The sequence below is a fragment of the Microbacterium sp. AK009 genome (assembly GCF_013410955.1).
GTDB lineage: Bacteria > Actinomycetota > Actinomycetes > Actinomycetales > Microbacteriaceae > Microbacterium.
Genome location: NZ_JACCCG010000006.1, coordinates 277,510 through 332,139, shown reverse-complemented (window position 1 = coordinate 332,139; position 54,630 = coordinate 277,510). Strand labels below are relative to the sequence as shown.

Sequence of the window (54,630 nt, the reverse complement as noted above, 5' to 3'; positions counted from 1 at the left end):
GGCACCGCGACTCCGCCCCGACCGTCGGCCTTCCTCCGGCCTCGTGGTGGCGTGCCCACCGCATCGTGATCGTCGGCGCCCTTCTGATGGGCGCAGCATCCGCCGCGGTGTGGAGTTTCGGTCGCACGATGCTCACCGATGCCGGGCTCCCCAATGGCGCGACGGTGCTCGCCTGGGTCGCGCTCGGCGTCGGCGGGCTGGCGGTGGTTCCGACCGCCGGTCTCCTCGCGGCCACGCCGCCGCCGCGAGTGTGGGCGGTCACCGTCGTGGTGCTCGCCGTGGCCACCTCCGCGCTCGTTGCGGCTCCCACCACGGTGGGCTTCACGCTGGCCGCCTGCGTCGTCTTCGGTTGGGCGTACGTGGCGAGCACGGGAGCGCTGATCGGATGGACGGCCCTCCTCGAGCCGGCGCGGGCAGCCAGCGGAACCGCTCTGCTGTTCGTGCTGCTGGTACTCGGGCAGGCGGTCGGCGGCGCCGTCCTCGGTCTCGTCGTGGCGTTGGCGGGCTACCCGACGGCGTTCCTCGCAGCCGCCGCGGCCGCCCTGATCGCCGCCGGCGCGGGCGTCTTACGCATCAGGGATGAAACTCCGGACGCACCTCGGCGACTCCCTGCAGTTCGTCGCGGAGTCGGCTGACGAGGTGACGCCCTTCCTCTTCCCACCCGACCGGAAGAGGACTGTTCTCATCGCGTGAGAGCCACGGCCTCCACGAGGTCGATCGCAGTCACGGCTTCGTCGGGACCGTTGAGTCACGCTCGTCCGCCGGGATGCCACGGATGCCCCAAGGTACGCCGCAGCCGTAGTTGATGCCGCTGATCCTCACAACCCCCTCACCGATGCCCGACTCGGTGGGTACCGTGGGTCGCCCGTCCCAGGACCGCACCCCCGGAAGGCGTCTTATGGCCAAGCACCCTCGCGAGAAGACATCGAGCAAGACAGCGAAGCTCGTCTACCGACCGGTCGGCCTGCTGAGCGGGATTGTCAGCGGAGCACTGGCGAGCGTCCTCTTCAAACAGATCTGGAAGCGCCTGAGTCCAAGCCATCGCGAAGACAGCCCCAATGCCTTGGAATCCGAGTACGGTCTCGGCGAGCTGGTCATCGCCACCGCGATACAGGGAGCCATCTTCGCGGTGGTCAAGGCGCTCGTCGATCGGGGCGGAGCTCGGGCCTTCGAGCGCGTCACCGGCTCGTGGCCGGGCGACTGATCGAGTCGCGGGCGACGGCCGCGGGCGAAGGCGCCGGGTGAGATCACCTCGTAGTCGGCAACGTCATTCAGCTGACCGCGCCCACGGCCTTCATCCCGGCATCCTCCTCGGTCCCGGTCCTGCCGGCGGCCGGCACAGGCGCGGCATCCTCCACCGATGCGGGAACCAGGATGCGGCGGGGGTGCGCCGCCGAACCTGAGACGACGTACCTCTGCCCGCGCCCAGTCGTGCTCGGGCGAGCCAGCCGCGGGGTGACAGGCGACGCAGCGTCGGCATCCGAGCCGGTGTCCGGCTCGCGGTCCACGCCGGGAGAAGCAGGTTCGCCGGCGGTCTGCCCGGTCGCTGCCGCTTGGGTCCCGGGTGGCGGGGCACCCTCCAGTGCGTCGCGGACGATCCGGCGGGGGTCGTACTGGCGAAGATCCACGGTCTCCCACCGCGCACGATCGAGCGGAACACCCAGGTCGTTCTCCGCCTGAGTGCGGGTGCTCTCGACGAAGGCGCGCAGTCCTCTCAGCACCTCGCCCGCCCGGCGGGCCATCTGCGGCAAGCGGTGCGGCCCGATGATCAGCGCAGCGAGAACGGCGACGACGAAGAGCTTCTCGAAGGTCAGGCCGAACACGGGATCTCCTTGGATCGGGGCGCCTCAGACGCCCGCGGGCGTGGCGACGGGGTCGGGTACGGCGGCGACGCTTGCGCGGCGAACCGCGCGAGCGTCGTGAAGATGGGTGATGAGGAGTGCAGCGGCGAAGAGCGCCGCCATCGGCACGGCGATGAGGAACATCGACAGCACGTCCGCCGAGGGAGTGACCAGGGCGCTGAAGACGACGATCGCGACCACGATGAGCCGCCAGCTGCGCAACAGCGTGCGAGCGGACACCAGCCCGAGCGCGTTGAGCAGCACCATGAACACCGGCAGGGTGAACGCAATGCCGGTGGCGACGACGATCTTCATCACGAAGTCGACGTAGTACGAGGCACTGAGGATGGTGCTGTCTTCGGCCGACGCGAAGGTCGCGAGCAGTTCGACCATGTGCGGGAACAGGAGGAACCCCGTCACGCTTCCGGCGGCGAACAGCGCGAGTGCGGCGAGGGAGAACCCGAAGGTGAGCCGACGTTCACGGCGCGTGAGACCCGGCGAGACGAATCCGAACAGCTCGAAGATCCAGACCGGGCTCGACAGCACGATTCCTGCGAACAGGGCGATCTTCAGTTTGAGCTCGAACGCTCCGGTGACGGAGTCGTAGTTGAGGCTCGCGTCGCGCGACGCGGCGAGCGCCTCGATCGGGGCGCGGAGCACGTCGATGACCTGGTCGGAGAAGACGAATCCGGCGATCATGCCGATCGTGAGCGCCACCGCCGCACGGACGGCACGCCGACGGGCTTCGCGCACATGCGATCCGAGGGGCATGTCGCCTCGGGCGACGGTCGCGGAGGTCATGACGGGCCCACGCCTCCGGCATCTGCCGTTGTGAGGGCGCGGGAGTGCGGCGCGTCCGACGAGTCATGCGGAAGAGACGCGTCGCCCGCAGCATCCGTCGGTTGGGTATCGGTGCCCCCTGCGTTTTCACGCACCTCGTCTTTCAGGATCCGCATCGACTGACCGACGCTGCGCGCGAGCGCGGGGAGTTTCGCGGCTCCGAAGATCAGCACGATGACGGCGAGGATGATGAGGGCGTGCCAGCCCGTGAGGTTCTGCAGCATGAGAGATTTCTTTCGTGTTCGTCGAGGGTCAGTTGCCCGGGCCTCCGCCGGACGGCGGCTGCCCGCCACCGCCTCCACCCGCCCCGGCGCTGACGCCGGGCGCGGTGGCGGTGTCCACTCCGACGGCGAGGGTGCCGACGTAGCCGGACGAGGTGTCGCCGCTGAACGACCCCATCTGCAGCTCGGTGCCGTCGCTGAAGACGTTGTCGTTCGCGAGGCCGCCGATCTGCGCCAGGTTCTGGGCCGAGCCGGAGTAGGCGCCGAGTTCGTAGACGGCGTTCAGCATGTTCGGGGAACGCGACCTGCGAGGTCGCGACGACGTTCGAGACGTCGGTCGCGGATGCGACGTCGGGATACACCTCGAAGTGGATGTGCGTCCAGCGGCCGGTGTAGCACCCCGGCACGATCGTCTGGAACGTCGCCTCGCCATTGGCGTCGACGACTTGGATGCCGCGGAGGAACGTCTCGTCCTCAACCCCCTCGGAGTACATCGAGTACAGCCCCTGCGCGTCGCAGTGCCACACGTAGACCGCCGCACCCTCGAACGGCACGTCGCCGCCGGCGATGTCGGTCACCGAGAAGGTGAAGGTGAGGGGCACGCCGTCTACGGTCGTGCCGCCGTCGAGACTGGACCGGATGTCGCTGCGGATGATGCCCGACTCCTCGAGCACGTTCACGCCGTTCGTACCGTCCGCGGGGTAGGGGCCGTTGGTCTCCTCGGGGATCTCGCCCGCCGCCGTCGTCGTGGTCGTGGTGGCCGTCGAGTCGGTCGCGTCGGTCGTCGGGCTCGACTCCGTCGTGGCGGCCGACGTCGCACTGGTGGGTGAATAAGTGGTCGCCGCACACGCGGCAAGGGTGGCCGCGCCGACGCCGAGTCCAACGAGGGTCAGCACGCGCCGACGGCTGACCATGGTCGTGACATCGAATCCGGCGCCCTGGTCGACGACCTCGTCCTCCGGGCGCGGCAGAACACGCCCTTCGTAGGTCGGCCCCTGCGGGGTGAAGTCGGGTTGGGGGGTGTTGCTCACGGCGTCCTCCTCTGTCGGTGTGTTGCAGCAACACTGGAGGGCCCGGATAAGCGCGACGTTGGACGCACCTTTGCGCTACCTATGAGACGGAACCTCCGCGACGAAGCGCGCATCGGCGGTCCGGCGGCTGTGACAGGGTTGACCGCATGGACACGCGCGCAGGGATCTGGGGATCGCACCTCCTCGCCACGGTCCGCGACACGGAGTTCGCGGTGTCGCAGCGCTCACACCTGATGTGGGAACGCGAACCCGTCATTCTTCTGCCGAGCGACGCGCACATCGCTGAACTCCCCTGGGTCGCCGAGCTCCTCGACGAGAACCGCCGCATCACCGTCGAGTATGCGGCGATGACCCGCCTTCGGCGGGTGGACGCCTACGGCTGGTTCGCGGATGAGGGGCCGTTCAGCGTCGAATTCATCGGCCCCGACCGAGACCGGATCCGCGAACCTCGCCCCCGAGACTCCGGCGAAGCTGATCTCGCCTACGGCGGTCCGCCGGAGTCGGACGCTCGGGTCGCCGCGCTGCCCGGCCTCACGAACAATCCCTGGCTCGGCCGTGTCGTGGGGCGCGTGCCCACAGCCGAGATCACCGACTACAACCAGGCGTTCGTCGAATTGGATGTCACGCAGTGGCCGATCCCGATCGTGAAGGCGAAGGTGCCCGGACGGGGTTAGCCTCGGCGCGCGACGCTCGGGGCAGGCCGATCGCTTCAGCCGACGCGTTTGCGGTTCGCCTCAGGAATGCTCGCGCCCGTGCCCCACACCGGAACTGGAAACATCACTAATCAGTGACCGGCTCCGGTCCTTTCGTGAGGACGCGTCCGGCGCCCACGGCCCAGTTCGAGAATCGTTCGACGGCGACTGCAACGGCCTCGGCGCGCACCGAAGAGAACATGTCGAAGGTGTGCTGCGCTCCAGGGAGTTCGGCGTAGGCGACGGGATGGTGTGAGACCCGCTGCATCTGCTGCGCGAACCCGCGCGCCCAGTCGACCGGCACTATCGAGTCATGGTCGCCGTGCAGCACGAAGATCGGCGGAGCCGCCGCGGTTGCATGCTGAGCAGGAGACGAAATGGGCTCGGAGGTGCGAGGGCCGTAATACCCATAGAGGCCGACGGCGGCCGAGACGGAGACGTCCGCGCTCTCGAACCCTGGCTGGTAGGACGGCTGACCGGGCGTGAGGGCAACGAACATCGCGAGATGCGCACCCGCAGAGCTGCCGGCCACGACAACCCGCGTCGGGTCGACGCCGAGCGCGTGCGCGTGATCTCGGGTCCAAGCGAGAACACGCTTCGCGTCGACAACCGAGGCGGGGAACGCTCCGGCGTCGCCCAGCCGATAGGTTGCGCTGACGCAGACCCAGCCGCGGCGAGCCAGCGACCGCATGAGGGGTAACGAGTCCCGCCCCGCGTCGCCTCCGCGGAAGCGGCCGCCGTGGAAGTGGATCAGTATCGGTACGCCCGCACTCGCGTCGCGCCTGCGGAACACCTGAAGCCGGTGCCGGCGGTCGGGTCCGTACCGATGATGCTCCACCTTGGCCAGACCACGACGGTCGGGGATGAAAGGGAGCAGCGCCCCGCGTACCACGCGTCCGACCGAAGGGCTGTCGGTACTTGTGCGCCAGCCGTCGGGAAGCGCCACGTCGAGGGCCCACATCGGCACGGAGCGAGAGCGCACCGCTGCGATCACAGCCCAGGCGAGCGCGCCGATCGCGGCGACGGTGAGCGCCGCGGCGAGAAGGCCCATCGGATTCGATGGGGCGATCTGATCTGTGCTGGCGATCAGGCTCACAACACCCAGTGAAATCCAGATGATCGGCATCTCGTTGACAGTCATCCCGACCACGGAGACCGAGGTGGCGAGCCATCGAGGTCGTCGGAGCGGGCGAATTGCTGCCACAGCGCACAGCCAGAGCAGGATCGCGGAGCTCAGAAAACCAAGAGACATCTGGATCCTTTCCGAGCAGGTGGGTAGGAAGGTACTACAGGAGTAGTCTCATGGCAACTACGGATGTAGTCTGGTCCCATGGCTCGGGTCGAACGGATCGCGGACGCCGCGATCGGCGTGCTCGCAGACGGAGGCGGACGGGCCCTGACCCACCGCGCGGTGGACGCTCGCTCCGGGCTTCCGCCCGGGTCGACATCGAACTGCTTCCGAACCCGCGAGGCGCTGCTCGGCGGCGTTGTGCGGCGTCTCCTCGAGCGGGAGCGAGCGATTCTAGATGCGAACGGCCCTCCTCCTGTCGATGCGCAGTCGCTCGTCGACGAGCTCGCACGCGTCGTGGTGGACGCGGCGGGTGCTCATCGCGACGTGACCCTGGCCAGGCAGGCGGTTTTCGCCGAAGCCGCCGCCCTTCCCAGCGTGCGCGATGAGATCGAGCGCGCGCGGGACGATTTCGCCGAGTGGATGACTCCCGCCCTGCGGCAGTCAGGATGCACCGACGTCGATGGACACCATCGGATGCTGCTCGCTCTCGTCGACGGACTGATCACACGCCGGCTTCTCGCTCCTGCCGAGCACCTCGACCCCTCGATCGCGATCGAGGGGCTGATGCGAGGGCTTCTCGATCATTCACAGCGCCCCGCCCATGCAATCGTCGGCGGAGAACCTTGACGGCTGTCGCCACTCCCCCCATGGCGATTCGGAGGAGTCGACCGAGTCGAGAAGGCCGAATCGGTGCGGCCATCATCTGCTGCGCGCGAAGCACCACAACATCCGGTGCGACGAGGCGAGCAGTCGGTTCGCGTTCGGTCATGTCCCGACGCTAAAACCTGAAGTAATGTTGAGGTCAAGTGAACGAGCACGTGACATCCCCAAAGGCGAGCCTGACGGTGGGCGAGCTGGCGCGACGCGCCGGCGTCTCCGTGTCGGCCCTGCATTTCTTCGAGCGCCAGGGCCTCATCAGCAGCGATCGCACATCCGGCAATCAGCGCCGCTACCGGCGCGAGATGTTGCGGCGTGTCGCGTTCATCAGGATCGCGCGCAGTGTCGGCATTCCGCTCAAGGATGTTGCGGAGGCATTGAATTCGCTGCCCGGCGGACGCACGCCCACCCGCGACGACTGGCAACACATCTCCGACCGGTGGCGACGCCTGCTCGACGACCGAATCCGGGACCTGCAGCAGCTCCGCGACGACTTCACCGGATGCATCGGGTGCGGCTGTTTGTCCATCGACCGATGCACGCTCTTCAACCCGGACGACCGGCTCGGTCGGGAAGGCCCCGGCCCACGCCGCCTGTACAACCCCGAACCGACCGATCAAGACACGGGGCGCACCATCTGACCGCCCCTCCAGCGGGCAGCGAGTGAAGCAGGAGCGAGGCGTGTGGGCCTAGTACCGCGACCGCCGTTCCGTCGTGGGCACCGCCCGGCGTCCGCCTCCAGCGCCGCAGCGACCCTCGACCCCTGCCCCCAGGATCGCGTCAAGCGGCTTGGAGCCCCGTCAGGCGGGGGGCGCGGGAGCCACAGTCAGCACGATGAGCGGACTGTGCGCGATCATCTCCTCGACATCGTCTCTGCGCCATCGTCGTGCGGCGGCCTCGATGAGCGGCCGTGCTTCGTGGGGATCGGTGATCACCCGCGCCGTCGCAGGAATGTCGACCTCGACGCCCCGCTTCACGTGCACGATGACATGAGGGTGCGCGGTGATGTTGCGTATCCAGTCCCTGGTGCGGTCTCGACGGGGCATCCCCGTGATGAACAGCACGCCGTCCTCGTAGTGGAGGAAGATCTCGATGCGGCGCGGCAGACCGCTGCGGCGACCGGTCGTCGTCAGGTCGATGATCTGACTTCGGTGCAGCGCCTCGCTGACTTCGTTGTTCACACCTGTTGAAGCAATCTCGCTGCTGCAGACATTCCAAGCGATCGGTGAGACTGCGCGCCCGGAGATTGGTGCCAGGAATCCCGGCTAGGCCGACGCGTCCGAGCGCGGGTCGTCCTCTTCGCGCAGCCGGGGTTCGACGCGCAGAGCCGGACGCATTCCCGACTTGTCCGCGTAGAACGCGCGGATGGCATCCATGTCGGCGCTGACGTCACCGGTGAGCGGGAGTGTCGGCCCCAGCCCGGTGGTCATCGTGGTGCGATCGACGTAGCCGAGCGTGACCGGGAGGCCCGCCTCGCGAGCGATGCGATAGAAGCCCGACTTCCAGTAGGCGACGCCGCCTCGGGTGCCTTCCGGGGTCACCACGAGGCCGAAGACATCGCCGTCCCGGATGCGGCTGACGAGCGCGTCGACCACACCGGCGGGGTTCGATCGGTCGACCGGGATGCCGCCGATCGCCCGCATGATCGGGCCGCGCCAGCCGCGGAAGAGGCTCTCCTTCCCCAACCAGCGGAAGCGCATCTTCAGGCGCCACGCGATCCCCAGCATGAGCACGAAGTCCCAGTTCGAGGTGTGCGGCGCCCCCAGGACCACGGTGGGCCGGGCCGGTGCGGGTTCGGTCACGAGAGTCCACCTGCTGAACGCCCAATAGATGCGGGCGATGAGACGGAGCATCCGGCAACCCTAACGCCCCGGCACCCACCTCGGCGCGTCGGGTGGCAGGACGTCCTGAGTGATGATGTCTGCGCCGGGCTCGCCCGTCAGTCGCCACCAGCTCGGTCCGGACTTGTAAACGTCGTACGGCACCCATCGATCGCCCCGGAGGATGAAGTCTCGACCGTTCACCAGCCCGAAGTAGTGATCGGTGGATGCCACGGAGTGGCGCCAGTACTGGACTTCGCCGTCGCTCGCTGGGGCCTCGGATCGAGACGGGTGCCTCCCCGCTGACTCGATGACCCCGGGGTAGGTGGACCGGATCGCCTCGGGCTGCACGGCCGAGGCCGCGCGTTCCGTCATGAGCCACAGGGCCCCGCACACCGCGCAGCGGTACAGCTTGCTGCGATCCACGAGGTTCTCGGCCACGAAGATCGGCCGCTCTGCCGTCTCCCACTGGCGACGGCAGACGGCGCACCCCTGCGATTCCCAGGATGCTGGTGCGTTCGGCGCCCTACTCACTTCGCGGTTCTCCCGCCCATTGCTCTCGGGGCGGAACGGCGCTCCATGGGTGAAGCGCCGGCGCGTCCGGCGCAACGGGCTTGTAGATCGGCGCACCGCGGATGCAGAGCCCCCAGAACCACGTTCGGCGGCACTCGCCGCACGTGAGGTAGCTCACGATCGTGCACTTCAGGTCGGATTTGGCCAGCGCCACCATGTCTTCGAGCGGCACGTCACCTCCGAGATAGCGCATCCGACCGCTCTCGACGCGACGAATGAGCGCATCCGTCGTCCGGACGACGTCGACGTCGTGCGGCGGACGGCCGTTGTTCCGCACAACGACCGGGTCGCAGGTCTCGCAGGCCTCAGTCACCGGATCAGGTTAACCGCGCGAGCGCTCACCGCCGCGGCCAGCGCGCGGATGCCGAGATCGACGTCGGCGGTGTCAGCCCGGCCATGCGCGTTCATAAGATGTGCGCTTCGCAGGTGGCGAGGAACGCCACGCGGCGGCGCTGCAGTTCGCGGTAGACCGTTGCCCGGGACACGTTGAAGAGCTCAGCGATCTCGGTCTGGGTGTACTGACCCCCGTCCTGCACCTCGAACAGGAGCTTGCGTTGTGTCTTCGACAGTTTGGGTTGCTTGCCCTTCAGGTGGCCCTTGGCGCGGGCGACAGCCATGCCTTCCTTGGTGCGCATGCTGATCAGGTCGCGCTCGAACTCAGCGACCATCGCGAGCACATTGAACAGCAGACGTCCCACTGGATCGGTGGGGTCGTATCTGCTGCCGCCGAGGTTGAGCGCGACGCCCTTCGTTGTCAGTTCGTCAGCGATGTCGCGGGCGTCCTTCACCGATCGGGCGAGCCGGTCCAGTTTGGTGACCATGAAGGTGTCGCCCCCTCAGACTGCTGCGAGTGCCTCGCGCAGTCCGGGTCTGGCTCGGTTCGTGCCGGTCAGCCCGTGATCTACGTAGATGTTCGAGTCGAGGACCCCGAGTCGCAACAGTGCATCGCGTTGCGAAGTGAGATCTTGGTCGGCGGTGGAGACCCTGGCATAGCCAATCTGTATTCCATTCATGCCGCCGAGGGTGCCATCTGAAGTGGCGATGCGCTCAGGAATGGTTCTCGATTGCTGCGGTGAGAAAGCGCTCGACATCGAGCAGGTCGGCGGAACGGAACATGACGTCACCACCCCGGCTGCGCGTCACAGGCTTGACGAAGAAGAGCCCATCACGATGAGTGATCCGGAACTGATACTCGCCGCCGGGATGACTGGCGACAGCCACCTGATCCTCGTCAGGGAAGTAGTAGACCAAGTAGTCCCGGTCTTCCGCCCAGGCGGCAAAGTGTGGGCTCAACGCGATACGCCGGGATCGATCCTGCACCGCCACACGCTACCGCGGCCCGTGCGTCCGCCCGTTTGAGGATCGTCCTGCAACCGCTGGCACGCCGCACAGCCGTCCTAGGGGCCCGGCTCGGATTTTGGGCTCTTCAGCCTGCATCATGACTTCGTGAGCGTTCCTACGCCTGCCACCTCAGCTGTCCCAGCCGGCTGGATCTACGAGCACAGCGCAGACGACTCCGCGCGATTCGTGCTCGGGACCGTCGGCACGAACCCACTCGTCTGCGTTGGCGTCAATCCGAGCACCGCTAGGCCGAATGAACTAGACCAGACGCTGCGGCGCGTCCGCGGATATGCGCAGCGAAATCGGAACGACAGTTGGGTGATGCTCAACCTCTACCCGCAACGGTCGACCGATCCGGACGGGTTGCACCGCACCTATTCGCCTGAGCTCAAGGCCGAGAATGAGGGCACATCACCCGCTTCATCGGCGGTCGCCAGCTCACTCTGGTGGCCGCATGGGGCGAGCCGATCAAGACACGCTCGTACCTGCGCGACATGCTCGTGGACATCGTTCGCATCACCAACGCTTCCTCATGCGACTGGGTCTCGATTGGCAATCTCACTACTACGCTCCACCCTCGGCATCCCTCGCGCGGTGCATACCTGCCGCTTGTTCACTTCGACATGGGCGCGTACCTCCGCAGGGTTTGAGTTGGTGGCCTCGCCCGCACATGTGGTGGCGACGTTACGGTCTAGGCGCACTGGAATGGGCGATGCACGCGATGGTCCGCTCATCGAGCATGGCCCGCGGAAGGATCGAGGATGTTCGGCGGATTTGCCGCATCGAGCCTGCAACGACATGCTTTCGGTGTGACGCGACTTCTACTGACCCTGGGTCTCGTGCTAGCGGTGGTTGTCGCGGTCCTGATCGTCGCTGCGATCTTCGCCGGCGTCATCCTGCTCGTCCGATTCTTCCTTCGCCGTGCAGACGCAGCCACCGGGGGCAGTAGCGGCAGCGGACATCAGGGCTGAATGTGCGGGCGCCTGGTTCCCAGGCCCTCCACCAACCATTTACGCGCATCGCCCGATTGGGGATCGCCGCTCGACGCCGTTCCGAAGGGCCGGGTCGGTGCCTACTGTGAGTTCAGAAGCCGAGACGCTTCCAGATCGACCGCTTTTCCGCGACTGCGTCCTGTTCGGCGAGTTTCGCGGCCTCGTGCTCCCGGGCAGTCGCGGCGGCCCGCTCAGCGGCCGCGAATCGATCGCGATTGTCAGCGTCACGCTCAGCGCGGAAGTCAGAGTAATCACGGGAGTCCTCTGAAGTTGGTGGGGGCGAAAGCCAGACTCCAATATTCGGCCGTTCAGGTGTACCGCCGTATAAGGCTGCCTGCCGGAATACGAGGAGGCCGTCGTCGGCCGCCTGGACGACCAACGGCTGGAGTCGATAAGCCTGCTCACGCGGAAGATAGCCGCAAGTCTCTCGCTCGTAGCCCCACACAAGGTCGACGCGCACAGCGTGGCGATCGAACTCATTCAAAGGCTCGGCAATTAGCTGAGCAAAGAGGGTTCCGCCCTCCTCATCTGCCTCCATCAAGGCCTTGATGCGTAGTATTCGGTCGAGGTACCTGGACTCGCCCACGACCTCCCACTCTTCTCCGTCGGTGAATCCCATCGCTTGCACCGGGACCACAGGCGCATAGGCTTTCTCGCCAAGCGGCGGAAACTCTCCGTCTTGGAACGGAAAGCGGTCGTACCGAGCATCCATGCGCCCAGTATGTACTGACAATGGCTCGGTCACCGAGGGCTTCCAAGCGCTGTCAGCACGCTTCGGTCCACATCCGGGCACCGCCCGGATGTGGATGCTCTAGGCGGCGCAGGTCAACGAAGTGAACTCACTGAAGCCCTCGCGCCGTAGGTGGCGAGCATCATCGTGACGGCACCCGTCACAGCCTCGCTGACCGTGTCCTCCGCAGGGTCCCATTCGACCAGGAGCAGTTTCGGCCAGAATACGACGTTCGAGATCATCCCGAGGAATTGGGTGGCTGCGATGGTTGCGTTCGGCACACGAAGCGCGCCCTGTTCTGCAGCCGCCGTGATGTAGGCGTGCACTCGCTCAAAGAAGGGCTCTTTGCCGAGGTCGAACTGAATCCGTGCCAGCTCGGGGAATCGGGGAGCCTCGGCGATCACCATGCGGTGCAGCCCGACCATGCCGGGTCGTCGCAGGAGTTCTGTGTATTGCCGTCCGAGCGCCTCGAGACCTGAGCCTGGATCGGCTGGGCTGGGAAGCGGAGGCGGGGCAGATTCTCGTCCCCAGAAGTCGGCGACGATGACCTCGAACAGGTCCGCCTTGGTCGGGAACTGCTTGAAGAGTGTGGCCGTCGAGACGTCGGCGGCCTCAGCGATCCGGGCGAGCGACGTATTTCCGTATCCATCGCGGGCGAACAGCCTCGATGCAGCCGCGATGATCGCCGACCGCTTCTCGCCAGCGACTCGCTGGTGGTACGTCAGAGGCGCTCCTGCCATACGCCCACTCTAGACCAGAACACCGAAAGAGATGAGTGGCTTGACTCACCCGATGAATCCCTGACATGGTGGTGAGTCAAGTCACTTAGTTTGTGGCCATCGCGAAGGGTGAGAACAATGGCTCGATTCGAAGACAAAACAGTGCTGATCAGCGGCGGAGCCGGTGGTCAGGGCGCCGCTCACTTGCGGGCGTACATCGAGGAGGGCGCGAACGTCGTGATCGGCGACATCCGCGACGAGGACGGGGCGGCGCTGGCGGCGCGGTGCGGTCCGCGAGCACACTATGTGCACCTCGACGTGACGAAGGAGGAGGATTGGGCGGCAGCGGTGACGGCCGCCGAGGAACGATACGGTCCCCTGGACGTCCTGGTGAACAACGCGGGAATCCCCAGCCCTGCCGTGCTGATCGAGGACGGAGATCCAGCGACCTGGCGGGAGATTCTCGACGTCAATCTCACCGGTCAGTACCTCGGGATCCGGGCTGTGGTGCCCTCCCTGCGACGCAACGGCGGGGGAGCGATCGTCAACATAGCGTCCATGGCCGCGGACGTCGGGATCGCCTATCTTTCTCCCTACGTCGCCAGCAAGTGGGGTGTCCGAGGGCTCAGCCAGACCGCAGCGCTTGAGCTCGCTCGATACGGCATCCGTGTGAATGCCGTCCATCCCGGCGTGGTGCGCACGCCCTTCATCACCGAGCCGGCCGCGCCGAACGAGCCCCCCGTCGGCGACACATTCTCTCCCGACGCGCTGGCGGTCAAGCGACTCGCCGAGCCGGACGAGATCTCGCGCATCATTCTTTATCTCACTTCCGCAGATGCCGACTTCGTCACCGGGGCTGATTTCGTCATCGACGGCGGATTGCTGCTGGGCCCGGTGGTACCTGCGGAGAAGGCGGCGTGAGCGCGTCGATTGCGTTGCGCTCGAGAGGGGGTCGCCGGTGGCACTGACTCTTCACGACCGCATCCGCGCCATCATCGGCTCCGGCGCAGGACCAACCGGTTCGCCGCACTTTCCGGCTTTCGCCGCCGGTGACGTGCAGACGCTCCGCGCCATCCTCGACGACGGGCTGGCGCAGATGAGTGGACTCCCTGATGTGCCGGGTGTCACCGCCGCGGACACCTTCGTCGACACAACCGACCACGCGAGGATCCGAGTCCGGTGGACTTCCCCCACAGTGACCAATCCCGGGCCGGCGGTGCTCTACCTGCACGGCGGCGCCATGGTCGCCGGCAGCGTCGACCTCTACGACCCGCTGGTTCGGACCTATGTCGGCTGGACCCGCGTTCCCTTCCTCTCCGTGGACTACCGGATCTCCCCCGGGGTGCGCGCCGGCACGGCTGCATTCGACGCCCTCGCCGCCCTGGAGTGGCTCGTCGCCCAGGCGCCGGCGCTCGGCGTCGATCCGAACCGCATCGCAGTGATGGGCGACAGTGCCGGCGGCGGCATCGCCGCAGCACTCGCGGTGCTTGCGCGCGACCGTGGCGTGCCGCTGGCCCGGCAGATCCTGATCTACCCCATGTTGGATGACCGGGCGACGCCAGACCCCCACCTCGCGGCAGCGGCTGAAGCCATGTTCTCGTATGAGTTCGAGCGGACGGCGTGGGCCGCCGTCCTAAGCGAGACGCCCCCGGACGCTCCCGAGGTGGCGGTGGCGGTGCCGGCCAGGACGGCAGATCTCACTGACGTCGCACCCGCGTACATCGAAGTCGGCGAACTGGATATCTTCCGTGACTCCAACGTCGCGTACGCCAACCGGCTATGGCGCGCGGGCGTGTCGACCGAGCTCCATGTGCACCCCGGCTACCCGCACGCGTTCGACATCCTGCTGATGGGCGATCCCGCGGGACGACGACACCAGGACGAGAAGATCCGGATCATCCACGAGATCTGAATCGCACGGGAACCCCCAGAAAAGAGAGCGAAAATGAACGAACAGATCGAGCGCGCACTCGCCATTACTCCAGAGTCGTCCGCGTCCGAGCGGACGATCGACATCACGACCATCGGTGCGAAGACCGGCCGAGCTCGCCGGATCGAGATCTGGTTCTACCGGGCCGATGGCGAGATCTATCTGACGACGCAGCCGGCGGCCCGCGATTGGTACGCCAACCTGATCGCCAACCCCGACTTCACCTTCCACCTCAAATACGGCGCACGGGCCGACCTTGCGGCGCGCGCCGAACCCGTCCTCGACCCAGCCGAGCGTCGTCGAGTATTCACCCCGATCATCGCGGACCTGAATCACCCACGGCACAGCGGATATCTCGCCCAGCCCGTCGAATCCATCGAGCGGTGGATGCGCGGATCCCCGCTGGTGCACGTTCTCTTCGAGGCTTCGACAGCGCGCGGGGGCCGGCAGTGACCGATCGGGAGACGGGTGAGAAGCGATCAGTCCGAAGTGCGCTTGTGACGGGAGGCGGCCGTGGACTCGGCCGCGGCATCGCAGAGGCGCTTGCCGCCCGCGACTTCCACGTGGTGGTAACACACCGGCCGGGCAGTGCCGGTGCGGCCGCCGTGCTGCGTGCGATCAGGCATCGCGGAGGCACAGCTGACAGCATCCCGCTCGATCTCACAGAGGCCGCACCCTTCACCGCATTTCGAGAACGCCTGGTCACGCTCCTGAGCGACGGGGACACCCCTAGGCTCGACGTTCTGATCAACAACGCGGGAGTCGGCGTGTTCCGCGCCCTCGATGAGCTGACGCCCGAGGACTACGAGGAGTCGTTCGCCGTCAACATCCGTGGCCCGCTTTTCCTCACCCAGGCCCTTGCCGACCTGATGCCACCGGGTGCGAGCGTTGTGAACGTCAGCACACAGATGACACGGCAGGCCGACCCCACAAGCCTCCTCTACTCGGCGTCGAAAGCCGCTCTGGAGTCGTTGACCGGGACACTGGCGATGGCGCTCGGCCCGCGCGGAATCCGGGTGAACTCCATCGCCCCAGGCCCGACCGCGACGGACTTCAACGGCGGCGCGATGCGCGACAGCGAGGCCCTCCGCGAGTACATCAGCAGTCGCACCGCTTTCGGGCGCGTAGGGACGCCCGACGACATCGCTCTCGCTGTGGCTGGTCTTCTGCACCCGGACATGGCATGGATCACCGGCCAACGAATCGAAGCGGCGGGCGGCGCGTTCCTCTGACCCGGCCCCACCACGCACAGACGTGACGCGACCACGAAACGCTGCACGAGGTCCCGCCCACGAGAAGGAGACATCGCCATCATCGATGTTCCTGATAGCACCATCACGCTTCTTCACCTACCGTGTTCACGACGAGGCTCGGTCGCACGAGCACGCCGGGCGCAGGTGGGGTGCCGACCCTTCGCGGTTCCCCGATCACATCACGAACGCGCGGAGCTCGGACAGCTTCCCGTCGCGCAGTCGCCATACATCGCAGTACGTGTGAGTCACTTCTCGACCGCCGTGCACGGTGACGATGGTGCCCAGGGCGACGAGGCTGTCGTCCTCGGCGATGAGCTGCGCAACGTTGTTTCGTGGCGGCTTCTCGTACTCCCCGAGCATCCATGTCCGCACCTCGTCTTTGCCGCGAAGTGTGCGGTCGCCGACGAACGTCCACACCGTGTCCTCCGTGCAGAAAGCGAGGAAGTCCTCGTAATCACCCCGATCGACGGCGGCGTTCGCTTCCTCGAGCAGGCGCTTGCTTGCATCAGACATGTGTTCCCTCCAGAGTCCCTTCCACATGGGTCTTGACCGCTTCGGGCGGCCGGCCGATCGAACTCGTTCCCGCAGCGCTACGTCGAGGTGCGGGGAAGAAGACTGATCGCAGTCTCGGCGACGCCCTCCAGTCGGTCGGCGTCGATCCCCGCCTTCCCGAGTGCCTCGATACCGCGAAGCACGGCCAAGATGAGCGCCGCAAGCTGTTGCGGGTCGGCCGCGCTGTCGATGTCACCTGAACGCTGCGCGGCGGAGATGCCGTCGGCCAGCGTCGCAACCATGCCCTCCAACGTGAGCCGGGCTCGCGCCTCGACCTGCGGGTCGTGCTCGGACAGCTCCGCGGCACCCTTCGCCAGGAGACAGCCGCGGTGGCGCGTGTCCGCGGCAACCCCGGCCGCGGCGGCTCGAATGTGCGCGCACAGGCGGGCATACGCGCCGTCGTCCGGCCCGCTCAACCCCTCAGCAACGTCGCTGGCGGCGCGCGCGCAGTATGCGTCGTAGACCCGCAGGAACAGGTCGCGTTTGCCGCCGAACGCCCCGTACAGGCTGCCTTTGCCCAGGTGGGTCGCTTGAGCGACGACGTCCATGCTCGTCCCGGCGTAGCCATGCGTCCAGAACTGTTTAGACGCCTGGGAGAGGACCGCGTCTTCGTCGAATTTCCTCGGTCTCGCCATACCGACACGGTACACGTTCTTGACGATGCGGTCCAAAACCCATACCGTTATGGACTTAGTCGTCCACAACTCGTGACGACGGCAACACCAAGGATGAGGAGTCGAAATGAAGAGCAACGAAGAGATCATTCGCGAGGCGTACCGGCTGGTCGAAGCCGACTCGCTTGACGGGCTGGGTTTCCGCGCCCTGTTCACCGAGGACGGCACGTTCAACGACATTCCGAACTCGCTGACGTTCCGCGGGGACGAGATCCCGGCGGCTCTGGCGGGACTCGTGAGCGTCTTCCCCGACATCCACCGTGAGCTGCTCGCCTTCCACGTGGTCGGTGACGTCGTCGCTGTAGAACTGCGGATCCAGGGAACCCATCTCGGCGAGTTTCCGACTCCGGCGGGCGCTATCCCTCCGACGGGCAGGCGAATCGATGTGCCGACCGCGGATTTCTGGTATTTCCGAGACGGCAAGATCGAAACGTTCAATTGCTACAACTCGGCGAACATCTGGTTCTCACAGCTCGGGGCCGACCCTGACTTCGCCACGGCGATCGAAGCGACCAAGAACACCGCGAACGCGTGAGCCTCATTTGTCACCGATGCACTCAGACGTGACCGATCCATCCCCGATACCCGAACGCAGCCGGAACATGTATCAGATCAAGACCTACACTCTGCGCACGTCGGAAGCGTTGCAGAAGTATGCGACCGTGCAGTGGCCGCGGCATGTCAGCAGCATGCCGCCGTTCGGCGCTACCGTCCATGGGTTCTGGACAGATGAACAGCCCGACGCGCACCGCTTGATAGCGCTGCTGTCATTTCGCGACGGCGTTGACCCGGACGAGTTCCTCGCCTCCTACATCGCGAGCCCTGAGCTCGCAGCCGACATGGATGGCTTCGACGCCGCCGACATCATCGACGTGCACGACATCCTGCTGGAACCGGTAGCCGGCTCGCCCCTCGGGTAGCGGACCCGGCCGACCGTCCCGAAGGGCCGGGTCGAGTGTGCGTGGTCGTCGCGAGCACACTCGACCCGGCACGGCGTGTTTTGGATTCGACCAAGTTCGTGGGCGGGCACCCGGTGGCTGGGGGCGCATGGCATGAGCGTCACCGCGATCGGCCACGGACCCGCGGGTCGACACGGCGATCCGCCCATCGCGCGCAACGGCGCCGCCATCGCCCACGCCCGTTTGGGGATCCCTAATCGGGCGTGGATCGGACGGGGCGGCTCTGCATTGAATGCTGGGCGTTGCCACGGATCGTTGATGCCTCACTCGTGGCCGATCGGGCGTTACGGCTGGCGCCCGGTGATTGCCATAAGTCGATCTTGGAGGGGTGCTTGTGCCTCGATCTGGACGGCTGGACCGAAGACCCCGATTCTGCGCCACTCCTCCGCGTGGGGTTCGACGATTGCCCACACCGACTCAACGAGGTCGTCGGGTAGAACGGCGCCCGCTCCGATCGCTCTCGCGTAATCGAAGGCTCTGGTCGTTCGGAAGACGATCGCATGCCAAAGCGCCTCCCGAAGCGGGTAGTCGCCATAGGTGTAATGAACTGTCCGGGTGTCGAGTTCGGACTCGCTCCGTTCGCGCACCGATGCGATGGACTTCTCCACCAGGTCGCGGAAGCGGCCGGACGGATCAGTTCCGAGAAGATCGTTCTCGAGTGGTCCACCATGGGCGTCTTGACCCACATCGTCGAGGGTGCGGCCAGCCATCATGTCGGGGATCCACGCTTCGTCATAGGCCTGGTAGTTCAACATCTGCCGGTAGGTGTAGGTGCTGTTGTCTCGCGTGGGGAAGCCGGTGGGGAGAGACTGTTTCATCAGGTCGGGCGGGATGCGGGTGATGACGTCGGCGAGCACACGATCGGCGCGTATGAAGGTCTCAATCTCGTTCACTTCACTCTCCTTTGAAATCTGCGATTCCCGTCGCTCAAGACGAGCACGACACAGGACGCGGTCGCTACCGCCTTGACACAGCCAGACTCCGATCACGCCGGCCGAGGGCGGACGTCGATAACCGAGGAGTTGAATGAGTCTCGGATCCCACCGGTGGGTCGACAGGATCCCCACACGGGCACTGCACGCGAGGGCCACGTCGCGGACGAGCCATGCGGCGCGTGGAGAGGCGCCCTCGGTGCCCGCCCTCGACGGTATAGCGGAGCCGGTGTGCCGACCGCGGTCGCGGAGAATCGGAGCGTCACCTTGCCCGCGCCCTGAGGTCCCCGACACCATGTGTCCATGAATCTGGAGGAGTACCTCGTTGACCACGCCGACTCTCGCGGACTCCTCAACGCGCTGCGGGCTGTGATCCTCGGGGTGGGAACGGTGACGGAAGAGTTGTCCAAGAGCCAGCTGGCATTCCGTGCCGGACGAACGTTCGCGATCGCGTGGGCACCCGCTCAATACCTGGGAGAACGCGGCGCGCCGCTGGTGCTCTCGCTGGCGCTGCCCCAGCACGTCGAGAACCCGAGGTGGAAGGAGGTGGTCGAACCGCGGGCAGGTGTGTTCATGCACCATCTCGAGTTGCGTGCCGTCAATGAGATCGATGACGAGGTAAGGGACTGGATTACTCGCGCGTACGTGGCTGCCCGGTAGCGCTCGCAGACCTCAGGCCACGCGGCGCACTTGTAAGCGATCCCTGACCGGGCATCGCTCGTAAGGGGTCCATCGCGTGCGGGCATGAGCGCGTGCGGGCATGAGCGCGTGCGAAGGCGTCTGCGGCTTCGCCCCGCCAAGGGGATCAAGGTTTGCACTTACGCAACGGGAGGTCGGTGCAACTACATCGTTTGAACCTTCGTCACACCCGCGTAGGGCAGCGCCGCAAACGACTCGAGGAAGGCTGGATAGTCGTCGATGGGCTCGCGGGGGGCATCGTTGAGCGAGTAGTCACGTACCCACGTTGCCATCACGGCACGCACATCGTCGGCTTCTGCGCTTTCGTCGAGTTGACTGTCGATCTCCTCAATAAGCAGAAGCACGGACTCCCGCGGTGCGGAGGTGGGATGGTCTGTCTGGAAACGATCGCGTATGCGGTTCACGCGATCCTTGATCATCTCGCTTGACTGCACGCGCAGAGCCTTGCGCTGGAGTGCTGCGAGTTCTCGAAGCAGCAGAGAAAAGTTGGCGGTGAGCTTCTCCCGCGCCGCAATCGGGACATCGCTGGATGCGGCGGACGCGACGACATGTCTCGCAAACGCGATCTTGTCGAGATGAAAATCTTGCTCGGAAAGATGAGCCCTGACGGCTTCCTGCACGCGCTCGAGTGTCCCGCCGGAGGTCGAGAATACGGACTCGGCATCCAGTTTGAGTTGGTACACGTTCGCATCGGTGACGAACTCGGCTGCGTACCGACGCACCGCGTCCATTGCAACTTCGAGTGGAATCAAATCTTCGATGCCGATCACTCCGCCCGGGTTGTCGGTCTGCAAGCCGGCGATGTCCCTCAATTGACGTACGAACTCAGGATCGACCAACTGTTTACCGTTGGGTCCACCCTTCCGCAGCTTTGAGACGGCCTGATCGCCTGCCTCGTCGCTATCGAGAAGGACGATTACTGCGGGCTTGTCCACATCACGGCCGCGCGCGAGGAATGCCATGTATGGCACGTGGCTCGCCGATCCCGCGGGAATTAGCGAGATGACATTGAGATCCAGATTCTGGGATTCCGGTACCTTGGCGCGGCGAAGAATGCCGGACATGCCAGCGATCATCACCTGATCGGAAGCACCTTCGAGAATAAGGTTGCAGCCACCCATGAAGGTCGTCTCCGCCACGAGTTCTCCGAGCGCAGAGCGAAGAGGCTCGTAGTGGTTGCGTGCGGCGTTAGCTACGACGCGCGTGCCCTCGTCGTGTCGTCCCTTGTCCAGAACCCTCAGACGCTCAGCGTGGTTCTTGTCGATGAGGAACGGCGAGTGGGTCACGTACACCACCTGAACCGCTGGCACTGCGGAGTCTTGTGGAAAGGCGAAGGCTTCGAAGATGCGCAGCAGGTCCTGCTGCCCGGATGACGACAGGTACGCATCCGGCTCATCCATCAACAGAATTTCGGGCCGCGCCCTAGGCCCCTCCTTCGTCGCCTTCGCAACGTGCGCCAGGTATTGCACAAAGTAGCTGAGGAAGTACTTGAGGCCACCGCTTCGTTCGTCGAATGAGTATGTCCGACCGGTCCTGTCTCGAATCATGAAGTCCAGATGAAACTCCTGGTGCTCCACGAAAAGTTCGAAGTGCTGGTCTTGCCGCCACCAGTGCTTGAAGTTGAGCGCATGGGACAGCTCTGAGTTGATGGTGTCTACGATGCTTGTGGCATAGCCACTCTTTCCCTGTGCGATTGCGGTGGAGAGCTGTTCAAACAGATCAGGGTTGAGGCCGGCCACGTCGAGCAGGAGGGTCCGTGCGAGCTCAAACTTTCTCAGGTCAGTCTCCGCGACACTTGAGCTGGCGGTAAGACTCGATCGCAGCGATTCTCGGTTCGCCTCGAAGTCGGTTGGCGATGAGACCATTCCGATTGCACCGAACAGCATCTCCAGCCCCGAGCGCACCTGGGCGTGCGGCATTGCGTCCTTCTTTTGGCCAGTTGCTACGTACCTGATTGGCACCGAGTCGGGGAGTGGGACGCCTGCATCGATCTTGAAGACCGAGGGCATACCCAGCTGATCCAGCGCGGACGGCTTCTTCACCGTTGCGAGTGCCCAATCCGAACCATTTCGCAAGTAGACACGTGCCTTTGGAGTCGTATTCATACGGAACACGGCCAGCTCCTCAGGCACCGCGTCGACCTCCTGCCCGAGCGCCTCCCCAATGAGGGGCAAGTCGGCGTCGGTGAGGCCTTTGAACCTCAGGCCAAACTCCGGCAGTAGTAGATCTTTGTGGCGAAGGAAAAAGGGAGAGTACCGGCAGAAATCACGCTGAAGGACCTTCTCGCCCGTCAAACCGAACTCGATTGCGGCTAGAACCTGGCTCTTCCCTGACTCGTTGGCCCCGACGATGGTCGTGATGTGCTCATCGAGTGCGACCTTAACGAACGGATATGGAGCAGCCCCGCCCGGCACTCCGTCCCACGGCAGAGGCTTGTAGCCACTGCTTGCTCGCTTCATGAAGTCGAAGTTGAGCGAGCGAAAGAAGCGTGCGTAAACGGCCGTGAGCTGCATCATTACCCCCCAAGAGTTCTGCTCAATCTAGCGAGTGGGCACGACAATCGAGGTCGCGTTTCGCCCACTGGGGTCCACGGCGGGGGCAGGCCTCGTGAGTTCCTCTCGGAGGTGACTCTCGAGCGGAGGTCGCGTGTGGCACGGACGCTAACCGATATCGCCGCGGAGCTGACTGCCATCGCTATGCCGGCAGAGACCGTTTGCGGGACCCGCCCGTGCAGGCGTCCGTCGACTATGAAACGAGCCGGCGTCTGACGATCGCTATATCGCGGTCATGATGCCGAACGATTCGGTCGCGGCGGGTGTCGAACTCGCCCTTGTGGATCACGACGAGCCGAAGACCATGAGCGGGGATCAGCTCTGCCTTGCGCTGATCGTACAGCCGCCGCTGCTCGCCGCGAGGAACACCGGACACAGTCGCGCGCCGATCAAAGATTGGCACTGACTCGATGTGCTGCTTCTCCTGAAACTCCACGACCAGCCCGTGCGCGGGCCAGTATCCATCTATGGGCAATCGAGCTGCGCGGCCTCACGACGGTGATAGATCACCACGGAGCCAGTCGAACCGGGCTTGTCGGTGCCCGGCAGTCTCGAGGATTTCATCGCACAGATCAAGGACGTAATGCTCGTCGCTCTCTGCCCTCGTCGCCCGTAGCTCAGCCGTCCTCGAAAGCGATCCTCATGCGGGCAGTGCGCGGGAGCGGCAGGTGGCGGGCGGGCTTCGAGGCAGGTGATTGGGGTGCCTTGGATCGGCCAAGCGCCGACTCGCTTCTCGTAGTCGCGCAGGATACGCGGGCGCCTTCTTGCGTCTTGAGCGCCTTGCAGTGCCTTACGTTGCCGCACGCTTCCGACGGCGGCTGAGTGCGATCTCAACGATCCCTTCGAGTGCCCAGAGCAATGCGGCTCCCGCGAGGCCGACGAGCGCACCGGCCGTGAACAGCAACGCTTGAGAGCTACTCTCGCGATCGCCAAGGACTCCGGAGAGACGGTAGTCGTCTGGCGCGTTGACCCGTACGACGTCCGTGTACGTCCACGCAAGATCGCCCGCTGCGGGGATCTGCGGGGCGGCGGCGCTCACAGTGAGGTCGGACGGGACCTGGGACATCGCGACCTGCACTGTGCTGTCCTGCGGCAACGGGTGCATCAGCGCTCCGTTCACGATTTCGTCTCGGAACGTTGTCGTTACCCCGGGCAGTGCATACAGAACCTTCTCGCCTGCGGTCATGGCCAGCGCGTGATCCGAATTGCCATACAGAATGACCTGCCAGTTGTAGCTGGAGACGGTGACGAAGTCGCACTCGCTGCGAGGGCCAAGTCTCGAGTCGGCCTCCAAAGCCCCCGGCTCGACAGGCACCGGCGTGGGGATGTCGCTGGTGTTGGCTTGTGTCAGCTCCAGCCCGTTGCGAATCGGGCCGCAGAAGAAGATCCCAACGGAGGTCCGGTCGACGACTGAGTCGCCGGCCGGAAACACGCTGGCGATTAGCTCGAACTGTGCACCCGAATCGACCGCGCCGCTGAATGACGCGTGCACCTGGACCGTCCCATCCGGCGCTTCGGGCATGACAACGCCGATCCGACCGGGCGCGGCCGAAGTGGGCGAGGCTGGCAGTGACACCGTGACCAGCACGATGCTCGTGATCGTCAAGACGCACGCCAGGGTGCCTCCGAGCCACGCGATCCCCAGGCGGCGTTTGTGCTCCAGCGCCGCGTCAGAAGCTTGATCGCTGGCTATCGCGTCGATCGACTTGCGTAGGCCATGCAGGTCGGTTGCCACCCAATGATCGAGCGAAGTTCGTAGGTCGCGTAAGTCGGTCGCAATCGCCCGCACCGCGCGGTCTGTGGCTCGACGGGTACCTAACACTCGAAAAGTTCCTCCTGCTGGGCGACACGAACGGGACCCGCCGCACGGCGGGGCAAGTGGCGAATAGACGGCACCACTCCCCGTGGTCCATATTGCCGGTCAGTTGGTCGAAGAAGGCAACTCGGCAAAGCAGCCGGCGCCCTGGTGGGCCCAAAGGCTGCCACGATCCCTAAACGGGCGGTGCTCGGTGAGCGAGCCGCTTCGCGCAAGCTAAGTCAGGAGATCACCGGTTCGTGCAGCATTCCTATGCCGACCCTCGCATCGCTCGCGTGAACTCGAGACCTCTTTGGCCTCATCCGATTCGCGAGGCGACGGCTTGCGGCATCAAGACACTCTCTGAGGGGCAGCGAGTGCGACTCATATGCTGGCCACGTGCTGCTCGTACTCGACGCCAACGTGATCGTCGCCGATCCGATGCTCCGAAGCGCCATTTGGCCGCAGTTAGCCGACGCGGTGAAAGGCGGCAGGGTGGAAGTTCTGCTACCTACCCTCGCGCTCGAGGAAGCCATCGCCTCGTATCAAAGGGTGCGTGAGGCTAAAGCGGTAGAGATCCAGGCAGTCGGGCGAAAGGCTTCCCGCGACGTTCAGGGGCACTTGGAGCGGGCAAAGAAGGCGGCGCTTAGGGAAGGGCGCAGGTATCCGAAGCGCATTCGAACGGCGTTAGAGGCGGTGGGAGTCTCGATGATCGATGCCCCGCGGGTTTCTCATCGCGAGGTCGCGCGACGAGCAATCGCCCGGCGGCGTCCGTTCGACGAGAACGGATCTGGCTATCGCGACACGCTCCACTGGATGTCTGTGCTCGAAGTGGTCGATGAGCGCTATGAGAACGAGGACATCGTGTTTGTGAGCGCGGATCGCCGCGCCTTCGGAGGGGAGGGAAACGCACGCGACGAGCTCCACCAACACCTTGTTGATGACTTGGCCGAGTACGGCGCAGTGGATCCTTGGTTCCTTTGGATACAGAGTCTCGCCGAGTTCTCGGTGCCAGGGCTCTTCCATGACGAGATTCAGGAGGGCTTTGACATTGCCGTTAGCGGCGGCGAAATCAGCGGATACCTGCAATCGGCGCTCTGGGAATTGAGTCTCGGCGACCTTCTGCCGCGCGAGCTAGGTACGGCTGGTGAAACGGCAGCAGTGTTCATAACCGACATCGGGGAACCACTGGTGGGCGAGGTCGAGGTGAGACAGTACTGGGAGCGGGGCGACTTCAGGGCCGACTTCTTCACCACCGTTGACGTTGAGCTCGCTCTCCAACGCGTTCGATCCGCCGACGGGGATGTCGAAGTTCAAGAAGATCGGGTGGTCCTGCCTTTCGTAACCTCCGGCCACGTCGATGTCGCCGTGTCTCGTGAGGGCCTGATGTTCAGCGGCCTCGAGCTCGAACCATTTGCGTCGGTAGAGACTGAATAGCTTCTCCTCGGGCGCTGCGCCTGCGGTGCGGACGATCCCTGTTCGCGCGATGCCCGGAAGCTGTACGTCGCGAACAGCAAGGCTCGGACATAAGGAAGCCGCGTAGGGCGGCTGCCGGCAACTCACCTCGTCGCGCGCGTCCTCGATCTATTCTGCGAGTCTCAGCGATGCCGCGCCCTCGGAGTCTTGCCAGACGAACCCGAAGGTCACCAGCCAGGCGCCTAGGAGGTCTGCAAGCTCGTACGCGCGATCTCTAAGCTCGGCTGGCGACATCCGGGTGCGGCTCGACGGGACGCGGGAGAGCACCTCCTCGAACTGTGCCCAGTGCGCGCTCAGCGTCTCGGACCATTCGGGCGTGCGGGTGACCGTGCCTGGGAACGGCGCCCCCACCTCGGTGCCGGTGATTCGCCGAACAGCCGCGAGACACGCGAGCACCTTCCACAGCGCCTGCGCATGGTTGTTGACTATGGCGTGCGCGAGCACGTTGCGGTCCCGGCTGCGGGGGTATTCATCTTTCGCTTCGGCCAGAAACGAGCGGAACTGCGTGACCGTCTCCACAGACAGTTCGCGGTCCCACGAGACCAGCAGCGATTCGGGGACGACGAGCTCGGCTCGGTATCCGTCGATGATCTGCTGCGCTGCGTGAAGGAAGGCGTGCCGCGCGGTGGGCTCGTCATCGAACTGCTCTGTCTCCTCCCCTGCCTGAAACGTCGCGACATGCCCGGACTCGTGGGCGGCCATTCTCTTCGTGAACTGCTTCCGCAATGGCGCGTTCGCGATGCGGCCCTCTTCGTCTCGCGGATCCACGGAGCGGAGCCACCGGACGTCGTAGAGCAGCCACGCGGGAAACAGGATGTGCACCTCGTCGTCCACCCGCATCGTCTTTGCGCCCATTGTGCCCGCCCCGCGCGAGAGGTTGAAGGAGTCGCGGTATGGCCCGGGCGGCAACCGCTCCTGGACCGAGGTGGCGACGTCGCCTGAGAACACGAACTGGACCTTAGTTGGGTCCAGCGCTGCGACGCCGGCGGCAGCCCGGCAATAGTCCATAAGGTTCGTGGGAACCATGCGTTTGGCGTTCATCCCGAGCGCTTCGGGCTCGACGTATTCGAGCGCCCAGTCGACGAGGGGTGGGCGGGCGCTGTTGGCAGGCGGGGTCACGACTCGAATCCTGCCAGATGAGAAGATGGCGAGCGCACACTCGTGACGACCGGGGATCCGTATTCGGGCTTCGCGCGTTCGAGGGACCGCCGCGTGCAGCCCTGCAGAGCGTCGCGGTGGCTGTCGGCCGTGCGCACCACCATGGGTGCCATGACGATCGACGGGGAAGCCGCGACGCGCGATCGCCCCACCGCACCCTCCTCGAAGGCATCGCCGGCTGAATCAATAGGATGACGCTGTGCCGAAGACTTCTGAGCAGCTACGTTCATTGTTGCTGAGCGACGACTGGCAATTGGTCGAGAATGCTCTTTCGGCACTGCGGGACCCGCAGGAATGGTACGAGCGGATAGTTGAGGAAGTCCGCGTCAAGGATGACGAACTTTCCCGTCGCGTTGCGATGTATCTCGGACGCGAACTTCCATCCTCCGCGGACGCGACGGAGATGCTCTTTGCCATTCAGACTCCGCGGAAGGGAGAGCTCATCGAGTTGCATATCGCGAGCGGCGCTGACGGGGCCCAAGTTGAGCTCGTGAGCCACGACGATCACGTGCGGCTTAGCGAGATGATGATTATGTTCCGCTTCCTCAATGTCGTGGACTACGCCTTGGAGGAGACACCCGGAGCCGCTCAGAAGCGGCTTATCAAGACTGCGTCGAAGACCCTCCCCAGGCTCCTTCGCTTGGTGTCTGCAGATCCCGAATCACGAACCGCGCCGGCACGGATGGTGAACTTGTTCGACACCACGGGAGTTCTCAGAGGCTTTCCTGTCGGAGTCGCAGGCTCGGCGCTAGAGGAGGAGATGGGCCGGCTGTTCCTGCTTTGCCAGATCCTCATAGACAGGTACTACCGGTTCGTCCGGGTCTCGCGCGTGGGTAAGGCGCCGCCGGTGATTCGGTACTCCTACTCCCAGGAACGCGAGGCGCGGTGGTACGGCTGGTTGCTAGTGCGTTCGATGCGCAGATGGTTCCGCGCTCCCGCGAGTCTATTCTTCGTCCACGCGCCTCTTGCTCGTCTCACCTCGCACTATGAGCTCCGACTAGAACCGATCGCCGGTTACTACGTCCGAGAGCAGTTCGTCCTCGAGAGTGCCGATGACCTCCGTAGGGTGCAGGGCGCCGCAAACAGCAATGTGCGGAGAAAGGCAAGTAGGCGAAAGACATGGTGGAGCGCACGTCGTGGCGGGTGGTCGTCGGGACATGTATTCATTGGCAACGGGAACCGTTCGCGCACGCGGTTGTACGTAGCGTTCAGACTGCTCGAGGTTCCACCCGGCGCAACCGGGCGCGCGTGGGCGGGCACGGCACTGGGATCATTCATTCTGGCCTCTGTGATCGTGTGGTCTCTGATGCATGGCGCGGAGCAGTCGTCCATCGCGCCGGAGCTGCTGGTTGCCCTGGTGGCCTTGGGCTCAGCCGCGCTCGACAACACGACCACTCAGCGCGAGGTTTTCAACGCGCCGTTTCTCCCACGATTCATCCTCTTCAACCAGACGATCCTGGCTGTGATCACAGCTATCTGGCTCTTGACCCGCGGCACGATCCGGTCGATGATCTCGGTACCCGATTGGCTGGGAGGTGTAGCTACGTCGCTCACACTCCTCGATGTGCCGCTAGGAATCGCGTTGGCAGCGTTCGCGATCGCCCAGTTCGTCATCATGACTTGGAGATCTATGACTGCGGCGTCTGCGTATGACAAGGCGATGGGTGGGCCGTAGGCCATGTCGATGAGAGACCAAATTTCCCAGGACGGTCAGGGTCAGGAAGCGACACCCCACACCTCCACTGACGTCCGTTCAGAATTCAAGCACGGCGTTCCAGTCGCCGTCGCGACGCCTGACGTCAGCGCGACGGCGGCAGCCCGATGGTGGGCACGAATGAAGTTGTGGCTTCGTTCCAGGAGTCCCGAACATGGTTTGCGACCGTTGCCGCGAGCCGACGGCGTTGCGCCGTCCCCGTGGCGGTCCGACGATGTGGGGTTCTATCTGCCGTCTAACTATTTTGAACGCGAGGACGGAGCGACGCCAAGCTCTATGGCGGAGGACGATGAGTCATGGGTGGCCTCCACTCACGCCATGCGTCGAACCATGCAACTTGCGGAGGGCGATGAAGACATCTCGGTGCTCTTCTCGACGCGAGCATCCAAACGCGAGCGCATCGCGGCCGCCGAAAAGTTGGTCCTCTTGGCGCTCGACTCGCGACTCAATGTGAACTCGCCGAAGGGCCCCAAACCCGGATCGGCGGGATAGGATTCACTCACGTGCAGTGCACGATAACGGGGCCTACACGTATGTGACAGCAAGTCAGTCTTCGGCATCGTCCTGATCAACGAGCGCAACCGATTGGGCACACAGCTCGAGCGCCCGCTCTTTAGACACTCCCGCAGACATCGCCAACGTATTGACCACGACCTCGGCGCCGCGACCGAGGAGGGCCATCGCCAGACTCGGGTTGTCGACGTCCGTCAAGATCGCGTCGTATGCCTCCCTGTCGCGCAGCACGTAGGCGGTCAGGAGCGCCATGCCGGTCGCGGCCATCTCGTTGGGAGTCATACCAGCTCGTGCGGTTCCATGGGGATCACCCTAAGCGGGCTCGCGCACGCGGACGACACGCGTTCGGACCCAATTTTCTCGTTGAGGAGCGTCTACTCCGAGCGGCACTCACTCCGAGTCGCAGAGAACGGATCCTGATGCGCGCCGTGAATGAAAGCGGCACCGTGCTCCGGAATCAGGCCGGCCCGTGGATTGGTGACGATTACGCTAACCCCATGACGACTACTTACGCGCTGCTGCCTGCCGACGCTACGGCTGAGGAGTTGAGCGCCGCGGGCGTCGACCCAGAGGCGAAACGCGAGGTCCCGGGTCTCGGATACATCCACTCCGGCGCCGTGGCGGTTTGGGTCGGCGTTGAGCCCGTCGACGGCACGATCAGCCTGAATGGCGCAACTCTGAGCGCCGGCCGTGGATGGGAGCGCCGTGGAGCCGACAACGCAAGCGAGTGGGTAAACAACTCGCGGCTCGTCGTAGTGCGCCTTACGTGAGACGATCCGGGCGACCGGATTTCCGAGCGTGGGACGAGCGGGAAGTACCCACGAGGTGGGTGTTACATGTAGCGCCTCGAAAGCTCGATAACGGCTGGCCCTGTAAGTTCCACCGTCGAGTTTCCCTCCCGTACGAAGAATTTGCCATCCCAAGATGTCGGGGTGCTCATAGCTTTCGGGTGCAAGGTCCAAATCAGATACCCGCGGTATTCGAAGAGCGTTAACGTGCCTGCCAGATGGGAGGCGAAGGCGTTCTCGAGCTTGGAACCCTTGATTCGCTGCACAAGCCACCGCATGTGCTCGTCGCGGCTGCGTTTCAGCGCCGTCAACTCGTGCTGAGTGCCCGTGATCTTGAAGTCGCTCACGGCCAACGGCTGAACTCCATAGATCTGAACAACGCGATCAGCATGTTCGTCGCGGTCAGCCACACCGAAGATGATGAAGCCTTCGGTTCCCGGGCCATGGTTGGCCATCGCGGCGGCGGTGCACAGCACCGACTCGAACGCGTTGTCATCGAAAGCCTTAGTTTGGTCGAGCCTTGTAAACCCTTGCTTGAGCTCGAACAGGGCGTGCTCGGTCAGGGCCATCTGCAACTCAACCTCGAACTCAGTTGCCGTCGCCTTTGCGCGAACCGATATGGGATCCTCGCTCGCCTTGAAGAACGGCCGGAGGATCGCCTTCACGGACTCGAAGAGCGGTCGCTTGCGGTTTGCTCCCCAGTTGCCGCCGCCCGCCGGGATATTGAGGTCAGCATCCCAGAAGTGCTCCAGCTTCTTCGTCAGACCGGCGAGGTCTGCCACCTCCAATCCTTCCCGCACCAGCAGCTCGTAGATCGCGACGAAAGTCGCATGGAAGTAGCGGGGAATGCCGCGCGGATTCTGCTGTGTGATGACCCACGACGCCCACGGCTTCTCTGCAGCGCCGATCGTGCTCTTGATCACGTCAAGAGTGAGTAGAAAGTTCTCCTCGACGTTCTCCAATCCCAGGGTGCTCAGCCGCGCGTTGACTACGCCCGCCGATGTCGTCGCGTTGTCGTCCCGACCGTATGCGGAGTTCCTATACGCGCTGCCACTCACGGCAATCGGGTCGAGGATCAGGTCCAGAAGGATGTCAAGCACTAGTTCTTCGTCGCGGGACTCGCGGACTGCTTCTTTGTCCAGAATCCCGTTTGCTACCCAGAAGACCGAGTCGCTCGAGATGCCATAAGGCAGCTCGCGGTTCGTGATGCTGATCTTTGGCATCTCTCCCAACGGCACGATGTCCGAGAGTGACGCGTCCCCTCGCACGCTGGCGCTGATGCGTCGGACGAGGTTCGCGAAGTCGGACGTCACACCCGCCTGTCGGATCTCCTGCAGGCTGAGTTTCCGACCCGAAGAGTTGATGCGACGGAAGACCTCGTCGACTGATTCTTCAGTGGCGGAACGATAAGTCGAGACGGGAAGTTGGTAGTTGACGATAGCTAGGCACACGGCACGGTCCAGCACCGGCGTCCGCTGTGTCAGCTCTCCTTGGTCTCTCTTAAACTTCGTGTCCGCGAGCGTTTCGAGATCGAAGTAGCCGTCGCCGAAGGGGAACTCGTTCTCGATGAACGCAAAGATCGCATTCAGCCGCTGCAGGCCATCGATAATTTCGAGCCGCGCCGCACCCGAGGATGAGTTCTCAGCAAGAAGGACGAGCGGGATCGGAAGGTTGTTTCTTACCGAGTCGATCAGCGACTGCTTCTCCTCGACAGCCCAAACGAGCTTTCGCTGGTACCGCCTATTGACGACGAATGTGTGGGCCGCGTATTGCGTGTAGAGGTTCTGCAGGCTCTGGCCGAGCACAGTCAGTTCGGTAGTCGCTGGCGCCACGCGGGTTCCTTCGTCTGTAGAGGTCGATGCTCAGTATGGCGTGCGCGCCGACGATGGCGCGCGATCCGCGGTTCAAGCCGGTGCGCCTCGGGCCGAGCGGCCTCGTGTCACGGTGCCGGAGTTCGCGGCGCAGGTTCAGCGCGCTTCGCGAGTGTGGCTGCACGATTCGTGGTCGACTTGCGAGCGCAGCCCGACTCATGATGAACATTGCCGCCCGCGCCAGAGCATCGAGGCGTATGGTCGACACTCACCCCAACGGCCGGAGGGTGACGGCGGCCGTAGCGGGGTAGACAAGGTCCGCGCTGCCGTCCTCTCTTACCGTCAGTGTGAACTCGCCGAGGCGGGCCACGCCGTGCTGGCGCTCGCCGGTGGGTTCTTCAAACAGCACGTCGCTGCCGTCGAGATCGCGGAGCTGGATGGTGGACTGTGGGTTCCGCCGGCGCTTCAGCTGTGACGTCTGCCCGACCAGGTAACTGAGTCGCGGGTCTACATAGGTGTCGAACCTCACACGGGTGACTTTCCGGGTCTTCCCTTCCGGAGTCGCGGTCGTTGGATGAGCCTCGGCAACCGCCCACGCGCCGATGATCCTGTCGTCGAACACGGAGACGATGACGCTGACGCGCTCGGCCTTTGTCCTATCCATCGCCCACGCGTTGCTCGCCGCTTCTTGCCGGCTGCGCGCGCCTCCGGCGCGGATCTCCAACTCGCTCTGGCGGGGCCAAACGAAGAGTACAAGATCGGTGGGCTCGTATATTTTGAGGTTTTCTGTCATAATTAGAAGTATGCGATACTTGCACGTTTCGCGCAATACCTCCATTTATGCTCATTGAGCAGCCGCATCACTCGGCAGCGGGCGGGTGACCTGACCTTCACGACGGCTGCTTGATGATCGGCGCGCGAAACCCCGTTGATCACCGCACGGGAGCCGGTCCGTCTGCGGACGCGTTGCGCTCGTACGATCGGGAGATGCAGCAGATCGATGTGGTCAAGCGGTTCATTTCGGACCGATTCCCAGGCGCGCGCGTAGCGGTGATAGCCGGCAGCACGGCTAGAGGCAATCGCACTCAGACGAGCGACATCGATCTGCTTCTTATCGGCGACGACATGCTCGCCGCCGACACGTCCAGCCTCGCCGCTACATTCGCGTTCGAAGGTGAGATCTTCGAAGTGTTCGCCTACAACTCGAGCGGATTCGAGCAGTGGGCGCATAAGGGTCTCAGCGATTACCGGCCCGTCATTATCCATATGCTCCTCGAAGGCATCCCGGTCCGCGGGGCAATCGAATTGGCCGCGCTGAAGGACAGGTGGCGAACGATCTTCGACGAAGGCCCTGTTGTGCCCCCGCACGAGCTGGACCTGCGCCGGTACGCCATTACGGATCTCATCGACGACCTGAGAGACGCGACCGACCCGCTGGAGCGATATGTCGTCGCGTCCGCGCTGTTTGAGCGCACAGCGGAACTCATGCTGCTCACCGAAGGCCACTGGATCGGTGCCGGCAAGTATTTGCCACGACGCCTTCGCGCCCTAAGTGAGGAACGAGCAGACTTGCTCGCCCGTCCACTGATCCATGGCGACCTGATGGTATTTGCTGACCGTGCCGAGGACGAACTCCGTCGCGCCGGCGGGAGAGTTCAAGCGGGACTCGTTCGTTAGCCGGTCCACCTCAGGGCAGTGTCAGCGCTCGCGATTAATGTGAGCGAATGCCGTTCGAGCGTCCCTCGCCCCGCTACGACGAGTTCCGCCAAGCGGTCCGCCGGTTTCCTCCGTCGCGATTCCTCCCTGCCCTTGCAGCCCACACGGCCGCGCTCGACCCCATGATTAGCGGTCGCGAGTTCCGGAACGACGGTCGTTGGCCGTGGGCGGCCTCGGCGATGGCGCGCGAGTCCGTGCTGTACTCGAACGAGCACCGCCACGGCGGCACGCCAACTGAGCGAGACTTCGCGAAGCTCTACAACTGCTTCAACGACGCGTATGAACCCGAGAACGATCCAAGCCTCTCGGACATCATGACGCCGCTGACTTACGAGCAGTTCTTTTACGGTGAATCAGAGTTCGAGGAACTGTCGCGCGTATGGGCGCTTTTCGGCGATCCGACCCTCGGCAGCCCGATCGCCTGGGACGAGGTATTCGGGATGGAGCTCGGCGAAGCAGCTCGTGCATCGCTCATCCTCCACGCCTGGGTGACACATAACGGTGGATTCATCGATTACGGCCTCATGGACGCGCCTCACATGCAGGACATGTATCGCGAGATCGTCCCGCGTGTCCACCTCGAGATGATGATGCGCCACCTCACGACGACCGTCAATGGGGCGCGAGCGCTGAACGCTGCAGCGCCTGCGGTCGCAAGGAACCGACAACGTTTCGCGTTCAATCCGTTCGTCGCCAAGCCTCTAGTCGACCTTGGAACGAACGGGGTCTGGGCACCGCAGAGCATGCTCGTGTCTCGCGCAATCTTCCCTTCCAATCTGTATTACGTCGGGATGAAGGAGTGGGGTCTAGATTTCGCCCAGAATCTCGGTGCGCGGGTTGAGCAGTACGTCGGCCGGCAGCTCCGCTTGATCGCCGGCGATCATGTCGAAGGCGAGATCACCTACGGACGTGGCGACAAATCCGTGGACTGGATATGGGTTACGGACAAGGCCGTAGTGCTCGTCGAGTGCAAGAGCGCCAGGATGACGCTCGGCGCTAGAGCTGCGGATCCATCACTCGGCGATGTGGTTTCGCGGTCCGTTGGTAAGGCACGTTCGCAGATCGATCGCAGCGCAGGCTGCATCCGAAACCAGCATCCGGCGTTCGCGCACATTCCGGCCGAGCTGCCGATCATCGGACTGATCGTGACGGCCGAGCCGTTCTATCTCAGCAATGCGGGAATCCTTCCAGAGTATGGCGCGAAGGGAAAATTCCCTGCCCAGGTAGTTTCCCTACGCGAACTGGAGCATTTCGTGAATCTCGACGACGCGGAAGGTATCGATGTTCTGCTGGAGATCATCGCGGACCCTGAGAAGCGGACGTGGTCTCTAGCCACTGCGATGAAAGGCAAGCGGGAGCCGAGCAAGAACCCGATTCTCGAGAAGGCGTGGAACCACTACCGTTACCTCAATGAGAGAGGACCGGGCGTCGAAGTGGCGGTCGACTAGCGCATAGTAGTCAGGCACTTCGCATGCGACGGTCGCCCCCCTGCAAAGAGGCACACACCCGCGAGTCCGGTGAACGGTAGTCGGTCGTTGAACGGACATCGCAGCGAGTCTGGGCCGGGGTGTCAGGCGATGGTGACTCCACCTGGACGCACCTCGAAGGTCATTCGTCGGCCTCGACGGCGATGGTGTTGCCGTCCGGGTCGGCGATCCAGAAGATGCGCCCGCCGCCCGCTCGCGGCGCGACGCCTCGCTCATCCTGCCCCAGACCGTCGTACCGAGGGACCTCCGCTCCAGCCTGTATGAGTTCGTTGAGGACAAAGTCGAGGTCGTCGACGTACCAGGTCGCGACAGTTGACTTCGCTCCGCCGGCGGTCGGTGTCTCGAAGACGTTGAGCATCGTCCCGCCCGCTCGGTAGGTGCGGCCCCCGCCTTCGATGCCAGCGCTCGGACCCTCGCCCGCCTTCTCGAGCCCGAGGATGCCCTCGTAGAAGTTGACCGCGCGATGGATGTCTGTCACGCCGATTGACGCGCGCACGGGGAAGTCGCTGAGGCCCATACGCGACACGTTAGTCCTCGACGAGCCCCACGAGAGCCCGTCAGTCCGCTAGCGAGGCCCCGCTCATTGTGGAGCGGGCTGCGTGAGGGCCCGCAGCGCTAGGGCGACCTGCAGCGCGACCTTGGAGCAGGAGCCAAAATGCTCGCCACGCGCCTGCGCGAGGCGATCACCGTGCTCGGACGGTGGGCAGCCGAGGAACTGTAGGCCGCTCCATGAACCGCCGCGTGACCAGCGTCTGGTGAGCAGCGGCTATCCCGGTCCGCGTGCGGACTTTCGACGGGAGAATCCGCATCCGCCCCTGTCGGGGGGAGTGACAATTGACGGATGTCGCGACGCAAGGACGGGAGACCGCGGTCGGTAACCACTGCCGCAGGCCAGCGCATGGGCGAGACGCTGAGCGGATCCGGGGGAGGGAGCACCGAACGCTTGTCGCTGGGCGACCCTCGGCGCAGCATCCCTCCCAGGCTGGAAACGGACGAGTTCTTCCTGCGACCGATCCTGGCCGCGGACGCGGCGCGTGATCATGAGGCGGTCATGGAGACGCGAGTCGACCTGCGCATATGGGAGCAGTCCTCCTGGCCCGCCGACGACTTCACCGTTGACGCGAACCGTCAAGACCTCGCCGATCTCGAACAACGTCACCAGGAGCGGCGCGCATTCACCTACACGGTGCTCACTCCCGACGGCGCCAGCTGTCTGGGCTGCGTCTACATTTTCCCCACCACCGCGACCTTCCTCACAAAAGCCACGGTCACTCCCGTCACGGAAGAAGCTCAGTGGGAGGAGATCGACGCCGTGGTCTACTTCTGGGTCCGACAATCGCGGATCGCATCCGACATGGACGTGCGACTCCTGGCCGCGATCAAAACCTGGCTCGACGAGACCTGGGCGCTCACACGGACCGTGTTCGTGACCAACCAACAGTTCGAGCGACAAGTTGATCTCCTCGACTCCGCCGGACTACAGGTCATGTTCGAGCTCCGCGAACCGGGCAAGCCGGGAACATATCTCGTCTATGCATGAGGATCAGCTCGAGTGGCCCGCCGTAGGCGCATGCGAACGCGATCGGGTGAGGGAAGCCCGATGGCCAGAGCGATGGTGCACCGGGTACGTCAACGATTCGCGTATGACCCGCCCGCTGAAATGCTCGACGATGGCGCCTCATCCGCGACAAGCAGGGAAACGGAATGAGCCGCTGACCGCGAGCCGATCATGCGACCGCCCGGGCCCGCACCGCCGCGGCCAGCGCACGGATGCCGAGGTCGACGTCACTCGCCGACACCGCCTCGTCGGGGTGGTGGCTGATGCCGTCCGGGTTTCGCAGAAAGAGCATGCCCACGCCCGTCACCGCGGCGAGGGCCATGCCATCGTGGCCTGCCCGACTGAAGAGCATCGGCGCCTCGCCCAAACGGGGAGGTAACGCCGACCGGACCCCCTCGCCGACGACATCCTGGAGCAGCGGATCGCAGAACACCGCTGACGCCTCGTGCACCTCCCGCGCCGACCACGTCAGGCCCCGGCGCGCCGTGACAGCGGCGACCTCGTCCTGGATCACCCGCCACACCCGGTCGCGATCGCCGTCGAACTCGCCTCGCAGGTCGAGCGACAGGTGCGCGTCGCCGGGCACGACGTTGATCGCGCCGGGGTGGATCTGCAGCTCCCCGACCGTGCCGACGATGTGGTGCTCGGCACGGCACACGCGCTCCACGGCGAGCGCGATCTCCGCGGCACCGAGAAGCGCATCGCGCCGTCGGTCGTAGGGGGTGCCCCCGGCGTGCCGGGCCTCGCCGGCGATGTCGAGCCGGAACCGCCGCGCCGACGCGATCGACGACACCACGGCCAACGGTTCGTCGCCCTCGTCGAGCTCGGGGCCCTGCTCGATGTGCGCCTCGAGGTAGCCGACGAGCTCGCCTGACGAGCGCGCGGCGTCGCCGATGCGCCCGGGGTCGAGACCGAAGTCGAGGAACGCTTCGCGCAGGGTCGTGCCCGCGGCATCCCGCAGCTCCCACCACGCCGGGTCCCACACGCCCGCAGCCGCCGACGACCCGAGCAGCGCCCTGCCGAACCTGGTGCCCTCCTCGTCCCAGAACGCCACGACCTCGAGCGCGAACGGCAGCGTCTCCGCGCGCAGCGCGCGCACCACCTCGATCGCCATGAGCACGCCGGCGATCCCGTCGTACCGGCCCGCGTCGGGCACGGTGTCGAGGTGCGATCCGAGCACCAGCGCCGGCGCCTCTCCCGCCGCCGGCCCCGCCCGGCCGATGAGGTTGCCCGCGGCATCCTGCCTCGTCGTCATCCCCGCTTCGCGCATCCACTCCGCCACCAGCCGGTTCACCCGCGCGTGCTCTGGCGAGAGGTACACCCGCTCGATGGCGCCCTCGGTGCTGCTGATGCGCGCGAGCTCGTCGCAGCGCGTCATCACCCGCTCGGCCGGCGTCATCGCCCCCGCGCGCGTCACGCGTGCGCGGTCCACACGGTCTCCCCCGCACCGCGGAAGACGTCGGTCGCCGCCTCGACCCCGCCCCCGGCGGGCATCGCCACCCCGTGGCGAGACAGCACCGCCTCGAGCGCGGCCAGTGTCACTAGCACCGCGTCCTCACGCGCGTTGTAGCCCATCGTGCCGATCCGCCACACCCGTCCGTGGAGCGGCCCGAACGACGTGCCGATCTCGATGCCGAAGTCCTCGAGCAGGTCGCTGCGCACCGCATCGCCGACCACCCCGTCGGGGATCTCCACGGCCACGACGTTCGTCATCTTGTGCGTGACGTCGCCGAACACCGCAAGGCCCAGACCGCGCACGCCGGCGAGCATCGCCGCGCCCGCGCGCGCGTGCCGCGCGAGCACGTTGTCGGCGCCCTCTTCGAGCAGCAGCCGCGCGCACTCGCGCGCGCCGTAGAGCATCGACGTCGCCTCGGTGTGGTGGTTCAGGCGCCTCGGGCCCCAGTAGTCGAGGATCATGCCGAGATCGAAGTAGTTCGAGCGGATGAAATCGGATGCCGCCTCGTCGCCCTCCTCGCGAATGCCGGCCTCGATGCGCTTCCGCGACCGGATGATCTCCACCGCCCGGTCGGACAGCGTCACCGGCGCCGACCCCGAAGGGCCGCCGAGGCACTTCTGCAGGCCCGCGGTCGCGGCATCCAATCCCCACCCGTCGGCCTCGAACGGGTTGCCGCCGAGCGAGGCGGTGGCATCGGTGTAGAACAGCACCCCGTGTCGGGCGCAGATCTCGCCGACGCCGGCGAGCGGCTGGTTCATCGTCGTGGAGGTGTCGCCCTGCACGAGCGCGAGGAGGGTCGGGCGCACCCGGACCACGGCCTCCTCGATCACCGAGTCGGGGAACACCTGCCCCCACTCGGTCTCGATCGTGTGCACCTCGGCGAGCGCGCGCTCGGCGATCTCGGCCAGCAGATGCCCGAACCGCCCGAAGATCGGAACGAGCACGCGATCCCCGGGGCGGATCAGCGAGACCAGCACCGCCTCGATCCCGGCCCGCGAGGTGCCGTCGACGAGCACGGTTGCCTCGTTGCGGGTGCGCCACACCTGCCGGTACAGGCCTTGCGTCTCGGACATCGTCGCGGTCATGAACGGGTCGTACTGCCCGACCAGCGGCGCCGACATCGCCGTCAGCACGCCGGGGTACGCCGAGATGGGGCCGGGGCCCATGAGGAGGCGCGGGGGCGGGGCGATGGGGCCGGGGAGGTGGGTCATGAGGCGTCCTGTGTTGCGGGCGGGGTGGTCATTCGCGCACCGCCTCGGCGAGGCGGCGGGCGAGGCGGACGAGGGCGACATCGGTGCCGGCGCGCGAGATGAGGCAGGCCCCGACGGGCGCGGGGGCGCCGCCCGCGGCGGGCACTCGAAGGAGCGGCACCGACAGCGACGGCAGGCCCGCGACCGCGGCGGGTGTCGTCATGCGGAGAGTCGCGGTGCGCGCCGCGTCGATGTCGGCGCCCGCGGCGGTGCGCCGCGGCGCTGGGCCGGGCACGGTCGGCATGAGCAGCACCGCATCGGCGGTGAGCGCCTGCAGGCGCGCGGCGAAAGGGGCGAGGTCGCGGCGGGCGTCGTCCTCTTCTTCCGAGGTGATTACGGATGCCGCGCGGAAACGCTCCGCGACGGCCGGCCCGAGAGCACCCGGGTGCTTCTCGACCCACTCCCCGTGGTTCCGCCACGCCTCGGCGCCCTGCACCGTGCGGAAGGGGACGAGGTAGTCGCCGAGGTCGCCGATCGAGACGGTGTCGACCTCCGCAGTATCCGACTCCTGCAGCCGTGCGACGAGCGCCTCGAAAGCCGCGCGGGCTTGAGGCTCGGCGGCGGCGAGCACCTCGTCGGGGACGAGGAAGCGCCAGGCCAGGTCGTCGTCGGAGGCGCCGAAGACGTTCTCGGTCGACTCCGACGAGTCGTAGCTCAGGCACCAGTCGGCGACGCGCTGCAGGGTCTCGCCGTCGCGCGCGAGCCACCCGACGGTGTCGAACGACTGCGCGAGGGGCACGAGGCCCTGCCGCGGCACGAGGCCGTGCGTGGTGCGCAGGCCCCAGAGCCCCTGGTACGACGCGGGCACGCGGATCGACCCGGCCGTGTCGGTGGCCAGGCCCACCTCGGCGTGGCCGAGGGCGACCGCGGCGGCGGGTCCGCTCGACGAGCCGCCGGGGAGCGCGCCGGGAGCCGCGGGGTTCGGCGGGGTGCCGTAGTGGACGTTGTCGCCGGCGATGCTGTACGCGAACTCGTCGGTGCGGGCGATGCCGCGGAGCGATGCTCCGCCGCGGAGCAGGTCGGCGACCGCCGGGGCGGTGGTCTTCTCGGGCCGGGCCTCGTCGAGGAAGGCGGGGTTTCCCGCACCGATGCGGTACCCCGCGATGGCGAAGAGGTCTTTGACCGCGACGGTGAGTCCTGCGAGCGGTCCCTCCCACGCGCCCTGCCACAGCGGGTCGCCGACGGTGCGCCAGACGGTGCGGTCGAAGGGGGCGGGGTCCGCCGCGGAACTCGATCCGGGGCCGCCTCCGGCCGCGGGAGCGGTACTCGATCCGGGGCCGTCTCCGGCCGCGGGGGCGGCGATCTCGTGCGGCGCCGGGCCGGCGGCATCCGTCCGTCCTTCGAAATCCGACACCCGGATGCGCGCGTGCACGCCGCAGACGATGTCGACCACCTGCGAGATGTTGAAGTCGGTCGCGGCGCTGAGGTAGGCGTAGGCGAGGTGCTCGGCCATGCCGTACCGCGCCTCGAGGAGGGTGAGCGCGGCGCGCACGCACCGGCGCATCGCCTCGTTCAGATCGGGGTCGAGGCCTGTGGGCACGAGGTACTCCGGCGTCCGCACGAGCGGGCCTGCCAGCTCGCCGAACTCGGCGAGCGCCTGCGCGCGCGGGATCACGTCGAAGCGGAGCGTCGCACGCAGCGACGCCTCGAGTGCGGTCAGCGCGACCTCGCCGTCGCCCTGCGCGAAGTGGGGGTCGCCGACGTAGGCGAGGGCCCCCTCCACCTGGACGGGAAGGTACAGCGCCGTCCCCTCGACGAGGAGGTTGATGTCGATGTTGCCGCCGTGCGGTCCGGGCGGCACCGAGTGGGGGCGCTCGGAGCCCGCGACGGCGACGCCCATCGTGCCGAGGAACGGCGCGAGGGGGAAGGACACCACCCGCTCACCGTCGTCGACGATCGGCAGCAGCCCGAAGAGCCGGCCGTCGCGCCGCTCGACCGGGGTGAAGACGCTCACGTGCCAGTCCCCCCGCGGCAGCTCTCCGACCAGCGCGCCCTTGCCGTGCCGGTTCGAGATGACGCCGTAGGGCACGCGCGGCGCGAGCTTCTCGACCGTGATGCGCAGCACATCGCCCAGTTCGGCGCCCTCGACGAAGACCGGTCCGGTCACGACGTGCGGGCCGTCGGTCGCCGGATCGCGCGACAGCTGCGCGGCGATCGCGATCGCGTCTTCGAGCACGGCGTCGGGCGCGACGCCGTGACCGCTGAAGTAGCCCAGCGGGTCTTTGCCGTGGTCTTCGAGGATCCCCTCGTGGCTGACCGTGTCGATCGTGACCGACTGCCCCGAGCGGATGCGAAGCACCGGGGCATCCGCCTTGCACGGGAGACGCCCCCACAGCACCGTCTCGGGCGTCGCGCGCAGATAGTGGTCGCCGGGGATCGCGCCGACGCCCGGCTGCAGGATGGGCGTCACCGGGGGCATGCCCTCATCCCACCCCATCAGCCCGCCTCCCGCGAGAGCAGACGGCCGCCGGGAGATCCGCGGAACTCGGGCGCCTCACCCGGGCCGCCCTCGGTCACATCGAACACCGACCGGCCGTGCAGCCATGTTCGTCGCACCCGGCCGCGCAGCACGCGGTTCTCATACGCCGTGATGGGGTTCTTGTGCAGCAGCTGCGCGGCTCTGATCGGGTACGGGTCGTCGGTGCCGAAGACCGTCAGGTGCGCCGGCGCGCCGGGTTCGATGACACCGGCCTCGAGGCCGGCGATCCGCGCCGGCCCGGTCGTGTAGAGCGGGATGACGCGGTCCAGCGCGATCCCGCGGGCGCGCGCCTCGGTCCACACCGCCGAGAGCCCGACCTGCAGGCCCGAGATCCCGCCCCAGGCGAGCCCGAAGTCGCCGCCACCGCTGCGTTTGAGGTCGAGCGTGGAGGGCGAGTGGTCGCTGACGATCGCGTCGATCGTGCCGTCGACGATCCCCTCCCACAGCCGGTCGCGGTTCGAAGCGTTACGGATCGGCGGACAGCACTTGAACTCCGCCGACCCGGAGGGGATCTCCTCGGCGGCGATCGTGAGGTAGTGCGGGCAGGTCTCGACCGTCAGGTCGACGCCCTCGGCCTTCGCGCGACGGATCGCGGGGAGCGAGCCCGCGTCACTCAGGTGCAGGATGTGCGCGCGGGCGCCGGAGCGTCGGGCCTCGGCGATGACCGCGTCGATCGCCGACGCCTCGCTCTCGGCAGGGCGTGAGGCCAGGAACGCCGCGTAGTCGCGGCCGAGCGGGCCGTCGTCGTGCAGCAGCGCGGGGTCTTCGGCGTGCACGATCAGGCGCGAGCCGAGAGCGGCGATCTCGTCCATCGCCGCTGCGAGCTGGGCACGATCGAGGTGTCCGAACTCGGGCACCCCCGACGGGGAGAGGAAGCACTTGAATCCGTACACGCCCGCGTCGTGGAGCGGGCGGAGCCGCCCGAGGTTCTCGGGCACCGCTCCTCCCCAGAACCCCACGTCGATGTAGGCCGAGGGTGCGGCCGCCGCCTGCTTCACGGCGAGTGCCTCGGCGGTCGTCGTCGGCGGGAGGGAGTTCAGCGGCATGTCGACGATCGTCGTCACCCCGCCGGCGGCGGCGGCGAGGGTCGCCGAGCGGAACCCCTCCCATTCGGTGCGGCCGGGTTCGTTCACGTGCACATGGGAATCGACGAGACCCGGCAGCAGCACCGCGTCATCCGGAACGATCTGCGCGCCGCGCGCGCTCCCTGACGGGTCGTCGACACGCGTGATCACCCCGTCGGCGAACTCGATGTCGGCGGGAACGAACCGGCCGCCGACCCACGCGCGCGCCGCGCGGATCACGCCGCTGGCGGCGCTTCGCGGGTAGGCCATCGGCGCTCCTTCGTCGGTTCCGCCGCGCGGCGGATGCCCCATCCTCCCTCCGCCGCGTTTCGGCGGTGTGAACGGGAGCGCGGCAACGCGATGTTTACACGAGGGAAACCGAAACGTGCCGGCGCGCTTCGTAGCGTGGGCCTCCAGCAGCACCCCCGCGGGAGGACCGTCATGCGCATCGGCGACTTCAACGCCCTCGACGAGGGCGAAGCGCGTGATCTGGTGAGCCTGTGGGCGGCGATCCCGCGGTGGGTGTCTGCGGTGGTCGGCGGGCGTCCGTACCCGACCCGTGAGGCGCTGGAAGAGACGGCCGCCGCCGAGGCCGCGACGTGGAACGCCGCCGATCTCGACCAGGCGCTGGCGCAGCATCCGCGTATCGGGGAGCGCGCGACCGGCGATGACGCTTCCGCGACCGCGTCGCGCCGCGAGCAGGCCGCGATGACGGATGCCGCCTCCGACGTCGCCCAGCGGATCGCCACCGGCAACACCCGTTACGAGGCGCGCTTCGGTCGGGTCTTCCTCATCCGGGCCCGCGGGCGCTCGGCCGAGGAGATGCTCGCCGAGCTCGAGCGGCGCCTGGCGAACACCCCCGAGTCGGAGGTCGCCGAGGCGGCGAGCCAGCTGTGCGAGATCGCCCTCGGCCGGCTGCGTGAGACCGTGTCGGCGGATCGCGTGGCGACAGGATGATGCCATGACCAGCCAGCTCACCACCCACGTCCTCGATGCCTCCACCGGCTTCCCCGCGAGCGGGGTCGCCGTCGTCCTGTCGAAGATGGGCGACGAACCCCGCGTGGTGCAGATCGCGTCGGGCGAGACCGACCTCGACGGGCGCCTCAGCCTCGGACCCGAGCTCCTCGACGCGGGCACCCATGTGCTGACCTTCGCCACGGGCGCGTACTACGCGGGCCTCGGTGTCGACACCTTCTATCCATCGGTGACGGTGACCTTCCGTGTCACCGACGACACGCACCTGCACGTGCCGCTGCTGCTGAGCCCCTTCTCCTACTCCACCTACCGAGGGAGCTGATTCGTGAAGGTCGTGATCATCGGAGCCGGGATCGGGGGCACGAGCGCAGGGATCGCGCTCGCCCGGCACGGCCATGACGTGGTGATCTACGACCGGATGCAACAGAACCGACCTGTCGGCGCCGCCTTGTCCCTGTGGTCGAACGGCGTAAAAGTGCTCAACTGGCTGGGCCTCGGCAACGAGGTCGCCCGCCTCGGCGGCCGGATGGACCACATGGCCTACCACGACGGCCACACCGGCGATCAGCTGTGCCGGTTCAGCCTCGAGCCGGTGACCGCGCACACCGGCCAGCGGCCCTACCCGGTGTCGCGCGCCGAGCTGCAGGCGCTCCTCATGGACACGTTCGGGCTCGACCGGATCCACCTCGGGTGCGAGCTCGTCGGCATTCGCGAGGAGGGCGAGAAGGTGATCGCGGTCTTCGCCGACGGGTCGACCGACACCGCCGACCTGCTGATCGGCGCCGACGGCGCCCGCTCGATCACCCGCGACTGGATCACCCGGGCCGACGAGGGCGGCTTCCGCGTCGAGCGGCGGTACTCGGGGTACACGAATTTCAACGGTCTCGTGGACGCGTCACCATCGATCGCGCCGCTCGACCAGTGGACGACGTGGGTCGCCGAGGGAAAGCGCGCTGCGGTGATGCCCGTCGCCGATGACCGCTTCTACTTCTGGTTCGACATCCCGCAGCCGGCGGGGCTCCCCTACGACCGGGAAGACGGCGTGGCACCCCTCGAGGCCGCGTTCGGGCACTGGTCGCCCGAGGTGCGGCGGCTGATCAGCGGCATCCGTCCTTCGGAGTCTTTGAACCGCGTGGAGATCTGGGACATCGATCCGCTGCACACCTGGACGCGCGGGCGCGTGGCGATCCTCGGCGACGCGGCCCACAACACCGCGCCCGACATCGGGCAGGGCGCGTGCTCGGCGCTCGAAGACAGCTTCGCGCTGGCGATCAGCCTCACCACGCACACCGTGGGGGTCGAGGACTCGCTCCGCCGCTACGAGAAGATGCGCACCGAGCGCGCGGGAGAGCTGGTGCTGCGCGCGCGCAAGCGCGGCGAAGAGACCCACGGCTACGACCCGTCGATCACCGCCGCCTGGTACGAGAGCCTGCGGGGCACCGACGGGACCGCGATCATCCGCGGCATCATCGGCAACATCGAGGGGAGCCCCATCAACCTCGGCGTGGGGCTGCTGTAGGCCTTTCGCGCTGCGACCTCCTCTTCCCCTCCAGCCCCCCCCACCTCTGCCTCGGCCCACCTCTGCCTCGGCTGTCTCAGAAACGGCGAACTGCGAGGCGTCCGGGCGGCGTCTTCTGAGACACCCAGCGCGCGGATGTCGCACAAGGTGCCGTGCTCCGGGCAGGAGACCGCACATTGTGCGACACGCGAGAGACCGTGTGAGCAGTCCTCGCGGCTGAGCCTGCGCCCCGCCGCGGCACCGAGGCGGGGCGGGCCCGCGGGGGCCTCCGGGTCAGGCGGTGACGAGAAGCGCGATTCCGGCCGCGACGCTCACGGCCGCCAGCACCAGGGCGAGGGTGATCAACACGACGTGCACGCGGTAGAACGCGGTGCGGCGCCCGTCGGCTCCGCGGGCGCGGGGGTCGTTCGCGATGCGCGGGTAGAAGCGCGGCCAGACGACCGCATTGAAGAGGGCGTTGGCGAAGAGGACGACCGCCGCGAACACGAGCACGTTCCGATCGTAGGACGGATGCCGCGGGCCGGCCCCCGCCGCGCCCCCGGTCGTTGCGCGAGCGGCGCGCGTCGACACGCGGCGCTGTCCGGTGGCGCTTCGTCTCGTCGCTCCGCTCCTCGCTCAACGACCAGGCGTTCGCTCCACGGATTCCGCGCCGCGCAGGAACCAGCGTCGCTCTGCGCCGTTCCGGGTCAACCCCGCCGCGCGCTCGTACGCCTCCCGCGCCTCGTTGAGGCGGCCCGCCCGATCGAGGAGGTGAGCCCGCACCGCCGCGACGCGGAGCGGCGAGGCCGCGCCCTCCCACTCCGCGACGATCCGGAGCCCAGCGTCCGGACCGAGCACCTCCCCCAGGGCGACAGCACGCCCGAGCTCACTCACTGGACCGGGATCGAGCCGGCAGAGCACCTCGTACAGTCCGAGGATCTGTCGCCAGTCGGTGTCGTCTGCCGTCGCCGCCTCGGCGTGCACGGCGGCGATCGCCGCGCGCACCTGGTAGCGCCCCGCGCGTTTCTGCGTCAGCGCCTCGGTGAGGAGCGCGACGCCCTCGACGATAAGGTCGGCGCGCCATCGCGAGCGGTCCTGGAGCGCGAGCGGGACGAGCACGCCCTCGCCGTCCACACGCGCGGGCGCGCGGGCATCCGTGAGAAGCATCAGTGCCATGAGCCCCATCGCCTCGGGACGCCACGAGTCATCCGCGCGGCTGAGCGAGACGAGCACCCGGGTCAGTCGCAGAGCCTCGGCACCGAGGAGCGGCCGGGTGATGTCGTCACCCTCCACCGCAGAATGCGCCTCGGTGTGGATGAGGCTCAGCACGTCGAGCAGCACCGGGATCCGGTCGGCGAGCTCACCTCCCGCCTCGAGCGGAACGCCGCGTAGCGCCGCCTTCGCCCGCGAGATCCGCTGCGCGATGGCGGGCTCGGCGGCCAGCAGGCCGCGCGCGATCTCGCGGGTGGTGAGCCCGCCGACGCAGCGGAGCGTGAGCGCCATCTGCGACGCCGGTGAGAGCGACGGGTGACAGCACAGCAGGAACAGACGGAGGGTGTCGTCCACATCGGACGCCACGGCACCGTCGGGCTCCTCGCGGGTCGACCTCTCCTCGCGCGCCCGCCGCGCGGCATCCGATCTGACCGCATCGACGTACCGGCGCGACGCCACCGACACCAGCCACGCGGCCGGGTTGTCGGGGATCCCCTCGCGCGGCCACTGGGTCCACGCGGCCACGAGCGCCTCCTGCACCGCATCCTCCGCGTCGTCGAAGGCGCCCGTGCGGCGCACCATCACGGCGAGCGCGCGCGGGGCCGCCGACCGCACCGCGGCGGTCAGCGCCCCGAGCGGCGGCGGGTTCACGTGTTCGCAGCGAAGTCCGCGTCGGTCCAGATGCGGGCGATCCTCATGCCGCCCGGAACGACCGCCTCGGGGAAGCGGGCGGCGATCTCGGCGGCACGGGCCTCGTCGGCGACATCCACGAGGTAGAAGCCCGACACCACCTCGGTCAGTTCCGGCAGGGGCGCGTCGGTGACGACCGGCCCGTCGGCTCCCCGCGTGACCTGCTTCTGGGCTTCGGTGTCGAGAGCCTCGGACGAGACCAGTTCGCCCGTGGCCTCGAGATCGGACACGACGTCCCAGTAGATCTGGAACGCCGCCGCGCGCTCCTCGTCGCTCATTCTCGCGAACAGGTCGATCACGGCCGGGCTGTTGTAAATCAGGATCAGGTACTGCATCGGAACTCCTTCGCTTCCGGCCGCCGCGCGCGGCCCTCTCAGTGTGTCGGAGCCGGGTGCCGTTTCTCGACACCCTTTCGCGCACTGCGCGCCGCCGCCGACGAGCGCCGCCGCCGGGCGCGAACGCCACACCGCGCGTTTCGTCTCGTCGCTGCGCTCCTCGCTCAACGACCGGTGAGCGCCCGCCCCCCGGTCGTTGAGCGAGCGCAGCGAGTCGGAACGGCGCCGTGGGGCGAGCCGGGCGCTCAGGCGACCTGCTGCTGCAGGTCTACGACCCAGCGGGTGCCGCCCGGGTCCATCGGCGTTTCCAGGTAGACCTCGCGGGCGGGACCCGCGGGCGTGAGCCCTCGGCGGTCGATCTCGGCGACGAGGTCTTGCCACGCACGCTGGATGCCCAGCAGGTCGTCGGCCTCGTACCGCCCGGTGAGGGCACGGGATGCCGCGGGCACGGTCGCCTTCTCGAGCCCCGGCGGGGTCGCCGCATCCCCGATCTGCTCGGCCGCGGCGGCGATCATGCCGTCGCCGTCGGTCGTGTAGATCGCAACCCCGGGGCCGACGTGCGCCGCCCCGGCGGCGGCGATCGCCTCATTGACTCGCGTGAACATGTAGCCGATCTCGGCCTCGATCTGCGACATCTCCTCGATGCGTGCTGTCTGCTGCACAACGTGCAGTTCGGGCAGGGCGGTTTCGATGTATTCCGTCATGGGAATCTCCTTCTGGATGACGCGGAGACGCGCCTCGACGGCGGCGAGCCGGTGCCGGTCTGCGGCGATCTGCGACCTGAGCTCTTCGCGCCGCTCGCGCAGGAGGAGCGCGACGTCCTCCTGCGAGAGGCCGCCGTCCAGCATCCGTCCGACCTGCTCGAGGGTGAACCCGAGATCTTTCAGGGCGACGATGCGGTTGGCGCGTTCGAGCTGACCGACGCCGTAGGAGCGGTAGCCGCTCCAGGGGTCGACGCGCTCGGGGGTGAGGAGACCGAGGTGGTCGTAGTGGCGCAGCATCCGGACCGACACTCCGGCCAGCCGGGCGAATTCTCCGATGCTCAACATGGTGATTCCACGACAGAGCCTGACACCGTGTCAGGGTCAAGCGCCAGGGTGCGGGTTCTTCGCGTCAGGCCCGGAAGAGAGCGTGGATGTCGGGTTCGACGCGGCTCAGCACCTCCCGGCCGCCGAGCGCCTCGAGCTCGAGAAGCACCGCGGTGCCGGTGACCTGTGCGCCGACCGCGGCGAACAGTTCGTGGGCGGCGGCGAGGGTGCCGCCGGTGGCGAGCACGTCGTCGACGAGGAGCACGCGAGCGCCGCGGGGCAGGTCGTCGTGCACCTCGATCGTGGCCTGGCCGTATTCGAGTGCGTAGCCGACCGCGGCCGCAGGACGCGGGAGCTTCCCCGCCTTTCGCACCGGGACCACGCCGGTGTCGGCGGCGATCGCGGCGGCGGCGGCGAGGAGGAATCCGCGCGCCTCGACGCCGGCGACCACGTCGAACGCGCCTGCGAAGGGGGCGATGAGCGCTTCGGTCACCGCGCGGAGCGCGGCAGCGTCCGCGAGCAACGGCGTGATGTCACGGAACTGAATCCCCGGCGACGGGTAGTCGGGGATGACCGTGATCAGCGATTCCGCACGGGAGAGGGGGCCGGAGGCGTTCACCCCGCCACCCTAGCCGCGGCCCGCAACATACTCAGGAAAATGTAAGCGCTTGCAGTATTGTGAGCGCATGACTTCGCCCGAAACGGTCACATCCCCCGCCGACCGCACCTCCACCCCCGGTTCCGAGTGGTGGCGCACCGCCGTCATCTACCAGATCTACCCGCGCTCCTTCGCCGACACCTCCGGTGACGGCATCGGCGACCTCCCCGGCGTCACCGCCCACCTCGACGACCTCGCCGAGCTCGGTGTCGACGCGATCTGGCTCTCCCCCTTCATGCGCAGCCCCCAGAAGGACGCCGGCTACGACGTCGCCGACTACTGCGACGTCGACCCGCTGTTCGGCACGCTCGCCGACTTCGACGACATGCTCGAGGGCGCGCACGCCCGCGGCATCCGGGTCATCGTCGACCTCGTTCCCAACCACTCCTCCGACCAGCACGAGTGGTTCCAGCAGGCTCTGGCCGCCGCACCCGGCAGCCCCGAGCGCGGTCGCTACATCTTCCGCGAGGGTCGCGGCATCGACGGGGACGTGCCCCCGAACAACTGGGAGTCGGTCTTCGGCGGTCCGGCCTGGACCCGCGTGACCGAGGCCGACGGCACGCCCGGCCAGTGGTACCTGCACCTGTTCGACACCTCGCAGCCCGACTTCGACTGGACCAACGAAGAGGTGCGCGAAGAGTTCCGCCGCATCCTGCGGTTCTGGCTCGACCGCGGTGTCGACGGGTTCCGCGTGGACGTCGCGCACGGACTGGTCAAGGCCGAGGGTCTTCCTGACTACACCCCGCCCTCCACCGCCGACTCGATGGGCGGCGGCGAGGTGGACGTGCCCTACTGGGGCCAGGAAGGTGTGCACGACGTCTACCGCGACTGGAACGCCCTTCTCGCCGAGTACGAGGGCGACCGCGTGCTCGCCGCCGAGGCGTGGCTGCCCACCGCCGACAAGACCGCGCTCTGGGTCCGCGAGGACGAGATGCACCAGGCCTTCAACTTCCCCTACCTGTCGACGCCGTGGAACGCGACCGAGCTGCGCGGGGTCATCGCCGAATCGCTCCGCGCCTTCCCGGGGGTCGGCGCGCCGAGCACCTGGGTGCTCTCCAACCACGACGTCGTGCGTCACGCGTCGCGCCTCGCGCTGACGGCCGAGAACCCGCAGGGACACGGGATCGGTCCCGACTCCCCCGGCAAGCCGATTGCGGATGTCGGACTGCGCCGTGCCCGCGCCGCGACGACCGTCATGCTGGCCCTCCCCGGTTCGTCGTACCTGTTCCAGGGTGAGGAGCTCGGCCTTCCCGAGGTCGTCGACCTGCCCGATGACGCCCGCCAGGACCCCACCTGGTTCCGCACGGGCGGCGAGCGCTACGGCCGCGACGGCTGCCGTGTACCGCTCCCGTGGGAGAGCGACGCCCCCGCCTTCGGCTTCAGCCCGAACGGCGAGGCCTGGCTGCCCCAGCCGGCCGACTGGGCGGGTGTCGCCCGTGACGTCCAGCGTGCCGACGGCGCGTCGACGCTGTCGCTGTACCGGAGCCTGCTCAGCGAGCGCCGCACGCACCAGCTTGGCGCCGGGAGCCTCGAGTGGCTCGACGGATTCGGCGACGACGTGGTGGCCTTCCGCAACGGCTCGGTGCGGGTGATCGCCAACCTCGGCACGGCTCCGGTGGATCTGCCCGTCGGCGATGTGCTCGTGGCCAGCGGGCCGGTCGACGGCCGCACCCTGCCGGTCGACACCGCCGTCTGGCTCACCGAGGACTGAGACGCGGCGGCTCGAGCGCGCGGGAACCGAGGGACGACGTGGTCAGCATCGATGAGGTGGCACGCCTCGCCGGCGTGTCCACCGCCACGGTCTCCCGCGCGCTGAGCGGCCGCGGCCATGTCTCGGCGACGGCCAAGATGAGGGTCGAGGATGCCGCGAAGAGCCTCGGCTACGTGGTGTCGGCGTCGGCATCGAGCCTCGCCTCGGGCCGACGCCGCAACATCGGCGTGCTCGTGCCGTTCCTCGACCGCTGGTTCTTCAGCACCGTGCTGAGCGGCATCTCGACCTCGCTCATGCGCCGCGGGTACGACATCACGCTGTACAGCCTCACGAACGACGCCGCCGAGCGGCACGCCATCTTCGAGACGTTCCTGCGCCGCCAGCGGGTGGACGGGGTGATCGCGATCTCGCTCGAGCTCGGCGAGGACGAGCTCGAGCGGCTGCGCCAGCTCGACCTGCCCGTCATCGCGATCGGTGGGCCCAGCCCCAGGTTGGACACCCTGACGATGGATGACGTCGCCGTGGCCCGGCTCGCGACCGAGCACCTTCTCGCGCTCGGCCACCGCGACATCGCCCACATCGGCGCGAGCCCCGAGTTCGACGTCGATTTCCACGTGCCGACACAGCGGCGGCAGGGGTTCGAGCAGGCGCTGGCCGACGCCGGGTTCCCCGCGCGGCCCGCGCTCTACGAGCCCGCCGACTTCACGATCGAGGGCGGCTTCCGCGCCGCCAAGCAGCTGCTCGGGCGCCCCGGCGAGCGTCCGACGGCGATCTTCGCCGCCTCCGACGAGATGGCGATCGGCGCGCTGCTGGCCGCACGCGAGCTCGGTTACCGCGTACCGGAAGACCTGTCGATCATCGGGATCGACGGGCACGAGCTCGGCGAGTTCTTCCGGCTCTCCACTGTCGACCAGTTCCCCCTCGGTCAGGGTGAGCGGGCCGCGGACGCGATCCTCGCCGAGATCGATGCGGTCGCCCCCATCGAGGAGCGCCCGTCGCGGCGCCTGCCGTACGAGCTGATCGTGCGCGGTTCCACCGCGCGCGCGGCGGGCTGACTCGCCCGCGCTCAGCCCTGGCGGCAAGGCGCCGTCGCGCTCAGCCCTGCCGGGGCTGACCTCGACGCCGGCCCGGGACCAGGAGATGTGCGGCGAATCAGGACGATCCAGGCGACATCCTCCTGATCCCGCGCTCATCTCCTGATTCCGCGCACGGCAGGGCGCGGCCCGCCGCCGACCCGGCCGGCCGGCCCGGAGCCACCCGCTTTCCGCAGGTTAGGCTCGGCGGTATGGCCCTCGACCTCGATGCGATCTACACCGACCTCCACCGTCATCCCGAGCTGTCGTTTCAAGAGACCCGCACCGCCGGAATCATCGCGCAGCGTCTGACGGAGCTGGGCATCGAGTTCGAAGAGGGCATCGGGCGCACCGGCCTCGCCGCCGTCATCCGCAATGACGACAACGCCGACGACGGCGAGCGCGGGCCCGTCGTGTGGCTGCGCGCCGACATGGACGGCCTCCCCGTCGAGGAGCGCACCGGTCTCGCCTACGCCAGCACCGCCCGCGGCGTGGATCCGCAGGGTCTCGACGTGCCCGTCATGCACGCGTGCGGCCATGACATGCACGTCACCGCGCTCCTCGGCGCCCTCGAGCGCCTCGTCGCGACCACCGACGAGTGGCGGGGCACCGTGGTGGCGGTCTTCCAACCCGCCGAGGAGTACGGCGCGGGGTCGCAGGCGATGATCGCCGACGGCGTGTTCGACCGCTTTCCCCGGCCCGACATCGTGCTCGGCCAGCACGTCACCGTGCTCCCCACGGGCACGATCGGCGTGCGGCCGGGCACCCAGATGGCGGCGTCGGACGGCCTGCGGGTGACCCTTCTCGGTCGCGGCGGACACGGATCCCGCCCGCAGGCGACGATCGACCCCGTCGTGATGGCCGCCGCCACGGTGATGCGGCTGCAGACGATCGTTTCTCGCGAGACCGACCCGCGCCATGTCGCCGTGGTCACGGTCGGGTCGATCCACGCGGGCCTGAAGAACAACATCATCCCCGCCGAGGCCGTGCTCGAGCTCAGCCTCCGCTACACCGACGACGAGGCTCGCGCCCGCGTGCTGGAGAAGGTGGAGCGCATCGTCCGGGCCGAAGCCGCAGCCTCCGGCGCCGAGGAGGAACCCGTCATCCGCGTCGACCACAGCCTCCCGCCGACGATCAACGACGACGAGGCGACGGCGCGCCTGAGCGCGGCGTTCACCCGCGCCTTCGGTGACGACAAGGTCGTCGACCCCGGCATGTTCACCGGCAGTGAGGATGTCTCCTGGTTCGCCCGCGAAGCAGGAGTACCCCTGGTGTTCTGGTTCTGGGGAGGCGTCGACCCTCAGGTGTACGCCGACGCCGCGGCATCCGGGAGCATCGAACGCGACATCCCCACCAACCACTCGCCGTTCTTCGCTCCGCTCCTCCAGCCGACCCTCGACAACGGCGTGGCGAACCTCGTCACCGCGGCACGGGAGTTCCTCGCGCGTCGGTGAGCGTCTGCTGCGAGATCAGTCCGGGCAAGCCGCGCCCGTCCTTCGTCGCCAGGGCGAGGACGAGCGCGACGACGGCGAAGAGCGACGACCACGCCCCGTTGTCCCGCGTGAGGGCGTCGACGACGGCGAAGCCGCCGATGCCCCCGGCGGCCCGCAGCGATCGCGCCAGCCACCTCGGCAATACGTTTCCCGCATATCTCAGCTGGACGGCGAGATCGCCGAGGGAACGTCCGGTCGCGAGGATCACCGTGAGGACGGTGCCGACGGCGACGACGTTCCCCGCCACGGAGGCGATCGCACCGTCCACCACGGCGTCGGTATCGCCGATCACGAACTGCAGCCACAGCTGCGTCGCCACCGATACCGTCGCGCCGAGAAACCCGTAGGCGAGCAGGTCGCACACCATCGCCAGCAGGCGCCGACGGCGGGTCACCGGCCGCGGGCGGTCGGCGCCGGGCGCGGGAGGCGACCCCCGCAGAGCACGCGGCACAGCCAGGGCGAGCAGCGCGCCGAGGCCCGCCCCGAGGGTGTTCGTGGCGAGGTCGACCACGTCGAACACCCGATACGCGCACGGGAAGATGCCCCACACTCCGGTCAGCTGGGTGGTCTCGATGAGGAGAGACAGCCCGAAGCCGACGAGGACCGCAACGACGATGCCGCGTCCGCCGAGCACCCGGAGGAAGAAGCCCAGGGGAATGAACAGCAGGATGTTCAGCCCGAGCTGAAGGAGTGCGGGATCGGCCAACGGCGACCCGACCCCGTCGAAGGCCCCGCGGATGTCGCGGACGAACGTCAGGGGATCGAGGTTCACCCCGGCGCAGCGATAGGCGGTTCCGTCGGGGAGTGGCACGAGGGTGTACGCCCAGATGGCCCAGAAGTACACCAGCGCCGCCGACCACAGCACCAGCCGCCCGGCGCTGAGCTGTCCGCGGCGGCGATACGAGATCGCGACGAACGGCACGAAGAGGGCGACGCCCGCGGCCGCGCCGAAGAACACGGCGATGATCCCCGGTGTGATGCGATCCACGCGCATGAGTCTGACAGCCGCGCGGCGCGCCGCCCGCCCCGGCTCCCCATCGCACCCCATCTCCGTCTCCGAACCCGTTCGGGGCGCGATCTTTCGTTCGGGGCGCTCTTTGCCCGCCCCGAACGGAACGCGGTGCCCCAAACGACGCACAGCGTCGCGCCATAGTGCGCGCGAGTCCCGACAGGCGTAATGTCATCGGCCGTGACGACTGATGGTCGCGAGCCGGTGGAGGAATCCCCTCGCGCGAAACGCCTCCTACTGGGAGACCCCCTCACCTCCGAGAAGCTCGACGAGCAGCTGCTGCCCAAACGCCGCGCGCTGCCGATCTTCGCCTCCGACGCGCTGAGCTCCGTGGCCTACGCGCCGCAGGAGCTGCTGATGATCCTTCTCATCGGCGGCACCGCG

At 67.0% G+C, this 54,630-nt stretch carries 61 protein-coding genes and 3 pseudogenes (2 of these 64 cut by a window edge); 29 read left to right on the top strand and 35 right to left on the bottom strand.

Annotated elements, in window-relative coordinates:
* Both HDC37_RS15285 and HDC37_RS15280 read left to right on the top strand, forming a co-directional pair.
* A protein-coding gene (locus tag HDC37_RS15285) for an MFS transporter (RefSeq protein ID WP_179561238.1) crosses the window boundary here: on the top strand, window positions 1–635 show its 3' portion. It extends 550 nt beyond the left edge of the window; 635 of the gene's 1,185 nt are visible here — the last part of the coding sequence; the start codon falls outside the window, past its left edge; it ends in the stop codon at window positions 633–635.
* A gap of 263 nt (window positions 636–898) precedes the next feature.
* Window positions 899–1,204, top strand: coding sequence for a DUF4235 domain-containing protein (locus tag HDC37_RS15280; protein WP_179561237.1), 306 nt, complete (start codon window positions 899–901; stop codon window positions 1,202–1,204).
* A 67-nt stretch (window positions 1,205–1,271) separates the two neighbouring features.
* On the opposite strand, the gene HDC37_RS15275 is transcribed toward HDC37_RS15280, so the two are convergent.
* The 5 genes and pseudogenes from HDC37_RS15275 to HDC37_RS17445 form a co-directional block, all read right to left on the bottom strand.
* A complete protein-coding gene (locus HDC37_RS15275) occupies window positions 1,272–1,823 on the bottom strand; it encodes a twin-arginine translocase TatA/TatE family subunit (protein WP_179561236.1) in 552 nt (183 codons plus the stop codon).
* 24 nt (window positions 1,824–1,847) lie between these two features.
* On the bottom strand, window positions 1,848–2,642 hold the full coding sequence (tatC, locus tag HDC37_RS15270) for a twin-arginine translocase subunit TatC (RefSeq protein ID WP_179561235.1): 795 nt from the start codon (window positions 2,640–2,642) through the stop codon (window positions 1,848–1,850).
* Window positions 2,639–2,905 carry a twin-arginine translocase TatA/TatE family subunit gene (gene tatA / locus HDC37_RS15265; RefSeq protein WP_179561234.1) on the bottom strand — a complete coding sequence of 89 codons (267 nt, stop codon included), beginning with the start codon at window positions 2,903–2,905 and terminating at the stop codon, window positions 2,639–2,641. The genes tatC and tatA overlap by 4 nt, the downstream gene beginning before the upstream one ends.
* A gap of 28 nt (window positions 2,906–2,933) precedes the next feature.
* Window positions 2,934–3,191, bottom strand: a complete 258-nt coding sequence (locus tag HDC37_RS17450) for a hypothetical protein (protein WP_306457579.1) — start codon at window positions 3,189–3,191, stop codon at window positions 2,934–2,936.
* A gap of 157 nt (window positions 3,192–3,348) precedes the next feature.
* Window positions 3,349–3,456 (bottom strand): annotated as a pseudogene (locus HDC37_RS17445) (3,4-dioxygenase subunit beta); the annotation flags it as partial.
* 157 nt (window positions 3,457–3,613) lie between these two features.
* Between HDC37_RS17445 and HDC37_RS17440 the strand changes: the two are divergent.
* On the top strand, window positions 3,614–3,736 hold the full coding sequence (locus HDC37_RS17440; protein ID WP_306457578.1) for a hypothetical protein: 123 nt from the start codon (window positions 3,614–3,616) through the stop codon (window positions 3,734–3,736).
* Between the two features lie 343 nt (window positions 3,737–4,079).
* The gene (locus HDC37_RS15255) at window positions 4,080–4,607 is read left to right on the top strand and encodes a hypothetical protein (RefSeq protein ID WP_179561233.1); all 528 of its coding nucleotides are present in this window, start codon (window positions 4,080–4,082) and stop codon (window positions 4,605–4,607) included.
* Between the two features lie 106 nt (window positions 4,608–4,713).
* Here the strand turns inward: HDC37_RS15255 and HDC37_RS15250 are convergent, their stop codons facing one another.
* The gene (locus HDC37_RS15250) at window positions 4,714–5,766 is read right to left on the bottom strand and encodes an alpha/beta hydrolase (protein WP_179561232.1); all 1,053 of its coding nucleotides are present in this window, start codon (window positions 5,764–5,766) and stop codon (window positions 4,714–4,716) included.
* Window positions 5,767–5,955: 189 nt separating this feature from the next.
* Between HDC37_RS15250 and HDC37_RS15245 the strand changes: the two genes are divergently transcribed.
* Window positions 5,956–6,543, top strand: a complete 588-nt coding sequence (locus HDC37_RS15245; RefSeq protein WP_179561231.1) for a TetR/AcrR family transcriptional regulator — start codon at window positions 5,956–5,958, stop codon at window positions 6,541–6,543.
* A gap of 179 nt (window positions 6,544–6,722) precedes the next feature.
* Window positions 6,723–7,214, top strand: a complete 492-nt coding sequence (gene soxR, locus HDC37_RS15240; RefSeq protein ID WP_179561230.1) for a redox-sensitive transcriptional activator SoxR — start codon at window positions 6,723–6,725, stop codon at window positions 7,212–7,214.
* Between the two features lie 159 nt (window positions 7,215–7,373).
* Here soxR and HDC37_RS15235 read toward each other — a convergent pair whose 3' ends face one another.
* The 6 genes and pseudogenes from HDC37_RS15235 to HDC37_RS15210 all read right to left on the bottom strand — a co-directional run bounded on the left by HDC37_RS15235 (window position 7,374) and on the right by HDC37_RS15210 (window position 10,286).
* Complete coding sequence (locus HDC37_RS15235; protein ID WP_179561229.1) at window positions 7,374–7,754, bottom strand: nitroreductase family deazaflavin-dependent oxidoreductase; 381 nt, start codon at window positions 7,752–7,754, stop codon at window positions 7,374–7,376.
* Between the two features lie 84 nt (window positions 7,755–7,838).
* Entirely contained in the window at window positions 7,839–8,426 is a 588-nt protein-coding gene (locus HDC37_RS15230) for a 1-acyl-sn-glycerol-3-phosphate acyltransferase (protein ID WP_179561228.1), read from the bottom strand.
* Between the two features lie 9 nt (window positions 8,427–8,435).
* Complete coding sequence (locus HDC37_RS15225) at window positions 8,436–8,927, bottom strand: hypothetical protein (protein ID WP_179561227.1); 492 nt, start codon at window positions 8,925–8,927, stop codon at window positions 8,436–8,438.
* Window positions 8,920–9,279, bottom strand: a complete 360-nt coding sequence (locus HDC37_RS15220; RefSeq protein ID WP_179561226.1) for a hypothetical protein — start codon at window positions 9,277–9,279, stop codon at window positions 8,920–8,922. Before HDC37_RS15220 ends, HDC37_RS15225 begins: the two co-directional genes overlap by 8 nt.
* Window positions 9,280–9,370: 91 nt before the next feature.
* Window positions 9,371–9,979 (bottom strand): annotated as a pseudogene (locus HDC37_RS15215) (recombinase family protein).
* Window positions 9,980–10,013: 34 nt separating this feature from the next.
* Window positions 10,014–10,286 carry a hypothetical protein gene (locus HDC37_RS15210; RefSeq protein ID WP_179561225.1) on the bottom strand — a complete coding sequence of 91 codons (273 nt, stop codon included), beginning with the start codon at window positions 10,284–10,286 and terminating at the stop codon, window positions 10,014–10,016.
* Window positions 10,287–10,412: 126 nt separating this feature from the next.
* On the opposite strand from HDC37_RS15210, the gene HDC37_RS17615 reads away from it, so the two are divergent.
* Together HDC37_RS17615 and HDC37_RS15200 are read left to right on the top strand one after the other, a co-directional pair.
* A complete protein-coding gene (locus HDC37_RS17615) occupies window positions 10,413–11,120 on the top strand; it encodes a DUF1643 domain-containing protein (protein WP_179561224.1) in 708 nt (235 codons plus the stop codon).
* Window positions 11,069–11,278, top strand: coding sequence for a hypothetical protein (locus tag HDC37_RS15200; RefSeq protein WP_179560946.1), 210 nt, complete (start codon window positions 11,069–11,071; stop codon window positions 11,276–11,278). Before HDC37_RS17615 ends, HDC37_RS15200 begins: the two co-directional genes overlap by 52 nt.
* A 112-nt stretch (window positions 11,279–11,390) precedes the next feature.
* On the opposite strand, the gene HDC37_RS15195 is transcribed toward HDC37_RS15200, so the two are convergent.
* Both HDC37_RS15195 and HDC37_RS15190 read right to left on the bottom strand, forming a co-directional pair.
* Window positions 11,391–12,011, bottom strand: a complete 621-nt coding sequence (locus tag HDC37_RS15195; protein WP_179561223.1) for a hypothetical protein — start codon at window positions 12,009–12,011, stop codon at window positions 11,391–11,393.
* A 113-nt stretch (window positions 12,012–12,124) separates the two neighbouring features.
* Window positions 12,125–12,769: a TetR/AcrR family transcriptional regulator gene (locus HDC37_RS15190; RefSeq protein ID WP_179561222.1), complete on the bottom strand. Its 645-nt coding sequence runs from the start codon at window positions 12,767–12,769 to the stop codon at window positions 12,125–12,127.
* A 117-nt stretch (window positions 12,770–12,886) separates the two neighbouring features.
* On the opposite strand from HDC37_RS15190, the gene HDC37_RS15185 reads away from it, so the two are divergent.
* Genes HDC37_RS15185 through HDC37_RS15170 form a run of 4 tightly spaced genes read left to right on the top strand, consistent with a single transcriptional unit; the run spans window position 12,887 to window position 15,910 of the window.
* A complete protein-coding gene (locus tag HDC37_RS15185) occupies window positions 12,887–13,669 on the top strand; it encodes a glucose 1-dehydrogenase (protein ID WP_179561221.1) in 783 nt (260 codons plus the stop codon).
* A 37-nt stretch (window positions 13,670–13,706) separates the two neighbouring features.
* The gene (locus tag HDC37_RS15180) at window positions 13,707–14,660 is read left to right on the top strand and encodes an alpha/beta hydrolase (protein ID WP_218869849.1); all 954 of its coding nucleotides are present in this window, start codon (window positions 13,707–13,709) and stop codon (window positions 14,658–14,660) included.
* A gap of 33 nt (window positions 14,661–14,693) precedes the next feature.
* The gene (locus HDC37_RS15175) at window positions 14,694–15,131 is read left to right on the top strand and encodes a nitroreductase/quinone reductase family protein (protein ID WP_179561220.1); all 438 of its coding nucleotides are present in this window, start codon (window positions 14,694–14,696) and stop codon (window positions 15,129–15,131) included.
* Window positions 15,132–15,175: 44 nt separating this feature from the next.
* The gene (locus HDC37_RS15170) at window positions 15,176–15,910 is read left to right on the top strand and encodes an SDR family oxidoreductase (RefSeq protein WP_308472241.1); all 735 of its coding nucleotides are present in this window, start codon (window positions 15,176–15,178) and stop codon (window positions 15,908–15,910) included.
* 195 nt (window positions 15,911–16,105) lie between these two features.
* On the opposite strand, the gene HDC37_RS15165 is transcribed toward HDC37_RS15170, so the two are convergent.
* Window positions 16,106–16,444, bottom strand: a complete 339-nt coding sequence (locus tag HDC37_RS15165) for a nuclear transport factor 2 family protein (RefSeq protein WP_179561218.1) — start codon at window positions 16,442–16,444, stop codon at window positions 16,106–16,108.
* Window positions 16,445–16,521: 77 nt separating this feature from the next.
* Window positions 16,522–17,118 carry a TetR/AcrR family transcriptional regulator gene (locus HDC37_RS15160; RefSeq protein ID WP_179561217.1) on the bottom strand — a complete coding sequence of 199 codons (597 nt, stop codon included), beginning with the start codon at window positions 17,116–17,118 and terminating at the stop codon, window positions 16,522–16,524.
* Window positions 17,119–17,224: 106 nt separating this feature from the next.
* Here HDC37_RS15160 and HDC37_RS15155 point away from each other — a divergent pair, with 106 nt between their 5' ends.
* Together HDC37_RS15155 and HDC37_RS15150 are read left to right on the top strand one after the other, a co-directional pair.
* Window positions 17,225–17,692: an ester cyclase gene (locus tag HDC37_RS15155; protein ID WP_179561216.1), complete on the top strand. Its 468-nt coding sequence runs from the start codon at window positions 17,225–17,227 to the stop codon at window positions 17,690–17,692.
* A 28-nt stretch (window positions 17,693–17,720) separates the two neighbouring features.
* The gene (locus HDC37_RS15150; protein WP_218869848.1) at window positions 17,721–18,077 is read left to right on the top strand and encodes a hypothetical protein; all 357 of its coding nucleotides are present in this window, start codon (window positions 17,721–17,723) and stop codon (window positions 18,075–18,077) included.
* 323 nt (window positions 18,078–18,400) lie between these two features.
* On the opposite strand, the gene HDC37_RS15145 is transcribed toward HDC37_RS15150, so the two are convergent.
* Window positions 18,401–19,183 carry a hypothetical protein gene (locus tag HDC37_RS15145; protein WP_179561215.1) on the bottom strand — a complete coding sequence of 261 codons (783 nt, stop codon included), beginning with the start codon at window positions 19,181–19,183 and terminating at the stop codon, window positions 18,401–18,403.
* Window positions 19,184–19,351: 168 nt separating this feature from the next.
* Here HDC37_RS15145 and HDC37_RS15140 point away from each other — a divergent pair, with 168 nt between their 5' ends.
* A complete protein-coding gene (locus tag HDC37_RS15140) occupies window positions 19,352–19,708 on the top strand; it encodes a DUF5655 domain-containing protein (protein WP_179561214.1) in 357 nt (118 codons plus the stop codon).
* Between the two features lie 182 nt (window positions 19,709–19,890).
* Here the strand turns inward: HDC37_RS15140 and HDC37_RS15135 are convergent, their stop codons facing one another.
* A complete protein-coding gene (locus HDC37_RS15135) occupies window positions 19,891–22,260 on the bottom strand; it encodes an AAA family ATPase (protein WP_218869847.1) in 2,370 nt (789 codons plus the stop codon).
* A 274-nt stretch (window positions 22,261–22,534) separates the two neighbouring features.
* Between HDC37_RS15135 and HDC37_RS15130 the strand changes: the two genes are divergently transcribed.
* Entirely contained in the window at window positions 22,535–22,705 is a 171-nt protein-coding gene (locus HDC37_RS15130; RefSeq protein ID WP_179561212.1) for a hypothetical protein, read from the top strand.
* A 384-nt stretch (window positions 22,706–23,089) separates the two neighbouring features.
* Here the strand turns inward: HDC37_RS15130 and HDC37_RS15125 are convergent, their stop codons facing one another.
* Window positions 23,090–24,034: a hypothetical protein gene (locus HDC37_RS15125; RefSeq protein ID WP_179561211.1), complete on the bottom strand. Its 945-nt coding sequence runs from the start codon at window positions 24,032–24,034 to the stop codon at window positions 23,090–23,092.
* A 459-nt stretch (window positions 24,035–24,493) separates the two neighbouring features.
* Here HDC37_RS15125 and HDC37_RS15120 point away from each other — a divergent pair, with 459 nt between their 5' ends.
* Complete coding sequence (locus HDC37_RS15120) at window positions 24,494–25,531, top strand: PIN domain-containing protein (RefSeq protein ID WP_179561210.1); 1,038 nt, start codon at window positions 24,494–24,496, stop codon at window positions 25,529–25,531.
* Between the two features lie 147 nt (window positions 25,532–25,678).
* Here HDC37_RS15120 and HDC37_RS15115 read toward each other — a convergent pair whose 3' ends face one another.
* On the bottom strand, window positions 25,679–26,689 hold the full coding sequence (locus HDC37_RS15115; protein ID WP_179561209.1) for a hypothetical protein: 1,011 nt from the start codon (window positions 26,687–26,689) through the stop codon (window positions 25,679–25,681).
* A gap of 238 nt (window positions 26,690–26,927) precedes the next feature.
* On the opposite strand from HDC37_RS15115, the gene HDC37_RS15110 reads away from it, so the two are divergent.
* Window positions 26,928–28,403, top strand: coding sequence for a hypothetical protein (locus tag HDC37_RS15110; protein ID WP_179561208.1), 1,476 nt, complete (start codon window positions 26,928–26,930; stop codon window positions 28,401–28,403).
* 585 nt (window positions 28,404–28,988) lie between these two features.
* Here HDC37_RS15110 and HDC37_RS15105 read toward each other — a convergent pair.
* Window positions 28,989–29,237, bottom strand: a complete 249-nt coding sequence (locus tag HDC37_RS15105; protein WP_179561207.1) for a hypothetical protein — start codon at window positions 29,235–29,237, stop codon at window positions 28,989–28,991.
* 215 nt (window positions 29,238–29,452) lie between these two features.
* Here HDC37_RS15105 and HDC37_RS15100 point away from each other — a divergent pair, with 215 nt between their 5' ends.
* Complete coding sequence (locus HDC37_RS15100; RefSeq protein WP_179561206.1) at window positions 29,453–29,725, top strand: hypothetical protein; 273 nt, start codon at window positions 29,453–29,455, stop codon at window positions 29,723–29,725.
* A 62-nt stretch (window positions 29,726–29,787) separates the two neighbouring features.
* Here HDC37_RS15100 and HDC37_RS15095 read toward each other — a convergent pair whose 3' ends face one another.
* Window positions 29,788–31,575, bottom strand: a complete 1,788-nt coding sequence (locus HDC37_RS15095) for a DUF262 domain-containing protein (RefSeq protein ID WP_179561205.1) — start codon at window positions 31,573–31,575, stop codon at window positions 29,788–29,790.
* A gap of 247 nt (window positions 31,576–31,822) precedes the next feature.
* Entirely contained in the window at window positions 31,823–32,347 is a 525-nt protein-coding gene (locus HDC37_RS15090) for a hypothetical protein (RefSeq protein WP_179561204.1), read from the bottom strand.
* 194 nt (window positions 32,348–32,541) lie between these two features.
* Here HDC37_RS15090 and HDC37_RS15085 point away from each other — a divergent pair, with 194 nt between their 5' ends.
* Together HDC37_RS15085 and HDC37_RS15080 are read left to right on the top strand one after the other, a co-directional pair.
* On the top strand, window positions 32,542–33,231 hold the full coding sequence (locus tag HDC37_RS15085; protein WP_179561203.1) for a nucleotidyltransferase domain-containing protein: 690 nt from the start codon (window positions 32,542–32,544) through the stop codon (window positions 33,229–33,231).
* Window positions 33,232–33,278: 47 nt separating this feature from the next.
* On the top strand, window positions 33,279–34,718 hold the full coding sequence (locus HDC37_RS15080; RefSeq protein WP_179561202.1) for a hypothetical protein: 1,440 nt from the start codon (window positions 33,279–33,281) through the stop codon (window positions 34,716–34,718).
* A gap of 160 nt (window positions 34,719–34,878) precedes the next feature.
* Here HDC37_RS15080 and HDC37_RS15075 read toward each other — a convergent pair whose 3' ends face one another.
* Complete coding sequence (locus HDC37_RS15075; protein WP_179561201.1) at window positions 34,879–35,274, bottom strand: VOC family protein; 396 nt, start codon at window positions 35,272–35,274, stop codon at window positions 34,879–34,881.
* Window positions 35,275–35,655: 381 nt separating this feature from the next.
* On the opposite strand from HDC37_RS15075, the gene HDC37_RS15070 reads away from it, so the two are divergent.
* Window positions 35,656–36,297, top strand: coding sequence for an N-acetyltransferase (locus HDC37_RS15070; RefSeq protein WP_257021536.1), 642 nt, complete (start codon window positions 35,656–35,658; stop codon window positions 36,295–36,297).
* 187 nt (window positions 36,298–36,484) lie between these two features.
* Here HDC37_RS15070 and HDC37_RS15065 read toward each other — a convergent pair whose 3' ends face one another.
* From HDC37_RS15065 to allB, 5 genes and pseudogenes are all read right to left on the bottom strand, one after another.
* The gene (locus HDC37_RS15065) at window positions 36,485–37,747 is read right to left on the bottom strand and encodes an allantoate amidohydrolase (RefSeq protein WP_308472240.1); all 1,263 of its coding nucleotides are present in this window, start codon (window positions 37,745–37,747) and stop codon (window positions 36,485–36,487) included.
* Window positions 37,729–38,982, bottom strand: a complete 1,254-nt coding sequence (locus tag HDC37_RS15060) for an alanine--glyoxylate aminotransferase family protein (RefSeq protein WP_179561200.1) — start codon at window positions 38,980–38,982, stop codon at window positions 37,729–37,731. The genes HDC37_RS15065 and HDC37_RS15060 overlap by 19 nt, the downstream gene beginning before the upstream one ends.
* Window positions 38,983–39,010: 28 nt before the next feature.
* Complete coding sequence (locus tag HDC37_RS16940; RefSeq protein ID WP_308472250.1) at window positions 39,011–40,375, bottom strand: amidase family protein; 1,365 nt, start codon at window positions 40,373–40,375, stop codon at window positions 39,011–39,013.
* A pseudogene (locus tag HDC37_RS17335) lies at window positions 40,364–41,458 on the bottom strand (acetamidase/formamidase family protein); the annotation flags it as partial. The gene HDC37_RS16940 and the pseudogene HDC37_RS17335, both read right to left, overlap by 12 nt.
* On the bottom strand, window positions 41,458–42,834 hold the full coding sequence (gene allB, locus HDC37_RS15050; protein ID WP_179561199.1) for an allantoinase AllB: 1,377 nt from the start codon (window positions 42,832–42,834) through the stop codon (window positions 41,458–41,460). The pseudogene HDC37_RS17335 and the gene allB, both read right to left, overlap by 1 nt.
* A gap of 171 nt (window positions 42,835–43,005) precedes the next feature.
* On the opposite strand from allB, the gene uraD reads away from it, so the two are divergent.
* From uraD to hpxO, 3 genes are read left to right on the top strand one after another with little or no spacing between them, the layout of a single operon-like run.
* On the top strand, window positions 43,006–43,521 hold the full coding sequence (gene uraD, locus HDC37_RS15045; RefSeq protein ID WP_179561198.1) for a 2-oxo-4-hydroxy-4-carboxy-5-ureidoimidazoline decarboxylase: 516 nt from the start codon (window positions 43,006–43,008) through the stop codon (window positions 43,519–43,521).
* Window positions 43,522–43,525: 4 nt separating this feature from the next.
* The gene (gene uraH / locus HDC37_RS15040) at window positions 43,526–43,861 is read left to right on the top strand and encodes a hydroxyisourate hydrolase (RefSeq protein WP_179561197.1); all 336 of its coding nucleotides are present in this window, start codon (window positions 43,526–43,528) and stop codon (window positions 43,859–43,861) included.
* Window positions 43,862–43,864: 3 nt separating this feature from the next.
* Window positions 43,865–45,058, top strand: a complete 1,194-nt coding sequence (gene hpxO, locus HDC37_RS15035; protein WP_179561196.1) for an FAD-dependent urate hydroxylase HpxO — start codon at window positions 43,865–43,867, stop codon at window positions 45,056–45,058.
* Between the two features lie 273 nt (window positions 45,059–45,331).
* Here hpxO and HDC37_RS15030 read toward each other — a convergent pair whose 3' ends face one another.
* The 5 genes from HDC37_RS15030 to HDC37_RS15010 form a co-directional block, all read right to left on the bottom strand.
* Window positions 45,332–45,550 carry an SCO4848 family membrane protein gene (locus tag HDC37_RS15030; protein ID WP_179561195.1) on the bottom strand — a complete coding sequence of 73 codons (219 nt, stop codon included), beginning with the start codon at window positions 45,548–45,550 and terminating at the stop codon, window positions 45,332–45,334.
* A 123-nt stretch (window positions 45,551–45,673) separates the two neighbouring features.
* Complete coding sequence (locus HDC37_RS15025; RefSeq protein ID WP_308472239.1) at window positions 45,674–46,900, bottom strand: DUF6596 domain-containing protein; 1,227 nt, start codon at window positions 46,898–46,900, stop codon at window positions 45,674–45,676.
* Window positions 46,897–47,274, bottom strand: a complete 378-nt coding sequence (locus HDC37_RS15020; RefSeq protein WP_179561194.1) for a YciI family protein — start codon at window positions 47,272–47,274, stop codon at window positions 46,897–46,899. Before HDC37_RS15020 ends, HDC37_RS15025 begins: the two co-directional genes overlap by 4 nt.
* 245 nt (window positions 47,275–47,519) lie before the next feature.
* Window positions 47,520–48,320, bottom strand: a complete 801-nt coding sequence (locus HDC37_RS15015) for a MerR family transcriptional regulator (protein ID WP_179561193.1) — start codon at window positions 48,318–48,320, stop codon at window positions 47,520–47,522.
* A gap of 67 nt (window positions 48,321–48,387) precedes the next feature.
* Entirely contained in the window at window positions 48,388–48,921 is a 534-nt protein-coding gene (locus tag HDC37_RS15010) for an adenine phosphoribosyltransferase (RefSeq protein WP_179561192.1), read from the bottom strand.
* A gap of 67 nt (window positions 48,922–48,988) precedes the next feature.
* Between HDC37_RS15010 and HDC37_RS15005 the strand changes: the two genes are divergently transcribed.
* From HDC37_RS15005 to HDC37_RS14995, 3 genes are all read left to right on the top strand, one after another.
* Window positions 48,989–50,671 carry a glycoside hydrolase family 13 protein gene (locus HDC37_RS15005; protein ID WP_179561191.1) on the top strand — a complete coding sequence of 561 codons (1,683 nt, stop codon included), beginning with the start codon at window positions 48,989–48,991 and terminating at the stop codon, window positions 50,669–50,671.
* A 38-nt stretch (window positions 50,672–50,709) separates the two neighbouring features.
* Window positions 50,710–51,726 (top strand): LacI family DNA-binding transcriptional regulator, encoded by a 1,017-nt coding sequence (locus tag HDC37_RS15000; RefSeq protein WP_179561190.1) that lies wholly within the window; start codon window positions 50,710–50,712, stop codon window positions 51,724–51,726.
* 230 nt (window positions 51,727–51,956) lie between these two features.
* Window positions 51,957–53,198 (top strand): amidohydrolase, encoded by a 1,242-nt coding sequence (locus HDC37_RS14995; protein ID WP_179561189.1) that lies wholly within the window; start codon window positions 51,957–51,959, stop codon window positions 53,196–53,198.
* Here the strand turns inward: HDC37_RS14995 and HDC37_RS14990 are convergent.
* A complete protein-coding gene (locus tag HDC37_RS14990) occupies window positions 53,164–54,225 on the bottom strand; it encodes a VanZ family protein (RefSeq protein WP_308472238.1) in 1,062 nt (353 codons plus the stop codon). The two genes, HDC37_RS14995 and HDC37_RS14990, sit on opposite strands and share 35 nt — an antisense overlap.
* Window positions 54,226–54,414: 189 nt before the next feature.
* On the opposite strand from HDC37_RS14990, the gene HDC37_RS14985 reads away from it, so the two are divergent.
* Window positions 54,415–54,630, top strand: partial view of an APC family permease gene (locus tag HDC37_RS14985; protein WP_179561187.1) — the 5' end (the start) only. Its footprint extends 1,884 nt past the window's final position; the window shows 216 of its 2,100 coding nt (coding positions 1–216); the start codon lies at window positions 54,415–54,417; its stop codon lies beyond the right edge, outside the window.

Excerpts from the sequence above, each read along its gene's own strand:
- HDC37_RS15060 (WP_179561200.1), bottom strand. The coding sequence starts at position 38,982 with ATGACCCACCTCCCCGGCCCCATCGCCCCGCCCCCGCGCCTCCTCATG.
- HDC37_RS15190 (WP_179561222.1), bottom strand. The coding sequence starts at position 12,769 with ATGGCAGGAGCGCCTCTGACGTACCACCAGCGAGTCGCTGGCGAGAAG.
- HDC37_RS15085 (WP_179561203.1), top strand. The coding sequence starts at position 32,542 with ATGCAGCAGATCGATGTGGTCAAGCGGTTCATTTCGGACCGATTCCCA.
- HDC37_RS15100 (WP_179561206.1), top strand. The coding sequence starts at position 29,453 with ATGACGACTACTTACGCGCTGCTGCCTGCCGACGCTACGGCTGAGGAG.
- HDC37_RS17450 (WP_306457579.1), bottom strand. The coding sequence starts at position 3,191 with ATGCTGAACGCCGTCTACGAACTCGGCGCCTACTCCGGCTCGGCCCAG.
- HDC37_RS15020 (WP_179561194.1), bottom strand. The coding sequence starts at position 47,274 with ATGCAGTACCTGATCCTGATTTACAACAGCCCGGCCGTGATCGACCTG.
- HDC37_RS15140 (WP_179561214.1), top strand. The coding sequence starts at position 19,352 with ATGAATCTGGAGGAGTACCTCGTTGACCACGCCGACTCTCGCGGACTC.
- HDC37_RS15005 (WP_179561191.1), top strand. The coding sequence starts at position 48,989 with ATGACTTCGCCCGAAACGGTCACATCCCCCGCCGACCGCACCTCCACC.
- allB (WP_179561199.1), bottom strand. The coding sequence starts at position 42,834 with ATGGCCTACCCGCGAAGCGCCGCCAGCGGCGTGATCCGCGCGGCGCGC.
- HDC37_RS15080 (WP_179561202.1), top strand. The coding sequence starts at position 33,279 with ATGCCGTTCGAGCGTCCCTCGCCCCGCTACGACGAGTTCCGCCAAGCG.
- HDC37_RS15105 (WP_179561207.1), bottom strand. The coding sequence starts at position 29,237 with ATGACTCCCAACGAGATGGCCGCGACCGGCATGGCGCTCCTGACCGCC.
- HDC37_RS15175 (WP_179561220.1), top strand. The coding sequence starts at position 14,694 with ATGAACGAACAGATCGAGCGCGCACTCGCCATTACTCCAGAGTCGTCC.
- uraH (WP_179561197.1), top strand. The coding sequence starts at position 43,526 with ATGACCAGCCAGCTCACCACCCACGTCCTCGATGCCTCCACCGGCTTC.
- HDC37_RS15280 (WP_179561237.1), top strand. The coding sequence starts at position 899 with ATGGCCAAGCACCCTCGCGAGAAGACATCGAGCAAGACAGCGAAGCTC.
- HDC37_RS15185 (WP_179561221.1), top strand. The coding sequence starts at position 12,887 with ATGGCTCGATTCGAAGACAAAACAGTGCTGATCAGCGGCGGAGCCGGT.
- HDC37_RS15255 (WP_179561233.1), top strand. The coding sequence starts at position 4,080 with ATGGACACGCGCGCAGGGATCTGGGGATCGCACCTCCTCGCCACGGTC.
- HDC37_RS15200 (WP_179560946.1), top strand. The coding sequence starts at position 11,069 with ATGTTCGGCGGATTTGCCGCATCGAGCCTGCAACGACATGCTTTCGGT.
- HDC37_RS15250 (WP_179561232.1), bottom strand. The coding sequence starts at position 5,766 with ATGACTGTCAACGAGATGCCGATCATCTGGATTTCACTGGGTGTTGTG.
- HDC37_RS14995 (WP_179561189.1), top strand. The coding sequence starts at position 51,957 with ATGGCCCTCGACCTCGATGCGATCTACACCGACCTCCACCGTCATCCC.
- uraD (WP_179561198.1), top strand. The coding sequence starts at position 43,006 with ATGCGCATCGGCGACTTCAACGCCCTCGACGAGGGCGAAGCGCGTGAT.
- HDC37_RS15090 (WP_179561204.1), bottom strand. The coding sequence starts at position 32,347 with ATGACAGAAAACCTCAAAATATACGAGCCCACCGATCTTGTACTCTTC.
- HDC37_RS15160 (WP_179561217.1), bottom strand. The coding sequence starts at position 17,118 with ATGGCGAGACCGAGGAAATTCGACGAAGACGCGGTCCTCTCCCAGGCG.
- HDC37_RS15130 (WP_179561212.1), top strand. The coding sequence starts at position 22,535 with ATGATGCCGAACGATTCGGTCGCGGCGGGTGTCGAACTCGCCCTTGTG.
- HDC37_RS15245 (WP_179561231.1), top strand. The coding sequence starts at position 5,956 with ATGGCTCGGGTCGAACGGATCGCGGACGCCGCGATCGGCGTGCTCGCA.
- HDC37_RS15155 (WP_179561216.1), top strand. The coding sequence starts at position 17,225 with ATGAAGAGCAACGAAGAGATCATTCGCGAGGCGTACCGGCTGGTCGAA.
- tatC (WP_179561235.1), bottom strand. The coding sequence starts at position 2,642 with ATGACCTCCGCGACCGTCGCCCGAGGCGACATGCCCCTCGGATCGCAT.
- tatA (WP_179561234.1), bottom strand. The coding sequence starts at position 2,905 with ATGCTGCAGAACCTCACGGGCTGGCACGCCCTCATCATCCTCGCCGTC.
- HDC37_RS15070 (WP_257021536.1), top strand. The coding sequence starts at position 35,656 with ATGGGCGAGACGCTGAGCGGATCCGGGGGAGGGAGCACCGAACGCTTG.
- HDC37_RS15195 (WP_179561223.1), bottom strand. The coding sequence starts at position 12,011 with ATGGATGCTCGGTACGACCGCTTTCCGTTCCAAGACGGAGAGTTTCCG.
- HDC37_RS15135 (WP_218869847.1), bottom strand. The coding sequence starts at position 22,260 with ATGCAGCTCACGGCCGTTTACGCACGCTTCTTTCGCTCGCTCAACTTC.
- HDC37_RS15075 (WP_179561201.1), bottom strand. The coding sequence starts at position 35,274 with ATGGGCCTCAGCGACTTCCCCGTGCGCGCGTCAATCGGCGTGACAGAC.
- HDC37_RS15165 (WP_179561218.1), bottom strand. The coding sequence starts at position 16,444 with ATGTCTGATGCAAGCAAGCGCCTGCTCGAGGAAGCGAACGCCGCCGTC.
- HDC37_RS15230 (WP_179561228.1), bottom strand. The coding sequence starts at position 8,426 with ATGCTCCGTCTCATCGCCCGCATCTATTGGGCGTTCAGCAGGTGGACT.